This window comes from Flavimarina sp. Hel_I_48, from assembly GCF_000733945.1.
Taxonomy (GTDB): Bacteria; Bacteroidota; Bacteroidia; order Flavobacteriales; family Flavobacteriaceae; genus Leeuwenhoekiella.
The window spans coordinates 1,689,386-1,747,056 of the sequence record NZ_JPOL01000002.1; the positions used below are offsets into that span (position 1 = coordinate 1,689,386).

Annotated in this window: 50 protein-coding genes (2 of these 50 running past the window's edge); 23 read left to right on the forward strand and 27 right to left on the reverse strand. The window is 40.8% G+C overall.

The annotated features are described in order from the left end of the window. Positions 1 to 961, reverse strand: partial view of a tyrosine--tRNA ligase gene (gene tyrS, locus P162_RS07480; RefSeq protein WP_031426654.1) — the 5' portion only. The gene continues 338 nt to the left of window position 1, outside the view; the window shows 961 of its 1,299 coding nt (coding positions 1–961); it begins with the start codon at positions 959 to 961; its stop codon lies off the left edge, out of view. A gap of 48 nt (positions 962 to 1,009) precedes the next feature. On the opposite strand from tyrS, the gene P162_RS07485 reads away from it, so the two are divergent. Next, entirely contained in the window at positions 1,010 to 2,113 is a 1,104-nt protein-coding gene (locus P162_RS07485; RefSeq protein WP_241077746.1) for an NAD-dependent epimerase/dehydratase family protein, read from the forward strand. On the opposite strand, the gene P162_RS07490 is transcribed toward P162_RS07485, so the two are convergent. The 3 genes from P162_RS07490 to P162_RS07500 are packed head-to-tail and all read right to left on the reverse strand — an operon-like array spanning position 2,110 to position 4,633. Next, on the reverse strand, positions 2,110 to 2,556 hold the full coding sequence (locus tag P162_RS07490; protein WP_051907818.1) for a DUF4296 domain-containing protein: 447 nt from the start codon (positions 2,554 to 2,556) through the stop codon (positions 2,110 to 2,112). The two genes, P162_RS07485 and P162_RS07490, sit on opposite strands and share 4 nt — an antisense overlap. Further along, a complete protein-coding gene (locus tag P162_RS07495; RefSeq protein WP_031426659.1) occupies positions 2,553 to 3,893 on the reverse strand; it encodes a dihydroorotase in 1,341 nt (446 codons plus the stop codon). The genes P162_RS07490 and P162_RS07495 overlap by 4 nt, the downstream gene beginning before the upstream one ends. An 8-nt stretch (positions 3,894 to 3,901) precedes the next feature. After that, positions 3,902 to 4,633 (reverse strand): polyprenol monophosphomannose synthase, encoded by a 732-nt coding sequence (locus P162_RS07500; protein WP_031426661.1) that lies wholly within the window; start codon positions 4,631 to 4,633, stop codon positions 3,902 to 3,904. Between P162_RS07500 and P162_RS07505 the strand changes: the two genes are divergently transcribed. Together P162_RS07505 and P162_RS07510 are read left to right on the forward strand one after the other, a co-directional pair. After that, positions 4,627 to 5,409: a DUF4271 domain-containing protein gene (locus P162_RS07505; protein WP_164076231.1), complete on the forward strand. Its 783-nt coding sequence runs from the start codon at positions 4,627 to 4,629 to the stop codon at positions 5,407 to 5,409. The two genes, P162_RS07500 and P162_RS07505, sit on opposite strands and share 7 nt — an antisense overlap. Before the next feature lie 14 nt (positions 5,410 to 5,423). Further along, entirely contained in the window at positions 5,424 to 6,173 is a 750-nt protein-coding gene (locus P162_RS07510) for a uroporphyrinogen-III synthase (RefSeq protein ID WP_031426663.1), read from the forward strand. Between the two features lie 101 nt (positions 6,174 to 6,274). Here the strand turns inward: P162_RS07510 and pckA are convergent, their stop codons facing one another. Continuing rightward, the gene (gene pckA, locus P162_RS07515) at positions 6,275 to 7,885 is read right to left on the reverse strand and encodes a phosphoenolpyruvate carboxykinase (ATP) (protein ID WP_031426664.1); all 1,611 of its coding nucleotides are present in this window, start codon (positions 7,883 to 7,885) and stop codon (positions 6,275 to 6,277) included. A gap of 85 nt (positions 7,886 to 7,970) precedes the next feature. Next, positions 7,971 to 8,351 carry a DUF423 domain-containing protein gene (locus tag P162_RS07520; protein WP_031426665.1) on the reverse strand — a complete coding sequence of 127 codons (381 nt, stop codon included), beginning with the start codon at positions 8,349 to 8,351 and terminating at the stop codon, positions 7,971 to 7,973. Positions 8,352 to 8,406: 55 nt separating this feature from the next. Between P162_RS07520 and P162_RS07525 the strand changes: the two genes are divergently transcribed. The 4 genes from P162_RS07525 (at position 8,407) to P162_RS07545 (ending at position 13,931) form a co-directional block, all read left to right on the forward strand. Beyond that, positions 8,407 to 9,792, forward strand: a complete 1,386-nt coding sequence (locus tag P162_RS07525) for a saccharopine dehydrogenase family protein (protein WP_262493928.1) — start codon at positions 8,407 to 8,409, stop codon at positions 9,790 to 9,792. 447 nt (positions 9,793 to 10,239) lie between these two features. After that, positions 10,240 to 10,710 (forward strand): Lrp/AsnC ligand binding domain-containing protein, encoded by a 471-nt coding sequence (locus P162_RS07535; RefSeq protein WP_031426668.1) that lies wholly within the window; start codon positions 10,240 to 10,242, stop codon positions 10,708 to 10,710. 82 nt (positions 10,711 to 10,792) lie between these two features. After that, positions 10,793 to 13,135, forward strand: coding sequence for a M20/M25/M40 family metallo-hydrolase (locus P162_RS07540; RefSeq protein WP_031426669.1), 2,343 nt, complete (start codon positions 10,793 to 10,795; stop codon positions 13,133 to 13,135). Continuing rightward, complete coding sequence (locus P162_RS07545; RefSeq protein ID WP_031426670.1) at positions 13,128 to 13,931, forward strand: NAD(P)H-binding protein; 804 nt, start codon at positions 13,128 to 13,130, stop codon at positions 13,929 to 13,931. Before P162_RS07540 ends, P162_RS07545 begins: the two co-directional genes overlap by 8 nt. Before the next feature lie 101 nt (positions 13,932 to 14,032). Here P162_RS07545 and P162_RS07550 read toward each other — a convergent pair whose 3' ends face one another. Further along, positions 14,033 to 15,361: an aspartate kinase gene (locus P162_RS07550; protein WP_031426671.1), complete on the reverse strand. Its 1,329-nt coding sequence runs from the start codon at positions 15,359 to 15,361 to the stop codon at positions 14,033 to 14,035. A gap of 100 nt (positions 15,362 to 15,461) precedes the next feature. Here P162_RS07550 and P162_RS07555 point away from each other — a divergent pair, with 100 nt between their 5' ends. Then, positions 15,462 to 16,106, forward strand: coding sequence for a hypothetical protein (locus P162_RS07555; RefSeq protein ID WP_031426672.1), 645 nt, complete (start codon positions 15,462 to 15,464; stop codon positions 16,104 to 16,106). Between the two features lie 162 nt (positions 16,107 to 16,268). Beyond that, positions 16,269 to 17,561, forward strand: coding sequence for an aminopeptidase P family protein (locus P162_RS07560; protein ID WP_031426673.1), 1,293 nt, complete (start codon positions 16,269 to 16,271; stop codon positions 17,559 to 17,561). A gap of 130 nt (positions 17,562 to 17,691) precedes the next feature. On the opposite strand, the gene P162_RS07565 is transcribed toward P162_RS07560, so the two are convergent. The 11 genes from P162_RS07565 to uvrC form a co-directional block, all read right to left on the reverse strand. Then, positions 17,692 to 18,489, reverse strand: a complete 798-nt coding sequence (locus P162_RS07565; RefSeq protein ID WP_051907820.1) for an FkbM family methyltransferase — start codon at positions 18,487 to 18,489, stop codon at positions 17,692 to 17,694. A gap of 95 nt (positions 18,490 to 18,584) precedes the next feature. Continuing rightward, complete coding sequence (locus P162_RS07570) at positions 18,585 to 19,025, reverse strand: hypothetical protein (RefSeq protein WP_031426675.1); 441 nt, start codon at positions 19,023 to 19,025, stop codon at positions 18,585 to 18,587. A gap of 103 nt (positions 19,026 to 19,128) precedes the next feature. Then, entirely contained in the window at positions 19,129 to 21,894 is a 2,766-nt protein-coding gene (locus P162_RS07575) for a TonB-dependent receptor (RefSeq protein ID WP_031426676.1), read from the reverse strand. Positions 21,895 to 22,067: 173 nt separating this feature from the next. Further along, complete coding sequence (gene pgi, locus P162_RS07580) at positions 22,068 to 23,717, reverse strand: glucose-6-phosphate isomerase (protein WP_031426677.1); 1,650 nt, start codon at positions 23,715 to 23,717, stop codon at positions 22,068 to 22,070. Continuing rightward, on the reverse strand, positions 23,717 to 24,958 hold the full coding sequence (locus tag P162_RS07585; RefSeq protein WP_031426678.1) for a M23 family metallopeptidase: 1,242 nt from the start codon (positions 24,956 to 24,958) through the stop codon (positions 23,717 to 23,719). Before P162_RS07585 ends, pgi begins: the two co-directional genes overlap by 1 nt. A gap of 28 nt (positions 24,959 to 24,986) precedes the next feature. Next, positions 24,987 to 25,949 (reverse strand): tryptophan 2,3-dioxygenase family protein, encoded by a 963-nt coding sequence (locus tag P162_RS07590; protein ID WP_031426679.1) that lies wholly within the window; start codon positions 25,947 to 25,949, stop codon positions 24,987 to 24,989. Positions 25,950 to 25,952: 3 nt separating this feature from the next. Next, the gene (locus P162_RS07595) at positions 25,953 to 26,729 is read right to left on the reverse strand and encodes a DUF3108 domain-containing protein (protein ID WP_031426680.1); all 777 of its coding nucleotides are present in this window, start codon (positions 26,727 to 26,729) and stop codon (positions 25,953 to 25,955) included. A gap of 204 nt (positions 26,730 to 26,933) precedes the next feature. Continuing rightward, positions 26,934 to 28,094: a 4-hydroxyphenylpyruvate dioxygenase gene (gene hppD / locus P162_RS07600; protein WP_031426681.1), complete on the reverse strand. Its 1,161-nt coding sequence runs from the start codon at positions 28,092 to 28,094 to the stop codon at positions 26,934 to 26,936. Positions 28,095 to 28,134: 40 nt separating this feature from the next. Continuing rightward, positions 28,135 to 29,343: a homogentisate 1,2-dioxygenase gene (locus P162_RS07605; RefSeq protein ID WP_051907821.1), complete on the reverse strand. Its 1,209-nt coding sequence runs from the start codon at positions 29,341 to 29,343 to the stop codon at positions 28,135 to 28,137. Positions 29,344 to 29,456: 113 nt separating this feature from the next. After that, positions 29,457 to 31,706 carry a patatin-like phospholipase family protein gene (locus P162_RS07610; protein WP_031426684.1) on the reverse strand — a complete coding sequence of 750 codons (2,250 nt, stop codon included), beginning with the start codon at positions 31,704 to 31,706 and terminating at the stop codon, positions 29,457 to 29,459. Positions 31,707 to 31,781: 75 nt separating this feature from the next. After that, positions 31,782 to 33,578 carry an excinuclease ABC subunit UvrC gene (uvrC, locus tag P162_RS07615; RefSeq protein ID WP_031426685.1) on the reverse strand — a complete coding sequence of 599 codons (1,797 nt, stop codon included), beginning with the start codon at positions 33,576 to 33,578 and terminating at the stop codon, positions 31,782 to 31,784. 246 nt (positions 33,579 to 33,824) lie between these two features. Here uvrC and P162_RS07620 point away from each other — a divergent pair, with 246 nt between their 5' ends. The 5 genes from P162_RS07620 to P162_RS07640 are packed head-to-tail and all read left to right on the forward strand — an operon-like array spanning position 33,825 to position 37,854. Next, positions 33,825 to 34,274 carry an ATP-dependent zinc protease gene (locus P162_RS07620; protein ID WP_031426686.1) on the forward strand — a complete coding sequence of 150 codons (450 nt, stop codon included), beginning with the start codon at positions 33,825 to 33,827 and terminating at the stop codon, positions 34,272 to 34,274. Further along, entirely contained in the window at positions 34,246 to 35,118 is an 873-nt protein-coding gene (gene rimK / locus P162_RS07625) for a 30S ribosomal protein S6--L-glutamate ligase (protein WP_031426687.1), read from the forward strand. Before P162_RS07620 ends, rimK begins: the two co-directional genes overlap by 29 nt. Positions 35,119 to 35,121: 3 nt before the next feature. After that, entirely contained in the window at positions 35,122 to 36,105 is a 984-nt protein-coding gene (locus P162_RS07630; RefSeq protein ID WP_031426688.1) for a succinylglutamate desuccinylase/aspartoacylase family protein, read from the forward strand. Continuing rightward, positions 36,086 to 36,658 carry a 5-formyltetrahydrofolate cyclo-ligase gene (locus tag P162_RS07635; protein WP_031426689.1) on the forward strand — a complete coding sequence of 191 codons (573 nt, stop codon included), beginning with the start codon at positions 36,086 to 36,088 and terminating at the stop codon, positions 36,656 to 36,658. The genes P162_RS07630 and P162_RS07635 overlap by 20 nt, the downstream gene beginning before the upstream one ends. A gap of 59 nt (positions 36,659 to 36,717) precedes the next feature. Further along, complete coding sequence (locus tag P162_RS07640; protein ID WP_031426690.1) at positions 36,718 to 37,854, forward strand: PAS domain-containing sensor histidine kinase; 1,137 nt, start codon at positions 36,718 to 36,720, stop codon at positions 37,852 to 37,854. A gap of 243 nt (positions 37,855 to 38,097) precedes the next feature. On the opposite strand, the gene P162_RS07645 is transcribed toward P162_RS07640, so the two are convergent. From P162_RS07645 to ileS, 4 genes are read right to left on the reverse strand one after another with little or no spacing between them, the layout of a single operon-like run. Then, the gene (locus P162_RS07645) at positions 38,098 to 38,703 is read right to left on the reverse strand and encodes a lipoprotein signal peptidase (RefSeq protein WP_031426691.1); all 606 of its coding nucleotides are present in this window, start codon (positions 38,701 to 38,703) and stop codon (positions 38,098 to 38,100) included. Positions 38,704 to 38,738: 35 nt separating this feature from the next. Further along, on the reverse strand, positions 38,739 to 39,368 hold the full coding sequence (locus P162_RS07650; RefSeq protein WP_031426692.1) for a hypothetical protein: 630 nt from the start codon (positions 39,366 to 39,368) through the stop codon (positions 38,739 to 38,741). Between the two features lie 48 nt (positions 39,369 to 39,416). Further along, the gene (locus tag P162_RS07655; RefSeq protein ID WP_031426693.1) at positions 39,417 to 39,803 is read right to left on the reverse strand and encodes a TraR/DksA family transcriptional regulator; all 387 of its coding nucleotides are present in this window, start codon (positions 39,801 to 39,803) and stop codon (positions 39,417 to 39,419) included. Between the two features lie 3 nt (positions 39,804 to 39,806). After that, complete coding sequence (gene ileS / locus P162_RS07660; protein WP_031426694.1) at positions 39,807 to 43,334, reverse strand: isoleucine--tRNA ligase; 3,528 nt, start codon at positions 43,332 to 43,334, stop codon at positions 39,807 to 39,809. A 221-nt stretch (positions 43,335 to 43,555) separates the two neighbouring features. Here ileS and P162_RS17680 point away from each other — a divergent pair, with 221 nt between their 5' ends. The 4 genes from P162_RS17680 to P162_RS07680 all read left to right on the forward strand — a co-directional run bounded on the left by P162_RS17680 (position 43,556) and on the right by P162_RS07680 (position 48,887). Beyond that, entirely contained in the window at positions 43,556 to 43,801 is a 246-nt protein-coding gene (locus P162_RS17680; RefSeq protein WP_164076232.1) for a hypothetical protein, read from the forward strand. A gap of 264 nt (positions 43,802 to 44,065) precedes the next feature. Then, positions 44,066 to 45,208, forward strand: a complete 1,143-nt coding sequence (locus P162_RS07670; RefSeq protein WP_051907822.1) for a glycoside hydrolase family 18 protein — start codon at positions 44,066 to 44,068, stop codon at positions 45,206 to 45,208. Between the two features lie 284 nt (positions 45,209 to 45,492). Then, complete coding sequence (locus P162_RS07675; RefSeq protein ID WP_031426697.1) at positions 45,493 to 47,841, forward strand: TonB-dependent receptor; 2,349 nt, start codon at positions 45,493 to 45,495, stop codon at positions 47,839 to 47,841. Positions 47,842 to 47,855: 14 nt separating this feature from the next. Further along, positions 47,856 to 48,887, forward strand: a complete 1,032-nt coding sequence (locus P162_RS07680) for a PepSY-associated TM helix domain-containing protein (protein WP_031426698.1) — start codon at positions 47,856 to 47,858, stop codon at positions 48,885 to 48,887. A gap of 71 nt (positions 48,888 to 48,958) precedes the next feature. On the opposite strand, the gene P162_RS07685 is transcribed toward P162_RS07680, so the two are convergent. The 3 genes from P162_RS07685 to P162_RS07695 form a co-directional block, all read right to left on the reverse strand. Next, complete coding sequence (locus P162_RS07685; RefSeq protein WP_031426699.1) at positions 48,959 to 49,552, reverse strand: DUF1801 domain-containing protein; 594 nt, start codon at positions 49,550 to 49,552, stop codon at positions 48,959 to 48,961. A 127-nt stretch (positions 49,553 to 49,679) separates the two neighbouring features. Beyond that, on the reverse strand, positions 49,680 to 50,129 hold the full coding sequence (locus P162_RS07690) for a GNAT family N-acetyltransferase (RefSeq protein ID WP_031426701.1): 450 nt from the start codon (positions 50,127 to 50,129) through the stop codon (positions 49,680 to 49,682). Between the two features lie 154 nt (positions 50,130 to 50,283). Then, on the reverse strand, positions 50,284 to 52,527 hold the full coding sequence (locus P162_RS07695) for an inorganic phosphate transporter (protein WP_031426702.1): 2,244 nt from the start codon (positions 52,525 to 52,527) through the stop codon (positions 50,284 to 50,286). A gap of 270 nt (positions 52,528 to 52,797) precedes the next feature. Between P162_RS07695 and P162_RS07700 the strand changes: the two genes are divergently transcribed. Continuing rightward, positions 52,798 to 53,163, forward strand: a complete 366-nt coding sequence (locus P162_RS07700) for a toxin-antitoxin system YwqK family antitoxin (RefSeq protein ID WP_031426703.1) — start codon at positions 52,798 to 52,800, stop codon at positions 53,161 to 53,163. 75 nt (positions 53,164 to 53,238) lie between these two features. On the opposite strand, the gene P162_RS07705 is transcribed toward P162_RS07700, so the two are convergent. Together P162_RS07705 and P162_RS07710 are read right to left on the reverse strand one after the other, a co-directional pair. Continuing rightward, positions 53,239 to 53,523 (reverse strand): TIGR03643 family protein, encoded by a 285-nt coding sequence (locus P162_RS07705; RefSeq protein WP_031426704.1) that lies wholly within the window; start codon positions 53,521 to 53,523, stop codon positions 53,239 to 53,241. Then, positions 53,516 to 54,466, reverse strand: coding sequence for an NAD-dependent epimerase/dehydratase family protein (locus tag P162_RS07710; RefSeq protein WP_031426705.1), 951 nt, complete (start codon positions 54,464 to 54,466; stop codon positions 53,516 to 53,518). The genes P162_RS07705 and P162_RS07710 overlap by 8 nt, the downstream gene beginning before the upstream one ends. A 243-nt stretch (positions 54,467 to 54,709) precedes the next feature. Between P162_RS07710 and P162_RS07715 the strand changes: the two genes are divergently transcribed. The 4 genes from P162_RS07715 to P162_RS07730 all read left to right on the forward strand — a co-directional run. Further along, positions 54,710 to 55,156, forward strand: a complete 447-nt coding sequence (locus tag P162_RS07715) for a hypothetical protein (RefSeq protein WP_164076233.1) — start codon at positions 54,710 to 54,712, stop codon at positions 55,154 to 55,156. 135 nt (positions 55,157 to 55,291) lie between these two features. After that, positions 55,292 to 55,870, forward strand: coding sequence for a hypothetical protein (locus tag P162_RS07720; RefSeq protein WP_031426708.1), 579 nt, complete (start codon positions 55,292 to 55,294; stop codon positions 55,868 to 55,870). Positions 55,871 to 55,891: 21 nt separating this feature from the next. Next, positions 55,892 to 56,398 (forward strand): nuclear transport factor 2 family protein, encoded by a 507-nt coding sequence (locus P162_RS07725; RefSeq protein ID WP_051907823.1) that lies wholly within the window; start codon positions 55,892 to 55,894, stop codon positions 56,396 to 56,398. A 46-nt stretch (positions 56,399 to 56,444) separates the two neighbouring features. Continuing rightward, positions 56,445 to 57,671, forward strand: partial view of a M13 family metallopeptidase gene (locus P162_RS07730; RefSeq protein ID WP_031426710.1) — the 5' portion only. Its footprint extends 834 nt past the window's final position; the window shows 1,227 of its 2,061 coding nt (coding positions 1–1,227); its start codon is at positions 56,445 to 56,447; its stop codon lies beyond the right edge, outside the window.

Genomic DNA, 57,671 nt, shown 5'->3' on the forward strand with positions numbered 1-57,671 from the left:
TTACCGCATTTTCAAGATTTTCCTCCCCGTGCGTACTTAAAGTCACTTCTTCTGCAAGTCGTTTTTGCAGTGCACGCTGATGTGGCGCTTCCTGATGCGCTGCGATGAGACTTTCGATCTCTTCTTTGCCCAGAAAGGTAAAAATCTTAATGTATTTTGCCGCATCGTCATCACTGGTGTTTAGCCAGTACTGGTAAAATTTATAAGGAGAGGTTCGCTCTGCATCCAGCCAGATATTCCCACCGGCAGTCTTACCGAATTTTGTCCCATCAGCCTTTGTGATCAGCGGGCAGGTCATGGCATAGGCCTTACCGCCGCCTATCCTGCGCACGAGTTCTGTACCCGTGGTAATATTGCCCCATTGATCGCTACCGCCCATTTGCAGGGTAAGGTCTTTCTCCCTGAACAGGTGCAAAAAGTCATATCCCTGAACCAGTTGATAGGTAAATTCGGTGAAGCTCATTCCATTGGCAGATTCTGAAGATAGCCGCTTTTTAACCGAATCTTTTGCCATCATATAGTTCACCGTGATGTGTTTGCCCACATCGCGGATGAACGATAGAAAACTGAAATCTTTCATCCAGTCGTAATTGTTTACCAACTGGGCAGCATTTCCCGTGTCAGAATCAAAGTCCAGAAAGCGGGCCAACTGATTTTTGATAGCTTCCTGATTGTGGCGCAGCGTCTCTTCATCAAGCAGGTTGCGCTCGTCAGATTTCCCAGAAGGGTCGCCTATCATTCCCGTTGCGCCACCTATCAAGGCAATAGGTTTGTGGCCACATTGTTGAAAATGCTTTAACATCATAACGCCCACAAGATGGCCTATATGCAAGGAGTCTGCCGTAGGGTCAATACCCACGTAGGCAGCGCGCATTTCTTCCATAAGATGTTCTTCTGTACCGGGCATCACATCGTGCACCATCCCGCGCCATTGTAGTTCTTCAACAAAATTCTTTATCATTCCCTCTTTATTTCAAATTAATGCTTGACCGCAAATATAACTTACGATTTGCGATTTATACAGTACAATGGGCGAGAATTGACCTCATCACTATGTTGCCTTGCGTGGTTTGCCTATCTTAGCACTATGATACTGGTTACGGGAGGTACAGGACTTGTAGGCGCACATCTACTGTGGTATTTAATCACAGATGGCGCTACCGTGCGCGCCACCTATCGCACCGAAGAAAGTAAAAGTGCCGTACGCGAACTCTTTGCTTATAAAGCCGAAAATTTAAACCTATCCACTGAAAAAGATTACTTCGGAAAAATTGAATGGATACAGGCAGATATTACGGATATTCCTGCGTTAGAGTCCGCTTTTGAAGGTGTTTTTCAGGTTTATCACAGTGCAGCGATCGTGTCTTTTGATCCTGCCCACTTTAATAAAATACAGCACATCAATAAAGAAGGAACCGCAAACATGGTCAACCTCAGCCTTAAACATAAGGTGCAGAAGTTCTGCCACGTTAGCTCTGTGGGTGCATTGGGTTCTACGGAAGACGGCTCGCCCATAAAAGAAAGCACCTTCTGGACTCCGCACCGCGACAACAGTGTGTACAGCATCAGTAAATTTGCAAGTGAGACGGAGGTATGGCGCGGTACGCAGGAAGGCTTAAATGCGGTAATCGTGAACCCTGCAATTATAGTGGGTGAAGGCTTTTATGAAAGCGGCAGTGGTAGTTTTTTTACACACATTGAAAAGGGTACAGATTATAATGTACCGGGCACGACCGCCTTTGTGGATGTGCTGGATGTGGTAGATGCAATGGTAAGCCTTATGAAAAGCAATAGCAGCGGGGAACGCTATATCCTTGCCGGGGAGAACACATCGTACAAACGATTTTTCAGGCTTATCGCCGAAAATATAGAAGCCAAAACCCCATCTAAAGATTTAAAATCCTGGCAAATGGCCATCGCCTGGCGTGGGGATTATTTTTTGAGCCTTATTTCAGGAAAACCCCGCACCCTTTTCAGAAGCAGTGCACAGGCTGCATTCGGCCATAAAGTTTTTGATAATTTAAAACTTAAAAAAGCGATGACTTTTGAATACCGTCCTTTTGAAGAAACCATAAAACGCGTGGGAACGCATTTTAAGAACACGCATTCCTAATTTTCAGGTTCCCTTTTTAATTCATCAGGATCCATAAGTCCGGTTCTGGGCTCAGGATCCGGGACTTTACCTTCTGCCGCAAGAATACTATCTGTACGCCGTATCAAGCTGTCAACTGCATCTCGCTTTACCTCTAGACGTTCTGATACTTCTTCCCAGATTTTTAAATACCTATTAAAATCCACCGAATAATACGCCAGACTTCCAGCAAATTGCAGGCTGTCAATGTCGTATTTTTTATAGATAAACGTATCCGGTTTAATACCGGCATTTTTGAGTTGGCCCCTACTAAAATCCCTTGCGGCATTTACTAAAGACACATCGTACAAGATATCCTTCAGTTTATCTTCTGGAATCAGGTTATCCGGTTTTTCAGGCCTTTCCACATTTTGACAGGAAGCAAAAAGCAGTAGGGTTAGCAGTATGTACAAGGCTTTTATCATCTTGTAAACGTTAAACGCTGACCATGGCGCTCATCTGTAACTTTAAAGTTTCTATATGCCAGTTTACCGTTTACAAACGTATGGCTGATCCTTGACTTAAAGGTGCTGCCCTCAAAAGGGGACCATTTTGATTTGTAAAGAATATTGTCTTTTGTAACCGTCCAGGGATTGTTAAGGTCCACGAGTACAAGATCTGCGTGATATCCTTCCTGTATGAAACCACGTTTTTCGATCTGGAAAAGTATTGCAGGGTTGTGGCACATTTTTTCAGCAATTTTTTCCAGGGAAATTTTACCCCTATGGTACATCTCAAGCATTGCCGGAAAGGCATGCTGTACCAAGGGGCCGCCGCTGGGAGCATCCAGGTATTTATTCTTTTTCTCTTCCAGTGTATGCGGTGCGTGGTCTGAAGCGATCACATCAATACGGTCTTCCAGCAATGCTTTCCAAAGACCTTCGCGGTCTTCTGCCGTCTTGATTGCGGGGTTCCATTTGATAAACGTTCCCTTTTCCCTGTAATCTTCATCACTAAACCAGAGGTGGTGTATACACACTTCTGCTGTGATTTTCTTGTCCTTTAAGGGCTTTTTATGGTCAAAAAGCTTGGTTTCTTTTGCCGTGCTTAAATGGAACACATGCAGACGTGCCCCTGTTTTCTTTGCAAGGGCTACAGCGCGTGAAGAAGAGAGATAACACGCTTCTGCACTACGTATGGTAGGATGCAGGCCAATGGGAATATCCTCCCCGTAACGCTCTTTATAGGTTTCCAGGTTTTCCCTGATCGTTTTCTCATCTTCACAATGCGCAGCAATCAAAAGATTTGTACTCTTAAAGATTTTTTCAAGAACCTGCTCATCATCTACCAGCATATTGCCCGTAGAACTTCCTAAAAATAATTTTAGGCCAGCAACCTTGAGCGGATCCAGTTTTTTTATCTCTTCAATGTTATCGTTTGTGCCGCCAAACATGAAAGAATAATTGGCATAAGCCGACTTTGCTGCCAGATCAAATTTTTCCTCCAGTTTTTCTATCGTAGTAGTCTGGGGGTTTGTGTTTGGCATTTCGATAAACGAGGTGATACCACCGGCCACAGCCGCCATTGACTCACTTTTTATGGTCGCCTTATGGGTAAGTCCCGGCTCCCTAAAATGAACCTGATCATCAATAATACCAGGGAACAAATGTTTTCCTTCGGCATCAAAAATCTGTACGTCAGGGCTTTTTGCGCTCACCGTGGCACTCACTTCTTTAATAATGCCCTGTTCTATATAAACATCGCCGCGCATGATCTTGCCGCCGTTTACGATCTGTGCATCCTTAATCAGAATTTTTTCCATTATAAATCTTAAATCTCGTAATTGCTAAATAAGCTCTTAAATTTCATTCTCAATACTCCAAAAACAGCCTCAGAAATTATACCTGTGTTCATCTTGCTGGTACCTCTCGTTCGGTCTACAAAAATAACAGGAATCTCCTCAATTTTAAAACCCAATAAATGGGTCTTGAACTTCATTTCGATCTGAAAGGCATATCCAACAAATTTTATCTTGTCCAGATTGATCTTTTCCAGGATTTCCCTACGGTAACAAATAAAGCCAGCGGTGGTATCGCTGATTTGCATACCTGTTATAAAGCGTACATATTTTGACGCAATATAAGATAACAAAACACGTCCCATGGGCCAATTCACTACGTTAACACCTGTTTTATAACGAGAACCTATCGCCAGGTCTGCCCCGTTTTTTACGCAAGCGTTATACAGACGTATCAAATCATTCGGCGCATGTGAAAAATCGGCGTCCATTTCAAAAATAAAGGCATAGGGCCGTTCCAGCGCCCATTTAAAACCTGCTATATACGCAGTGCCCAGCCCACTTTTACCCTTTCTGCAAATCAGGTGCAGACGGTCCTTAAATTCCTCCTGCATGCCCTGAACGAGCATTGCGGTGCCGTCTGGCGAATTATCATCTACGACAAGGATATCAAATTTGCGCTGCTGCGCAAAAACGTTGCGCACCAGTTTTTGAATATTTTCAGCTTCATTGTAAGTAGGTACAATGACGAGACGGTTTGTCATTTACACGCTATATTTATGGCAAATGTACTTATTTAGAATTTTACTTCTTTGCCCAGTTTTGTAATTACTGCCTAATTTATAGTAATTTTGCAGCCTCTAGCCCTAACGCATTGGAAGCGATTACCCGAAATGTCATTTCACAAGACTGGTTTACCATTATCCTGGTGGTATGCATGGCACTACTTGCCATAACACGTTATGCCTACGAGCGCCGCTTTATAAACTTTATAGGGGTTATAGGTAGCGATAAATATCTAAAAAAAAGTGGTAAAGATAGATTTCAGGATCCATTTAACCTGATGCTTTTTACGGTTCAGTTACTTTCAATATCTGCATTTATCTACATTATATTAACGCGTTTTGATTATACGCTATCATTAAGTTCAGAGATTTTGTTTCTTCGGGTCATCGTATGTTATGGTCTTTTTATAGGAATTAAATTTTTGATGGAGCGCATCGTGGCCGTACTCTTTGACGGTGAAGAAATATTGCGGCCGTATCACTACGATAAACTGGTGTTCCGTAATTTTTTTGGGATGTTGCTGCTTCCGGTCAATGCCCTTTTTGCCTATAGTTTTGTACCGGGCAAAAACATGGTCATAGGCATAGTGGTTTTCTTCGTTTTAGTCAATGCGCTGAGCCTTGTAAGTATCGTGAGAAGATATGAAAAATTGATAATCAACAATTTGTTTTATTTTATTTTGTACCTTTGCGCCCTTGAAATTGCACCTTATTTAATTTTGTACAAGCTGCTTAGCACTTATATACTGCGATAAAAAAATACATGTTTATGAAGGTAAAGACAATTTTGGTATCTCAGCCAGAACCTAAGATTGAGAATTCCCCCTATTTTGATTTACAAGAAAAAAAACGCGTTAAAATTGATTTTATCCCATTCATCCATGTAGAAGGTATGTCTGGCAAAGAAGTACGCCACCAGAAAGTAGATCTAAAAGATTATACTGCTATTATACTTACGAGTCGTAATGCGGTAGACCATTTTTTTAGGATTGCCGAAGAAATGCGCTATAAAGTACCCGATAGTTTGAAGTATTTTTGCCAAAGCGAAGCTGTAGCTTATTACCTACAAAAATATGTGGTTTACCGCAAGCGGAAGATCTATGTAGGTAAACGGACTTTTGCAGAAATGGCGCCCATTCTGAAGAAATATAAAACAGAGAAGTTCCTGCTTCCTTCTTCAGATGTCATGAAGCCTGAAATTCCAGAAACTTTAGATGAACTCAAGATCAATTACAGACAGTCCACTTTTTACAGAACGGTGGTAAGTGACCTTTCGCATCTTAAGGACGTGACCTATGATATTCTCGTATTTTTTAGCCCCAGCGGAATCAAATCCCTATTTGAAAACTTCCCGAATTTCAAGCAAAATGATACGCGTATAGCCGTTTTTGGTAGTTCTACCATTCATGCTGCTAATGAAGCCGGACTAGAAATAAATATTAAAGCACCTACTCCGGAAACACCATCCATGACAATGGCGCTTGAAAAATATATTGACGAGATCAATAATAAAAAGTAAGCCTATTTTAGTCTAAATAATGCCTTAAAAGCATAAAAAACGCCCCTTTCCGGGGCGTTTTTCTGTTTAAATATGCATTTTTATTGAACTATTTTCGGGGATTAACCCAGTGGCGGTTGGCCATTCATGATATCCTCACTGGCGTACTGTTCAAACTTTTTAAAGTTCTCTTTAAAAGCTGCAGCGAGCTTATGTGCGGTCTTATAATACATCTCATCATTATTCCAGGTTTGTCTGGGGCTTAATACCGCATCGGGAACGCCTGGACAGGTTCTGGGTTGTGCAACACCAAAAACCGAATGGATGTGATAGCCTTCCTTAGTATATTCCCCCAGGTCGCCGCGCATGGCAGCGTGAATCATGGCGCGGGTATATTTTAATTTCATACGTTTTCCCACACCATAAGCACCACCGGTCCAGCCCGTATTCACAAGCCAGACATTTACACCGGCCTCTTTCATTTTTGAACGGAGCATTTCTGCGTATTTTGTAGGGTGCAAGGGCATAAATGGTGCACCAAAACATGCAGAAAAAGAGGGAACCGGTTCATTTACGCCTGCTTCGGTGCCTGCAACTTTTGCGGTATAACCGCTTATAAAATGATATGCGGCCTGGCCAGGGGTAAGTTTTGAAATGGGAGGGAGCACGCCAAAAGCATCTGCGGTAAGAAAGAAAATATTCTTGGGATTTTTCCCTACCGAAGGTTTTTTAATGTTGTCTATATAATCTATGGGATAGCTCACCCGTGTGTTTGGCGTTATGGAAGTATCCGTAAAGTCAACATTGCCCTTACTGTCCAAAACTACGTTTTCAAGAAGTGCGCCTTTTTGGATTGCGTTAAAAATATCGGGTTCTTCTTCTTCAGAAAGGTTGATAACCTTAGCATAGCAACCGCCTTCAAAGTTAAAAATGGAGTTGTCTGGCGTCCAGCCGTGTTCATCATCACCTATAAGCTGGCGCTGCGGATCTGCAGATAGCGTGGTTTTTCCGGTTCCCGAAAGACCAAAGAAAATAGCGCTCTCCCCATTCTCACCCACATTTGCAGAACAGTGCATGGGAAGCGTGTTCTTTTCGGTGGGAAGTATAAAATTAAGTGCTGAAAATATTCCTTTCTTTATTTCCCCGGTATAGCCGGTCCCACCAATGAGTATTGTTTTCTGGGTGAAATTGAGAATGGCAAAATTCTCCTGTCGCGTGCCATCCAGTTCAGGATCTGCCTTAAATCCCGGTGCGTTTAGGATTAACCAGTCTTCTTTAAAGTTAGTCAACTCCTCTTCGCTGGGACGTAAAAACATGGTATAGGCAAAGAGGTTAGACCAGGGATATTCATTAATAACCCGTATGCCTGTTTTATAATTCTCATCTGCACAAGCAAAAGCATCACGTACGTAGAGTTCCCGTTCAGATAAATAAGTGGTCATCTTCATACGCAAACGCTCAAATTTTTCTTTGTCAAAAGGAATATTTACAGCACCCCACCATACGTTTTCACGGGTTTTGTCATCAATGACAATAAAACGGTCTTTTGGTGATCGTCCTGTAAATTTACCGGTATTTACGGCAAGAGCTCCAGATGAAGTTTCGCGGCCCATCCCTTTTTCTAAGGTGATATGGTGCAATTCATCTGCACTTAACTGGTAGTGTACTTTAGCTCTTTCAATGTTATAATGCTCTAACGAAATCGTTTTCGTAATCTGGGGGTTTAATTCCATATTTAGCTATTTAATAAGATTAATAGGGGCTAAAAGTAGCTATATTAAACTATAAAAAAACTTAAAATAGCTATATTTCAAGCATTTAACGCTTTACAAAAGTATATAGCAATATTCCCCAGGAAACCATGAGTAAAGCTCCGCCCAGCGGGGTAAGAAGTGCGATAGCCGAAAAATCAATTTTTGTAGCCTCCTGGGTGGCCAGTAAGTAAATAGATCCAGAAAACATCAGAATGCCAATGAGCAGCAGGTAGTATAGGGTTTTTTTGCGTTTTTCAGAACATTCCAAAATTCCGCCAAGAAGAAGCAAAAGAAGCGCATGGTACATTTGATAACGCACACCGGTTTCAAACGAGGCGACGGCATCAGCGTTTACCAATTGCTTTAAACCATGGGCGCCAAAAGCACCCAGTAAAACTGCCGTGCCGCCAAAAATACTTCCTAAAATGAGCAATTTTCTGTTCATATTCACTATTTAATGCCTTTTGATTTCGCTAACTTCGTTCAATCGCCTTACAAAAATACAATACCTGCACATGAGAAACATACTTATTATAGGTACCGGGAAATCTACTTCACAACTGGTGGATTATCTTTTACAACATGCCGAAAATCAAGAACTACAAATTACCCTGGCGGATAAATCACTGGAGCAGGCTCAAAAACTTGCCGGCAATCACCCACGGGCATCTGCTATAGAACTCGACATTTTTCAGGAGCTGCAGCGAGAGGAAGCCATCGCCAATGCTGATATTGTGATCAGTATGTTACCGGCACGATTTCATATTAAAATTGCCGAAAACTGCATCAAGCTGGGCAAAAGCCTCGTGACTGCATCGTATGTAAGTGAGGAGATGCAAAACCTTGATGAAGCGGTGAAGGAAAAAGGCCTTGTATTCATGAACGAGATAGGTCTGGATCCCGGTATTGACCACATGAGCGCCATGCAGGTCATAGATCGCATACGGGATGAAGGTGGGAAACTACTTTTATTTGAATCTTTTACCGGCGGTCTTGTCGCGCCAGAAAATGATACCAATCTGTGGAACTACAAATTCACATGGAACCCCCGCAACGTGGTTTTAGCAGGTCAGGGCGGTGCGGCAGAATTTATTCAGGAAGGGACTTATAAATACATTCCGTATCAGCGTTTGTTCCGTAGAACGGAATTTCTGGATGTGGAAGGCTACGGAAGGTTTGAAGGTTATGCGAATAGAAATTCACTTAAATACAGGGAAATTTATGACCTTAAAGACGTTTTGACCCTGTACCGCGGCACCATTCGCAGGGTGGGTTTTTCCCGCGCGTGGAATGTTTTTGTTCAACTGGGCATGACCGATGACACGTACCACCTGCAACATACTGAATCCATGAGCTACAGGGAATTTACTAATCTCTTTTTGCCCTACTCGCCCACAGATTCAGTAGAATTGAAACTTCGGCACAACCTTAAAATTGAACAGGACGATCTCTTGTGGGATAAATTGCTTGAACTGGACCTGTTCAATACGCAAAAAAGTATAGGACTCAAAAACGCGACCCCGGCAGAATGTTTGCAAAAAATCCTGGAAGAAAAATGGTCGCTGTCGCCAGAGGATAAGGACATGATCGTGATGTACCATAAATTTGGCTATGAGATCAATGGCGAGAAAAAACAAATAGATGCCACTATGGTCATTGAAGGCAAAAACGAAATCAATACCGCAATGGCAAAAACCGTGGGACTGCCCGTAGGGATCGCAACTTTGCGCATACTTAACGGAAAAATCACCAAGCCAGGAGTAAAAATCCCCATAACCCGTGAAGTTTATGGTCCCATTTTAAAAGAACTGGAAACCTACGGAATTGTATTTCAGGAATATGAAAAACCTTATCTAGGCTACAATCCGGATCGTTTGAATGGGTAAAATTACCTTCAAATAGTAACCAAAACAGTCAAAAAACGCTCTATTTTACCGAATTTCATTACTTTTAGCTTATATATATTAAAGAGAATTTTATGCCTTTGAAACGAATCTTGCGTTAGGGATTGCAGTGGCTCTTTTAGCCCCTACCGGGAGGAAGCCTTTTTGTGAGGCACGAGCAAAAAGATTGAAACGTAAAGCCCGTCCCGCAGGGAAACGCCCAAAACCAATAAGAAAGTCAAATAATCAGGCTGCTACAGATTCCGCGTTAGGGATTGCAGTAGCTCTTTTGGCCCCTACCGGGAGGAAGCCTTTTTGTGAGGCACGAGCAAAAAGATTGAAACGTAAAGCCCGTCCCGCAGGGAAACGCCCAAAACCAATAAAAAAACCAAAAAGTGGCCCAAGGCTAAAAGTACGTTTGAAAAAACCCGTTAAAAGGATAGAAAGAAGATGAAAATTGTAAACGAAGCGATAAATATAGATGGGATAGACAAGATCATCCTACGCGAACTCATGGAAGATGCACGTACCCCTATTCTTGAAATTGCACGCAAAGTAGGTATTTCTGGAGCAGCCATTCATCAGCGACTTCGTAAGTTAGAAGCTTCCAAGCTTATAAGTGGTTCCCGTTTTATTATTGATGCAAAAGTCCTGGGTTATACCACGACCGCGTTTGTAGGTATCTATCTTGACCGCGCCATGAGCAATCCACGTGCGGTAAAACAACTTGAAGAAATCCCCGAAGTATTGGAATGTCATTACACGACCGGTAACTGGTCTGTATTCATAAAGATCTTATGTAAAAACAATGAGCATCTTATGCATTTGCTGAACAAGAAAATACAGGCCATTGAAGGAGTTTCCCGTACCGAAACATTTATATCCCTCAACCAGCAGATTGAGCGGCAGATTAAATTATAAATAAATCCATCACTTTTATTCCATATAAAAAGAGTCTTTTACACTCCTTTTTTTATCTTTTTAGGATCAAAATCTCCCAAAAATGCCGAAAAATTACGCTTCCCTTCTTTCTTTTTTATTGCTGTGCGGTCTGGTGTATTTCACGTTTTTCACCTTTAAACCGCAATTCGTTTCGTACGGGGAAATTCCGGAAGATGAGTTTTCAATAGATCGTGCATTACAGCATCTCAAGGTCATTTCAGAAAAACCACATTCGGTGGGAACGCCGGCGCATCAGGAAGTGCAGGATTATATCGTAAAAGTTTTGCAGGATATGGGACTTGAAACACAAACCCAGGAAGCTTTTGCCTATAAACCGGGCTGGGGCGCGCTCAGCAAGGCTCAGAATATTATGGCGCGCATAAAAGGGACCGGTGATGGCAAAGCACTCCTCGTCTTTTCCCATTATGACAGTGCTCCGCATACGGCTTCGTATGGCGCTAGCGATGCGGGCAGCGGGGTAGTTACCGTACTTGAAAGTATTCGCGCCTTTCTTGCAACTGGGAAAAAACCAAAAAATGACATCATTATCCTTTTTACAGATGCGGAAGAGTTGGGCCTCAACGGCGCTTCTGTATTTGCAAAAGAACATCCCTGGGCAAAAGATGTGGGCGTAGCGCTCAATTTTGAAGCCCGCGGAAGCGGTGGCCCTTCTAATATGATCGTGGAGACCAATGGTGGCAACAGCAAGCTGATCAAGGCTTTCGCAAAAGCAAACCCTGAAAATCCATATGCGAACAGCCTGGCGTACAGCATTTATAAAATCCTGCCAAACGATACAGATTCTACCGTAATGCGTGAATTCGCTGATATAGACGGTTTTTTCTTTGCTTTTCTCAGTGATCATTTTGACTACCATACTGCAATGGACACCTACGATAGGCTGGATCGCAGTTCCCTTCAACAACAAGGGCAATACCTTATGCCGCTGCTCGCCTATTTTGCAGATGCAGACCTTGATCTTAAAAGCGATGTAGATTATGTATACCTCAACGTACCCATCATAAAAATGATGTATTACCCCTTCAGCTGGATATGGCCCATGCTGATCCTTGCGGTCGCTGGTTTTATAATTCTCGTCCTGTATGGTATTTCCATACGAAAACTGAGTGTGAAAAGTATATTCTTTGGGTTTGCACCGCTATTACTTTCATTGATAGCAAGTGCTGGTTTGACGTATTTAGGCTACGTACTAATTATGCTTGCTTACCCGGAATTTGCTGATATTTTACAGGGTTTTCCCTATAATGGTTATCATTATCTCACCGCTTTTGTGGCGTTGAGCCTTTCTATAACCTTCTTTATATATTATAAGTTTCACAGACCTGTGCAGGCTGCCGACTTAAGCATAGCGCCTATTTTTTTATGGTTAGTAATTGCTACGCTTTGTGCAATTTACCTCCCAGGGGCTTCCTTTTTTGTTGTTCCCGTGTATTTTGCATTGTTTGCGGTATTCTTGCTTTTAAAATTTGATAAACTAAATCTGTTCTGGCTCTGTTTACTTTGCGCTCCTGCTATTTTTATCGTTTCAGGTTTTATACAGCAATTTCCGCTTGGTTTAGGCCTGAAAATGGTTCCGGCGAGCGCGTTGTTTACGGTATTGCTTTTCGGGCTTTTATTGCCTGTAATCGGTCATTTTTCGGTATTAAAAGTCCGTATTTCACTGTTTTTCCTGCTTATTTCGGTAATTGCTTTTGTGAGCGCGCACTTCAATTCCTCTTTTTCTTCTGAGCAACCTTTCCCCACAAGTTTAAATTATGTGTATGACGTAGATACTAAAAAAGCGGTGTGGGCGACATATAACAAGTATCCTGATGCCTGGATTAAATACGTACTGGGTGATGATATGCAGGAAGCGTCAAATCTTATACAAGCGGCTGGCGCCGGAAAATACAATACCAATTTCACCTTTGCCGCCGAAGCTCCTCGCAAACCTGTCGCGCAATCCAGTATTTATGTATCTACCAATTTTGTGGAAGATGGTGTGCGCCATGTGCACTTTTTAGTATATCCACAACGGGAAGTAAATGACATGATTTTGCTTAGCCCTACCGGAACACCATTTCAGGAACTTTCTTTTAATGGGCAGGAAGTTGAACTTCAGGCAGGACAACCGTTTTTGTTCAATGATCGCAAAAGTGATTATTTGCTAAGCTATCGCGTGGCAGACCGTGAACCACTAGATGTTGAACTTGAGCTTCCCGAAAATGCACCACTTAAGTTCACCCTTTATGATTTGAGCTATGATCTGTTGCAAAACGATCTCTTCAATGTACCTTCGCGACCTGAAAATAGTATGCCCATGCCTTTTGTAAACACAGATGCAATTGTGACCAAGCAGACCATAACTCTCTATAATCCCGAAAAAGCCGTTTCCAATGAGTAATATTGCCATTGCCGGTATGGGTTGGCTGGGTATCCCGCTTTCCCGTACGCTACAAAATTTAGGTCATAACGTCAAAGGTTCTACCACCACAAAAGACAAGCAGCAAAAACTACAGCAAAATGGCATTGACGCGTACCTGATGGAAATAGGCGAAGACCAGATCACCGGCGATCCCACAGGTTTTTTAAAAGGTATCGAAATACTTATTATACTCATCCCACCAGGACTTCGTAACAATACAGGGCACAACCATGCACTGCGTATGCTGCAATTGCTGAAAGCGGTGGAGAGCGCTGCCGTAGAAAAGGTAATTTTGATAAGCAGCACCGGCGTTTACGATGACAATCAGGGCGATGTAGACGATACCGTTATGCCAAAACCGGAAACGGTCAAAGCAAAACAATTGCAGGAAGTAGAACAGCTTTTTTGTAATTCAGCCGAAATAAAAACAACGGTAGTCCGCTTTGGTGGACTTTTTGGCGGCAGCCGAAACCCCGTTAAGTACCTGGCCGGCCGTACAGATCTTAGCAATGGCAGCGCGCCGGTAAACCTTATTCACCGCACAGATTGCATAGGCATCTTACTTGCGGTGATTTATAAGAATGTTTATGGTCAGGTTATCAATGCGGTAAATCCACAACATCCTTCAAAAGCCGACTATTATGCCGAGAAAGCGACTGAAATGGGGTTAAAACCACCTCAATATGCCAGTGAATCTGGAGGGGAAAGCTATAAAAAAGTGGATTCGGTAAAAGTTGACAAACTTCTGGGATACACGTTTCAGGTGGATTTATAAAAAAAGTCCGAAAGCATGAATCTTTCGGACTTAAATAAAGAGAGGCTAATACAGTTAGTCTGTTGCGACTACATTCCCCTTATTGAACACTAATTAAAATTTTAAGCCTCTGCTCCCTGAAGTTTAAACAGCTGGGCATTGAGGAACTGCAGCGCAGCGATTTTATCTTTACTGGGCACGAGCAGCGAGATGTTATTGTTGCTTCCGCCGTAAGAAATCATACGCACCGGCAGGTTATTGAGCAATCCAAACGCTTTATATGATTCATGATCTGCAATTAGGTTTTCTCCCACGATGCAAATAATACTATGTTCCTGCTCAACCGTAAGTTCAGCTATAACCGAAAGTTCAGTGACGATTGCCTTTAAATTTTTATCATCGTCTATGGTAAGCGATATGGCGACCTCAGAGGTTGTAATCATATCAATTGACGTCTTATGACGGTCAAAGATCTCAAAGATTGTCTTTAGGAAACCATGCGCGCCCAGCATTCGGTTAGAGCGAATTTTTATTGCGGTTATCCCGTCTTTTGCAGAGATTGCCTTAAGGCCTTGATTGTGGTGTTCATTTGAAATTTTTGTCCCTGGTGCCTGTGGATCGAAGGTATTTTTGAGCCAAACCGGAATGTCGCGGTCTATAACCGGTGCCACAGTCTGTGGATGCAGGATTTTTGCGCCAAAATAAGCAAGCTCTGCCGCCTCATTGTATGTTAAATGCTCAATGGGCCGCGTCTCTTCCACATAGCGGGGATCGTTGTTGTGCAGGCCATCAATATCTGTCCATATTTGTACCGCATCTGCGTTGATTGCAGCGCCAATTATAGTCGCGCTAAAGTCGCTGCCACCACGTTTTAAAGTGCTGATATTCCCCTCTTCGTCAAGACATACAAATCCCTGGGTAATAAATAGTGTGTTGTGCACAAACTGTTTAAGCTGCGTATCGATACGTTCAGAAACGCGGGCAATGTCTGGGTTTTCTGTGGTGCCCACGTGCATAAAAGTCTTTGCGTCAAGAAGTATATTTTGCTGGCCCTGCTGCGTAAGGTATTCTGAAAAAATACGGGTTAAAAGTGTCTCGCCGTAAGTGACCAACTCGGAATAGCTGGTACGTTTTAGCGGAGACTGGGTAATGGCATAAATAGCCTCGAGATCTGCATTTATTGTCTCGAGTATATTGTTCCTTCCAGAATCTACAAAAAGTTCATCAATCGCCTGGTGGTGCTTTTGCGTCAGGGCTTCCATTATTTTTTCAATGGCATCGTGATCCTGAATGATTGCCGCCTGGTGCAAGCCTACTAATAAATTGGTCACGCCAGACATGGCAGAAAGCACGACTATTTTAGGGTTTGAACTGTCGCTGATAATTTCAACAACCTGTCTGATCGTAGCGGCGCTGCCAACTGAGGTTCCACCAAATTTTAAAACATCCATGGGTACTTTTATTTTAGAGCATAATTAAAGACTACGATTCAATAAAGCTAATTATTCAACATAAATATATAAATTTGCACAAATTGTTAAATATATAACATTGAAGACCATTGCCTCCTGTGTAGAACAGCTTATAAAACATCAACCCTTTGTAGAAGATGCCCTTGCTCGAAAAATTATCAACTACTCTGCCCTGGCCGAGGATTATCAACCACGGATTGAAAAAATGCTGGGAAAACCGGTGAATAACGGCTCGATTATCATGGCGCTTAGACGTTATTATCCACAAAAGCGCATCAATGAAAAACAAGTGCGTGATCTGGGCGATATTGTGGTGCGTTCTGGAATTACAGATTTTACTTTTCTAAATAGCAGTACTATTTTAGAAAGCCAGGCAAAACTTCTGGACCAGGTAAAAGATATTCCCAAGGCTTATTTCACGTATTCGAGCACCTTTCACGAAAGCAATATTTTAGTTTCAAATGATCTTACTGAAGTTGTCAAAACCTGTTTTGACAAGGAAACCTGTGTTACCATAAAGTCAGACCTGTCCTCCATAAGCATTGAACTTCCGGTAGATAACTCAAAAACCGTGGGACTTTATTTCTATATCTTCAAACTTCTCGCGTATGAAGGCATCCCGATTTTTGAAGTACTTTCCACATCAAATTATTTTACGCTCTTTCTTGAAATGCAACATGTAAATCAGGCTTTTGCCCTAATTAATGAGATAAAAGGGGCATAAAACAGGGAAGTTTTAAGATAAATTCGGGCTTTTTCCGGAAAGATAAGCTTCATCAAATCTTTAGGGATTCCTATACTTTTAGCGTTTGCAAGCTCCATTTTATGTGGCTTAACCGCGGTAAGAGTTGGCTTCTTTGTACTTTTGAAAAAAGACATTCTTATTATGAAATACGATCTTATAGACAACCAATTATTCATCAAAAACCGTAAAAACTTTGCTAAAGCCATGCAGCCCAACAGCCTGGCCGTTTTTAACAGCAATGACGTTTATCCCATTGGGGCAGACAGTACGATGCCCTTTCAGCAAAACCGGGACATTTTTTACCTGAGCGGTGTAGATCAGGAAGAAAGTAGACTTATACTTTTTCCCGATGCCCCTAAAGAAAAGCACCGCGAGATCCTTTTTTTAACCGAAACCAATGAACATATCGCGGTCTGGGAAGGTGAAAAACTGACCAAGGAAAAAGCACTGGAAACCAGTGGGATCAAAACGGTATACTGGCTCAAAGATTTTAAAAAAGTCTTTGACGAGATCATGTCACAGGCAAGTACGGTTTATATAAATACCAATGAACATTACCGCGCCAATGTGGAAACCGAAACCCGCGAAGATCGTTTCAACACCTGGCTCAAGAAGGAATATCCCGCCCATAGCGTTGCAAAAAGCAACCCTATCTTACAGCGTCTGCGCTCGGTCAAAGACCAGATAGAACTTGATATTATGCAGCAAGCCTGTAAAATCACAGAAAAAGGTTTTAAGCGTGTGTTGCAGTTCACAAAACCTGGCGTATGGGAATATGAGATTGAAGCGGAATTTATGCACGAATTCCTGCGCAACCGCTCCCGTGGCTTTGCCTACACGCCCATCGTTGCTTCCGGGAATAATGCAAACGTGTTACATTATGTGGTCAACAATTCGCAATGTAAAGATGGCGAACTCATGCTGCTGGATGTAGGAGCAGAATACGGCAATTATAGTAGTGATATGACCCGTACAATACCTATTTCGGGGAGGTTTACCGAAAGACAAAAAGACGTATATAATGCCGTTTTACGAGTGAAAAAGGAAGCAACAAAAATGCTGGTCCCGGGAACGCTTTGGGAACCTTATCACGAAGAAGTGGGTAAATTGATGACTTCGGAATTGATAGGTCTTGGGTTACTCGATAAAGCCGATGTTCAAAATGAGGATAAAGATTCACCAGCATACAAGAAATACTTTATGCACGGCACGTCGCACCATATAGGCCTTGACACGCATGATTATGGTTTACTGCACGAACCTATGCAAGCCAATAATGTATTTACCGTAGAACCCGGAATTTACCTTCCCAAAGAAGGTTTTGGCATCCGGCTGGAAGATGATGTCGTGATTCAGGAAACGGGCGAACCCATAAATCTTATGGCAGATATCCCACTGGAAGTGGAAGAAATCGAAGAATGGATGAATAAATAAGATTCGGTTAGATTCTTAACAGAACAAAAAAGTCCCACAAATCAGTTGAATTTGTGGGACTTTCTTATTTAAATAATTAACTACGGAAGCAAAATCCAGCAATTTTTGTTCATTTAAGCTATTTTTCAGCCTATTTATACCAGTTTTCGGGCAATTTAACGGGTTTTTCGGTAATGCAATTATCAAAATCAAGTGCATGTGGAAATTCACGCTGATAATCTTTAAAATCATCCCTATCGTTGCGCAGAAACGTAAATTCGGCAGCTTTCGGGATATCCACACCGTTGCGGCTCACCACGCGTTTGTAGTTATTGGGATGAATATGCACACAGGAGTGCGTATACAGGAGTTTGTCAAAAACGCTTTCAGAAATCCTAAAAAAGTCTGGATCCCAGAATTTTTCCAGTCCGTGAAACTCGATCACCAGTATCCTAAAACGCCGCATCAATTTATCTGAGATGGTCAATAATGCAGGATATTCGGCATATTCTATATCCATCTGCAATAACAAATCAGAATCTTCTTTAAGGCCAGCCCCGTCAACCCAGCTATCCATCGTGATCAGATGCTCGCTATTGTAGGTGCCTATATGTTTTTTCAGAAAATTGAAACGTGTCTCACCTTCTTTAAAAGTCGGTTTTTCTACGGAGGCATCCGCCAGGAATATCTTGATGTCATGTTTCAGGCAGTCTTCTTCAAATTGGCTCATTTGCTCTACCCCTGGGGAAAAGCATGCTTCAATATACTCTAAATCGTCTGGCAGCACATAGCCGCCATCTCGTTGCGGCCCCAGCCTAACCATGCCTTTTTCAATCGCCTTTGGCCTTAATCTATTAATCAAACTAACAACCCTATCGGTTTCCGTGACTGATTTACCGATCAGCCCTTGCTGAAGGAATGCTCTTTTGACGTAATTTTTAGGCTTCATAGTTGGAAAGTGCTAATTGGGTTTCTTAAATAAAAGACTCAGAAATCTAAAGAATACAGTATTATTTAGTCAAATTTCTAAAGGTTTTCAATCATTTAAAACCAATTAGCCCACGGGATCATAGCTAGTACGGCTAAAAGCGCCAGGGTATAAAAAATTGCAAGTTGCTTAAATTTTGGCCTGGAGGTCAATTTTCTTTTATGGCGGCTATACCCTACGGTCACAAAAACAACGGCCAGGATCATACCAATGGGATGTTCTACCACATACAAGCGTATGGCGGGATCTTTCATCGCAGCGGCCATACCTTCTGAAGCTATAGCTTTAGCACCCAGCGGAGACACAAAATAAAGCACGATACCTATCAATAATTGAATATGGGTAACAATAAGCGTAAAAAGCGCCAGACGCATATCACGGGCACCGTATTGCTTATCGCCAAAAAAACTTACCACGCTATTTACGGTGGTGACTATTAGCATGATTAAAACAAGATACGCCCAGTACGAGTGCACAAATTGTACATATGGATACATAGAATACATTTTTAATGAAATTCAAAGATACTTTTTTTAAAAGCAAAAAACCCTTCCGTTTAGAGAAGGGTTTTGAGTAAAAAATTTATTTTGTGTTGATTATTTAGAAGTTAAAACGGAAACTAGCATTCCATGTTCTTCCAAATCCGAAATATACACGGTTGCTGGTAGAGATACCATCATACGTAGGGTCACCTGCATCAGCAAAAACATTAGTATCAGATTCTGAAATATATGTTTTATCAAGAATATTATTCATGTTAAAACGAAAGCTCATGTTCTTATCTAAGAAAGGTAGATTGAAAGATAGCCCAGCATCCAGAAGACCAAAAGAAGGCAATTTAAGTGCACCTTGCTCTGTAACATCAGTAGCGTCATAAGCTGCGTACAAGTTATCAGCAAAACGATAATTTGCATCTACTGATAAGGTTTTATAGATTCTATAATCTGCACCTATAGCAGCAGTAAGTTGAGCTGCGTCGCCTACCTTAACACCATTTAAGGGCAATATCTCAGTAACCTGGTTTCCATTAGCATCTAGTAATGGCTGGCTACTATTATCTAAGAAAAATGCGGTAACATCATTCTTATATTCCCAATCCCCTACAGAAAGCATTCCATTTATACCTAAACGATCTGTAGGTCTTGCAGTAAAATCTAGCTCTACGCCGTAATGTACCTGAGTAATATCGCGTACGTTCGCACTACCTGTAATACCTTCTTCATTAGCGGTATTTGTTGTTTCGTAACGATTTGCCCAGCTTGTACGGTAGGCATTTAGATTTGCCCTGAATCCATTTGTACGAAATCCATAACCTATTTCAGTCCCTATAACTTCTTCATTTTCTAAATCAACATTTAAAATGTTTTGGTTATTAGGATAAACAGCATCAAACAATGGCTGCTTAGAATAATATCCTCCATTGGCAAATACATTGTGCTTTTCATCTATATTCCAATTTATACCACCTTTAATGTTACCCCCAAGTCTGTTTTCAACATCTGTTTCCTGAATTGGGTTACTATCAAGATAAAGAAATTCGTCAATGCGTTGAAAACCTTGATTTGATAAAGATCCCTGAACAAAAAGAGTTACATCGTTAAGATCATATTCTGCCTGAGTAAAGAAACCATACCAGCCAACTTTGCCTTCACTGTAATAATCTATCTTTTCTTCATCATCTATACTCTTGAAAACATTTAAACTGTTACTTATGGTAGGAGCATACGTTTTAGTTAAAAAACGGTATGGGTCATTTACATTATCATTATCCACATATACATCTGCACCCATAAGATCTACCAGTCTTCTATAGTGAAAACCTGTATATTGCCTTAAATCGATACCAAAGTCAAGGGTAAGTCTCTCACCAATCATAGTCTCAAAATTGGATATTAATCCAAACCAGTTATGTGAGTTTACTGATGAACGCTGAGATATACCATTTTGAGCACCGTAAATATGGTCGCCATCTTCCACGTTATCATTGGGAGATGGGTAACTGTTACCATTTACAAAAGCTCCCTGATAAGCACCGTCGCCACCATTATAACCTTCTCGATTTAAGCCGAGGCCCTGACCAGAGTTAAAGGCGAAAATACCATCAATAGGTACAAGACCGTTATTTACTTTTTCCAATTGAAATGATTGTCCACCATCAATTCGACCTATAGAGCCTATGGAACCCCCTCTACCTAATGAAGCGTACGCTGAAGTATTAAGTTTTGACTTGTCAGAAATTTTCCAGTCCCAGGACAAAGAAGCAATAGGTTTGTGATAGAAGTTCCCACCAAAAGTGAATTCTTTTCCATTTCTTAATCCATAATCACTATTGTATTTTATTCTTGGATCTACGCCATTGCCATACCGAATATAATCTGCAATAGAAGGCGCAAAGCTTCGCTGGTTATGCTGTTGTGGAGCACCGGTTACCATAAAGTTGAAATCGTGGGTAGCATTTGGTCTAAAACCTACGCCTATATAATAATTGTAGCCTTCAAAAGATGTCCCATCCACATAACCTGTACCTGCAGTCCTACTAAAAAGGAATGAACCTGACCAGCCGCTTTCGCTAAGTCCCGTATTATAAGAAGCAACTGTTTTTAAATAGTCGTTATTTCCTACGGAAGAACTGGCAAAACCACCTTCTTCACGATCTGCAGAACGTGTAACTACATTTATGGTACCACCAACAGAAGAAACAGTAAGTTTTGATGAACCAAGACCACGTTGTACCTGTATGGCTGAAGCAACATCTGATAAACCTGCCCAGTTACTCCAGTAAACCGAACCATTCTCCATATCATTAACGGGGATACCGTTGATCATTACAGCTGAATTTCGAGTGTCAAAACCTCGTATATTGATTCTCGCGTCACCAAAACCACCACCTTGCTTAGTTGCATAAATAGAAGGTGTATTGTTAAGGATCTCCGGAAATTCCTGAGCTCCTAATTTTTCCTGTATTTCAGCAGCGCGTATGGTTGAAACTGCAACGGGGGTTTTTCTATCCTTGGCGATATCAACAACACCAGTTACAACAACCTCATCAAGTGCATCGGCATCAGCTGAAAGTGTAGTCGTCCCTAAATCTACTGTTTGATTTGAAGTAACTTGAAATTCAATCTCCTGACTTTTGAAACCTACATAAGAAACTCTTATTGTTCCATTAGATTGAGCAACGTTAAGTGTGTATTCACCATCAAAGTTTGTCGTAGTACCATTTGTTGTACCGTTAACAATCACATTCACACCCGGAAGTGGCATGCGCTGATCATCAACTACGGTACCGGTAATCTTACCCTGCGCAATGGCCATAAAGCTCATCAAGAGACAAGCAAGAACCATTAAACTAGTAATTTTTTTCATAGGTATTTATTTAGTAATTAGTTTAACGCAAAATTGGGATTATCTATCAGTATTAATATTAAGAGAATGTTAAGAAAGAGAAAATTATCACCTATTTGTATAAATTATAAACAGCCTATAATCTATTGACTATAGGCTGTTTATAATTTATACAACGTTTTTCTTAAAGTTTTTTACCCTTTAAAATAGTTAATAAGTGCAGTTGTTGAACTATCATGTTTCGCAATATCATCCCCATTAATATCTTTTAAAACATTCTTGGCAAGTTGCTTTCCTAATTCCACGCCCCACTGATCAAAACTGAATATATTCCACAGCATTCCTTCAACGAAAATCTTGCTTTCATACATAGCTATCAATGCTCCAAAACTTTCCGGAGTCAATTTATTGATCAAGATGGAGTTTGTAGGCTTATTCCCTTCAAATACCTTGAATGGCGCAAGCTTGTCTATTTCCGTACCGGCCATTCCAGTATCTTTTAATTCTTTGCGCACTTCTACTTCGGTTTTACCGGTCATCAGCGCTTCGGTCTGGGCAAGATAATTAGCCATTAACTTGTTATGGTGGTCCTGATCGCCGTGAAGCGATTCTTTATAACCAATAAAGTCTGTAGGAATAATTTTTGTTCCCTGGTGAATCAACTGGAAAAACGCATGTTGCGAATTAGTCCCTGGCTCTCCCCAAATAATGGTTCCCGTCTGATAATCTACAGGATCACCGTTTTGATCTACGCTCTTACCATTACTTTCCATTGTGGCTTGCTGTAAATAAGCAGGTAAACGGTGTAAATATTGCGTGTAAGGAATAATAGCCTCACTTTCAGCTTTGAAAAAATTGTTGTACCAAACGGTCAATAAAGCCAGTGTGACCGGGATATTTTTATCAAAGTCACTGTTCTTGAAATGCTCATCCATTGCATGCGCACCTTTGAGGAAAGATTCAAAATTATTGTATCCCACAGAGATAGCAATGGTCAAACCTACCGCACTCCAGATCGAGAAACGGCCTCCAACCCAGTCCCACATTGTGAAGATATTTTCTTCGGCAATTCCAAATTCTTTAACTGCTTCCAAATTTGTGGATACCGCAACAAAATGCTTTGCGACATCTTTCTGACGGTCTTCACCGGGCTGTGCATTTTTCCTGATGAACCAATTGCGTGCCGTGTTTGCATTAGAAAGGGTCTCCTGGGTTGTAAAACTCTTGGAAACTACTACAAAAAGTGTGGTTTCTGGATTGAGCTTTTGAAGGTTTTCATGCACATGATCGCCATCTACATTCGAAATAAAATGAATGTTGAGGTGATTCTTATAGTAGGCAAGCGCTTCGGTCACCATGTCTGGACCTAAATCTGAACCACCAATACCAATATTCACAACATCTGTGATCGCCTTACCGGTAAAACCCTTGTGGCTACCACTTATTATTGTTTCAGAAAAGTTTTTGATTTTTTGCTTTGTTTCATTGATTTCATCAACGATATTTTCTCCATCTACAGTAATCTTTGCATCTGCTGGCGCGCGCAAAGCTGTGTGCATTACTGCTCGACCTTCAGTTTCATTGATAACCTCACCGCCAAAATAAGCATCTAGCGCTTCCCCTAACTTCATTTCTTTTGCAAAATCACGTAAGTGCTGCATGGTTTCTGCAGTGATTCGGTTTTTGCTATAATCCACATAAAAATCTTTCCATTTCAAGGTAAATTCCGCTGCGCGGTCCCCTTCCTGGAATAGTTTTTTCATCTGGGTGTCTTTTATGGCATCGTAATGCCCCAAAAGCTTTTTCCAGGATTCAGTTTTAGTTGGGTTTATTTTGTTCATAATTAAAGGGTTTCTTCAAAGTGAATTGCATCCAGCTCTTCTTTGAGCGGTGCAATATGATTATAAAAAGGTGTTCGCAAGGAATCTGCAAGCGGTTCTGCCGTGGGGAGATCTACCTTAAACGGGTCAACCTGTTTTCCGTTTTTCCAAAAGCGGTAGCAAACATGCGGCCCAGAGGTGTTTCCAGTCATTCCCACATAGCCTATGACATCCCCTTGCCTTACGTAATCGCCCACCTTTGCCTTACGCTTGCTCATGTGCAAATACTGGGTATCGTAGGTTGAATTATGCCTAATTTTGACATAATTGCCATTTCCGCCGCGGTATTCTGAATTGATCACCGTACCGTCTGCCGTAGCCATAATGGGCGTTCCCACCGCACCGGCAAAGTCGGTGCCTTTATGTGGGCGTATACGGTTTCCGTAAAAAGCGATACGACGTTTAAGGTTGTAGCGTGAGGATATACGGCTAAAGGAAAGTGGACCTTTTAAAAATGCCCTTCTAAGATTGTTAGCTTCTTCATCGTAATAATCCGTAAGGTTCTTGATCGAATCATTTTTAAAGCGAAATGCATAAATGGGATTCCCGCTGTACTCAAACCACGAAGCCTTGATCTCGCCATAACCGGCAGGTATCGTATCGTTTATAAATTTCTCTGTATAGATTAGCTTAAAACGATCACCGGGTTGCAGGTGGAAAAAGTCTATGGTCCAAGCGTAAATATCAGACATTTTATAGACCAGGTTTACGCTTAGGCCCAGATCGTCAAACGTGGTAGAAAGATTGTTTGATATCTCGCCATAAACCGTTTTTTCAACCAGTGTGACCGGTTTTTTTTCTTTTTTGGCAGATATGGAATCATTAAAATTTATCACCACATAATCTATGGCATTCTCCTCGTAAACAAAAGCCTGGGCTTTGTTAATGGAATCTTTAGCTTTGAAAAGTGTGTAAGGTGCGCCAAGACGTATGCGGCGCGTATCAAAAACCTCTTTTGTACTATCTGTTATTTGCTGGATTTCGGCATAATCTATACCGTTATCAAAAAGGATTTTGCCGAAGCTGTCACCGGGGCGTACCGTATCTCGCAGAATTGTATAATCATCTACGGTAAACCCATATTCTTTTACAATTTCTGGTTCTGAAACTGTTGCAAGTTCCTTTTTAGGTTTTGGCTTGGCTTTCTCCTCACAGGAATATAACAGGATGGAAGAAAGCAAAACAATGTAAAAAAAATGCTTCAATGCGTTGGTCTTTTAAATGCTTATTTGGTTAGACTTCTTTGCCCCAGTTTTCAAGTTCTTCCGCGCTCCACAAACTGGGGAAAAAGACGCGTTTTTGATATTTGGGGTGCATGTATTTTGTCCATTCACTACCTCCGGTTGCTTCGAGCGGCTTTTTGCCCTGACTTAGATAGTGGCGTGCCGCTCCATAATGCGCCATGACCCACTTTATGTTAACGGTATGATCATAATGCCGCATGGCCGCTTGCAGTTGGGGATCCTGTTGCGCTTCCTGGGGCAGCGTCCTGAACTTAGAATACAAATTTACATTTTTAAATGTTTTTATATAACGCAGCAAAGACCCTTTATATTTTTGCTCAAATTCCTGTAATGTGTAGGTTTTTTTTCCTGTAGAAAAATCTTTCCCGGCCGCTTGCCAGTACAGGTGCTCAAATGCTTCGTCGTAAAACACATCCTCCCATCGCTGTTCCCTGGCAAACTTTTCAGAAAAATCTTTACGGAAGCGATTATCTATAAGGTTGATGAGTTCTGTGCTCGCAAATTCAATCTGCCTGTACTGCGCACTTTGAAATCCACTTGCCGGACTCAAGGTACGCCGGAATTTCAAATATTGCTCCATGTCCATACCTTCTCCCATGATCGTAAAAGAAGCCGTTAACATGTCAAAATACCGACTAATTCTACCCAATTTTGAGGTAAAAAAGGCAGTTTTTAGTACTTCTACATCTGCAATTTGCTGCAGTTCCCACAAAATCATTTTAAAAAGGAGCTCATTGATCTGATGGTACATTATAAAAACCATCTCATCTGGCAAAATAGTACGCTGCACCTGAAGGTTTAGTAGGGCATCAGTTTGAATATAATCCCAGTAATTGATAGGTTTTGCATGTACCAGCCCTTCAAGTTGATGTTCTAGTGGCTGCCCTATTTCCTGAAATTTTTCTGAGAGTTCCCCTAATTGTTGCGCTACCGAAGGTTTATAAGTACCCATTAATTAATCTTGAATGATATAAAATGGATGCTTCAATCCCTTGTATGCATCCAGATCTGCTTTAAGTGATCCTACGGCAAGTTCTGCCTTGATGCGCAAAGGTATTTTATTTTTATCAGCGCTTACCCATAAAGTAAGACTTTCCTTCTCTTTAAACACCCGGCCCGCTTGTACAAGTGGTCTAAATACAAGTGCCTCTACATTACCAAATTTTGTGCTTATCGTCTCCCGTCCCAAAAATCGCAGGCTAAACTGAAAGTTTTCTTCATCAAAAAACATATCCAGACGCGTTTCCTTTCCTTCTTCAAGATCGTTGATATCAATTTTGTCCCTGAGAAAATAAAACGAAGAAATCATGTCGTGAACAGATGCCGGGGTATCATAAGTCGTATGCTTGTTATGTTTTTTATCAAAAACATACGCTTTCTTGCGTTGTTGATCAAAATCAATGATCTTGTCCTTGGTGTGACCACCTTCATCAATTTTACGAACAAAACGATGGGGCAAAATAGTTTCTTTATCTATATAGGTTTCGTAATAATCTTCTACACTAAAAAACAATTTGGTCATTCCTGTTGTAGTACCCTCTCCCTTGATGTGGTAAACGGGCTTATTCTTATAGCGCTCATTCACTACCGAAAGTGTGGCTTCACCGGCTTTAAACCACCCACTATAGCTCAACCGGAATTTAAACCATTCCCCACCTTCAAAAGCCGGCTCCTGCGCGGGCGAACTCCAGGCAGTGAAGAGCGTTATCAATATTACTAGAAACTGGTTCATTACCATATCATTTTGGGGTTTTCAAGTATAATTACAAGAGTTGTTCCAAATTTTACTGAAATGGAAAAAAACTGGGTTCTGCAAATCAAATCTGTTCTTATAAATTCAAACGAAGCTAAGGCGATAACCTCACTACATATTCTAACGCATTGATCACGATACCTATTGTTAGCTTCTAAAAATGGCTTTTAAATCTTTACGGAATTATAAAGTCCCGCGTTGCTCCTGTTCCCGTTCTATAGATTCAAATAATGCCTTAAAATTACCCGCACCGAAGCCTTTTGCACCCATACGCTGTATAATCTCAAAAAACAAGGTAGGCCTGTCCTGTAATGGTTTAGTAAAAATCTGAAGCAAATATCCTTCTTCATCTGCGTCTACAAGTATAGAAAGCTCCTGCAATCTATTCAGGTCTTCCTTCATGCGATCCATGTGTGAACCCAGCCTACGGGGAATATCATCATAATAGGCCTGTGGCGGTGGCGGCAAAAACTCTACGCCGCGTGCTTTAAGATCTGCAACCGTATTTACGATATCATCTGTGGCAACGGCAAGATGCTGTATGCCGGGACCTTCATAAAAGTCCAGGTATTCTTCTATCTGTGATTTTTTTACACCTTCTGCGGGTTCGTTGATAGGGAATTTGATGCGGCCATTGCCGTTGCTCATTACTTTGCTCATCAAAGCGGAATACTCTGTGGTAATTTGCTTGTCATCAAAGGTTAGGAAATTGACAAAACCCATCACGTCCTCATACCATTTTACCCAGGTATTCATCTCTCCCCAACCTACATTTCCCACCATGTGGTCTATATATTTTAGCCCTGTAGGTTCCGGATTGTAATCTGACTCCCACTTGCGGAAACCGGGTAAAAACCCACCTTCATAATTTTTTCTTTCCACAAACATGTGAACGGTTTCTCCATAGGTGTAAATACCAGCTCGTACTACCTCACCATGTTCATCCTGTTCAACTTTGGGCTCCATAAAAGGTTTTGCGCCTCTCTTCGTGGTTTCTTCAAATGCGATGCGCGCGTCATCTACCCAGAGCGCCACGATTTTGACACCATCTCCATGCTTTACGATATGCTCATTAATAGCTGAATTGCTATTCAATGGCGAAGTAAGCACCAAGCGGATTTTATCTTGCTTAAGCACATAACTCACGCGGTCTTTTTGACCAGTTTCCAGACCGCTGTACGCATGCGATTGAAAACCAAAAGCCGTTTTATAAAAATGAGCGGCCTGCTTGGCATTGCCCACATAAAATTCAACATAATCAGTTCCTAAGAGCGGAAGGAAATCCTGCGCGCCCTTAAATATTTTTTCCAGTCCGTAATCAACGGATTTTAAGTCTTTGCTCATAATTAATTTATTCTATTCTAAATTATTTGATAGCAGCTAATTATTTAGCTCCTACTTCTGGCGGTGGCGGGCCGTCTTCACCTTTTTTTGCGGGCCCTAACCACGATTTGTAGTATTCTTCATCTGCAATGGGCATGGCATCTTCACAAATTTGTAAAGGTTTAAAGGTGTCTACCATTACCGCAAGTTCTTCGGTTTCCGTTTTACCTATACTTCGTTCTACAGATCCCGGGTGCGGCCCATGCGGGATGCCGGCTGGGTGCAGGGAAACATGACCGGGCTCAATATCGTTTCGGCTCATAAAATCACCATCTACATAATATAAAACCTCATCACTGTCTATATTGCTGTGGTTGTATGGAGCGGGAATGGATTCTGGATGGTAATCGTATTTTCTGGGACAAAAGGAACAAACCACAAATGCATCTGTCTCAAACGTCTGATGTACCGGTGGCGGCTGGTGAATGCGACCGGTAATGGGTTCAAAATCATGAATGGAAAAGGCGTATGGATAATTATACCCGTCATAGCCTACGACATCAAAGGGATGTGTAGCATAGGTGAGTTCAAAAATCTCATCCTGTTTCTTGATTTTAATCAGAAAATCACCTTTTTCATCATTGGTTTCGAGTTCGTAAGGCCGTCTTAGGTCACGTTCGCAAAATGGAGCATGCTCCAGCAGCTGGCCAAACCAATTTCTATATCTCTTTGGGGTGTAAATGGGTCGGCGGGACTCTACAATAAACAACCGGTTGTCCTCGCCCTCAAAATCCATTTTATAAATCGTACCCCGTGGAATCACGAGATAATCCCCATATTTAAAATCCAGGTTTCCCAGATGGGTTCGCAATTTCCCTTTGCCACGATGTACAAAGATCAACTCATCCGCATCGCTGTTTTTATAAAAGTAATCTGAAGTGCTTTGTTTCGGCGCAGCCAGAATAATCGTGCAATCACTGTTCGTGAGAATTGGTTTTCTGCTTTTTAGAAAATCCTGTTCAGGCTTGATCTCAAAACCGCGAAAGCGATATGATTGTATATGGTTCTCCTTAGCGACTTTCGGTTTCACGCTATATCCTTCTTTGAGCTGCTTTACCTGGGTAGGACGATGCTCATGGTACATATTAGAATACATACCTTCAAAACCGATGGTGCCAAAAAGCTGCTCATAGTAAAGGTCACCATTGGGCTTTCTAAACTGCGTATGTCTTTTATGTGGGATTTTACCTAATTTATGATAGAAAGGCATAATTTTATTTTTATGAAATTAAAAATACGGCTCTAATTTTATAATATTCCTTAAAAAATGCCATATTTTAATCAGATATTGAGAAATATAAGCAAAAATCAGTCAATATTTTCTTAAAACCAAAATCCTAGACTAAAATTCCAGAAGGCCCTGTTTGTCTCAGGTGAGTAAGAAATTCTAGTCTGTAACGGTCCTAAAAATGTTTCCAGACCATAACCCACAAAGTAACCGGAAAGATCTGGTGAGCTAAACCAGTTGCCACTGGAAAAAAGCTTATTGCCCAGATTTGCTATATTCCCACCTATATTGAGGTGATTTTTAGGATATATTTCATAATCCAGCGTGAGGGAGGATTTAACCAGACCATCGCCGCTAAGGCTAAAAAAATCATAACCATAAAAAGGTATGATGTTGTTTATAAAATCATTCCCCCAACCACCCAGGTAAAAATCAAGGGAGTTGATACTTTCACCGGCAATCTTAAAACCACCTTCAACACCCACGTTCATTGAGAATTTTGACCCAAAATGCGTGGCATATTTAAAGGTCGCCTTACTTATGGAAAACGAATTGAAATTATCGTTGAAATCTGAAGAGAATAAATACCAATGAAAATCACCATTAAAATAAAATCCACTGGTGGGAAAGTATTTATTATCAAAAGTATCCAGTCGTAATTTGCCAAAAGTGCTGATATAATTACTGTTTTCAAAGTAAAAACGCTGCTCTTCTACCTCTTGTTGCCGTATGTTTTCGGTCTCGACCTGAAGCCACTTTTGCTCAATGCCCAACTTTAGCGAGAACTGTTTTGCAAAAAGGGTCTGGAGGTAAACCTGATTTGTAAAATCAGCAAACTCAAGTGTAAGGCTATTGAAATTTTCCAGTGGCACTTCAGCAATATCCTCTACAAAACGGGCGCTCACCCTATTGGAAAATCCCGTAAACGCAGATTTAAACCCAAAACCAATATAAAATCCATTGTCACTGTAATAATTGAGTTCATAGCGTAGATTATCACCCACAACAAGGTCAAGGGAAGCAACATCATTTTTAAATAGGAGTCGCTTTTTAGTAATATTGCCCAGCGCAGAACTCTTATAGAGATCATCATAATGCACGCTTGCCCTTAGCAATGTGGTTATTTCACTTTCCTCAAGGTTCATCACCAGGTTGAAATCGCCATTTTCATAACTTTCAAACTTATGGTTTACCCGCTGAAAGTTTCCGGTAGAAGCTAAATTGTCAATACCGCTAAAAAATTCGGCATAGGTGAGGTCTGCGGGGAGACGCATTCTCAGTTTTCCTAAAATATAGGACCGTGTATAGTATTTATTGCCCTTGATCTCAACACTCCTTATGGTAAGACTGTCGCTGAGGTTTTGTACGAGAGGAGGTTTTTTATAGCGCTCTTTTTGATAGGTGGCAACTTCTGCAAAGTCATCACTGAAATTTTTAGCCATGGTCTCGCCAGCATTGATTATTTTCTGGCCCTTGCCAAAATCAACTACCGAAAATTCTTCAATATCTGGTTTGATATAGATATCGGTTTCCTTGATTTTATCTTCCATCGCAACGATAGTTCGGTAATTGTTGATCTGTATAAGCATCTCCGGGGCGCTTTTCAACTCCTCCCGGGTACGCAGATCATCCTGAACATCTACCCCAATGATAAAATTAGCACCCCTCCGTTTTAATTCTTCCACGGGATAATTATTGATCACGCCACCATCTATAAGCACTTTGCCATCAAGCAGCACAGGACTAAATAAGGACGGCAGTGCACCGCTCGCGGTAACTGCTTCTGGAAGATAACCACTGTCCAGTATAACCTCAACACCTTTTTCGGCATCTGTGGCGATACAAAAAAACGGAATGGGCAATTTGCTGAAATCATTTACATTCTGCACATTAGCGGTGAGCTGCGTAAAAAGATTGTAAATATTTTGCCCTTTTGAAATCGCCGAAGGAAGGGTGATCTTAAAATTATTAAAAGGAAGGGTGACGGCATACTTTTCAATGTCTTCCCGCTCGTAAAAAGACCGCGAACTCCTGGGCAACGCATCCTGTATAAGTTGGCTAAAATTTACTGCCGTAAAAAGGGAATCCAGTTGATTGGCATTATACCCGGAAGCATAAAGCGCGCCTACGATGGCCCCCATACTGGTGCCGCCTATATAATCAATTTTAATCCCGGCTTTTTCAATTTCCTTTAAAACACCAATGTGCGCCAGGCCCTTTGCACCGCCACCGCTCAAAACGAGCCCCACCTTAACATCCTTGCCCCGGGATAGAACCGGCTCATCCTCCTGGGCCCGTAAGCTCCAGGATAACAAACAGATAACAAGAATGGCAAACTGTTTCATGGGGTCAAGGTAAGTTATAAAGCCATATATCAATGCAGAGCGCTTATATTTTAGATTAACGTCATAAAGTGGAAATCATTTTGCCTCATGGTAATGCTGATAAATTATTTTTGCCTTGGCCGGCCCTATAACTTCCGCAAGCTTGTTCTCGTCTTCCTCTTTGATACGGGAAACAGATCTAAAATGCCTGAGCAGTTCTATCACGGTTTTTTCCCCAATACCTTCAATGGTCTCCAGCTCCGTATTAAGTGCGGCGCTGCTACGCTTATTTCTATGGAAGGTAATCCCAAACCGGTGCGCCTCATTCCGCAACTGTTGTATCACTTTCAGGGTTTCGCTTTTTTTATCCAGGTAAAGCGGAATGGAATCCCCGGGATAAAATAATTCTTCCAGTCTTTTTGCAATCCCGATGATGGCAATTTTTCCGCGCAGTCCTAAAGCTTCAAGTGCTTTTACCCCAGAGCTCAACTGACCCTTACCACCATCTACGATGATAAGTTGAGGCAAATCCTGCTCCTCTTTAAGCAGGCGCTTGTAACGACGATAAACTACTTCTTCCATAGAGGCAAAATCATCAGGCCCTTCTACAGTTTTGATATTGAACTTGCGGTAGTCCTTTTTACTGGCTTTTCCATTTTTAAAAACAACGCACGCCGCTACGGGATTTGTACCCTGTATGTTACTGTTGTCAAAACATTCTATATGCCGCGGCTCTGAAGTGAGACGCAAGTCTGCCTTCATCTGAGCCATCAGCCGGTTGACATGCCTATCTGGGTCCACAATTTTAGTCTGCTTAAAGCGCTCGATCCTAAAATATTTTGCATTGCGTTCAGAAAGTTCTACGATACGCTTTTTATCGCCCAGTTTTGGCACCGTGACCGTGATTTCTTCACCCACTTCAACTGGAAAAGGAACGTATATTTCAGAAGATTGCGAATTAAAACGCTGGCGTATTTCCACAATACCTATTTCCAGCAGCTCCAGGTCAGATTCTGCAAGTTTTTTCTTGATTTCCAGCGTATGTGACCTGATTATCGCGCCGTGGGAAAGCTGAAGGAAATTTACATAACCATAGCCTTCATCAGATACGATACTAAACACGTCCACATTACTGATCTTGGGGTTTACTACCGTGCTCTTGCTCTGGTATCCCTCCAGGATATCAATTTTATCTTTTATTCGCTGGGCATCTTCAAATTCCAGGTCTTCAGCGTGGGTTTTCATCTTATCCCTAAAGCGGTGCAGCGAATCTTTAAAATTACCCTTTACAATTTCACGGATCGCATCAATATTATCATGATAGGATTCTGCTGAATATTTACCTTCACAGGGCCCTAGGCAGTTGCCCAAATGATATTCAAGACAAACCTTGTATTTGCCAGATTCGATTTTATCTTGTGAAAGGTCATAATTACAGGTACGCAGGGGATACAGGCCTTTAATAAGATCTAACAACGTGTGCACTGTTTTCATACTGGTAAAAGGGCCGTAGTATTCACTGCCGTCCTTAATAAGCCTTCTTGTGGGAAAAACCCTTGGAAACCGTTCGTTTTTTATGCAGATCCATGGATAACTTTTATCATCCTTGAGCATCACATTATAACGCGGCTGGTAATTTTTAATCAGGTTATTTTCCAGCAATAACGCATCGGTCTCGCTATTAACCACGATATGTTTAATCTCGACGATCTTTTTTACCAGCAGGTGCGTACGCGCGTTGTCATGCTTCTTAGTAAAATAGGAAGAAACCCTTTTTTTTAAATTTTTTGCTTTCCCTACATATAACAGTTTTCCATTTTTATCATAATATTGATAAACGCCCGGGCTGTTGGGTAGGGTCTTTAATTGTATGTCTAGGTCTGGAAATTTCATCAACTCAAATTTACGGCTATTTGTGCTTTTCAGAAATTATCTTTTGAAGATAGCCGTGCTAAGTTCTATATTCGGCATTTGTGGGCAAAATCACCTATTTTTAGGCATATTTATCAACAAAATCACCTAAAATTTACCTTCAAAAGCGACCCTAATGGTCGAAGTTTGCAAAGCCATCAAAAGATTTTATTAATTTGTTAATTAACCCACACTGCCAGAGGGTTTTATTAAATTGCAGCAAAAGAAGTGGATAAAATACTTATAGGACGTACAGATAAAGTAGATTTCCCTACGTTGGGATTCTCTGAAGTTGATGTAAAAATTGATACGGGAGCGTATACTTCTTCCATACATTGTACACACATACGTGAAGAGGAAAATCGTCTATGTTGTACATTTCTTGATCCCCAGCATCCTGATTATGATGGTAAGGAAATGATTTTTACCGCTTATGATATGACCGCGGTAAAAAGCAGTAATGGGGAGGTACAAACACGCTACGTAGTACAGGCCAACATACGCATTTTTAAAAAATTATTTAAAATAAGCCTGACTTTGAGTTCCAGGGAAGATATGCGGTTCCCCGTACTTTTAGGCAGGAAATTCCTAACAAAAAAATTTATAGTAGATACCGCACTAACCGACTTATCTTTTAACAATAAAATCCATGAATATAAAGATCCTATCCAGGAATAGTTCCCTTTACTCCACGTCCAGACTTGTAGAAGCAGCAAAAAAAAGAAAACATACTGTTGAGGTCATTGACCCGCTAAAATGTGATCTTATCATAGAAAAGAAGAAGCCTTCTGTCTACTACAGGGGTAAATATCTTACTGAAACGGATGCGGTGATTCCAAGAATTGGCGCCTCCATCACCTATTATGGAACCGCTGTTGTGCGCCAGTTTGAAATGATGGGCTGTTTTACCACTACAGAATCACAGGCACTTGTACGCAGCCGTGATAAATTAAGAAGTTTGCAGATTCTTTCCAGGGCTCGATTGGGACTTCCCAAAACAGTTTTTACAAACTATTCCCGCGATGTGAGAGAGATCATTGAACATGTGGGTGGTGCTCCCCTTATCATAAAGTTACTAGAAGGAACCCAGGGACTGGGTGTGGTACTTGCTGAAACGACCAATGCCGCAGAATCTGTAATCGAAGCTTTTAACGGTTTGCAGGCCCGGGTAATTGTTCAGGAATTTATCAAAGAGGCAAAAGGTGCAGATATTCGTGCTTTTATCATTGATGGCCAGGTAGTGGGCGCCATGAAAAGACAGGGTAAAGAGGGTGAATTCAGATCAAACCTGCACCGTGGTGGTACTGCGGAAGTGATTGAGCTTACCGATGAAGAAGAAAATGCAGCCATAAAAGCGGCCAAATGTATGGGGCTGGGTGTTGCCGGTGTAGATATGCTACAAAGTGCACGTGGACCTCTTATTCTCGAGGTGAATTCTTCCCCAGGACTTGAAGGAATAGAAAAAGCAACCGGTAAGGACATTGCAAAAAGTATCATACGATACATAGAACGTGGAATATAATTTATGGCGCAAATAGATGAGCATAACGTCCTGACCATTCTGGGTGAAAAGATCCCCCCGGGTGCGAAGCGGACGATTAATTTTAATATGGCAAAACTTTACACGACAACGTCTGTAGAGGTACCCATAATAATTCACCGCGCAAAAAAACCTGGTCCCTGTATATTGATAACTGCAGGGATTCACGGTGATGAGGTCAATGGTGTTGAAATAGTGCGCCAGCTTATCGCAAAACGTATCAACAGGCCTACTAAGGGAACGATTATTTGCATACCTGTACTCAATGTGTTCGGTTTTATTAATATGAGCAGGGCTTTTCCCGATGGAAGGGATCTCAACAGGGTATTCCCAGGATCGCGGGGCGGTTCACTGGCCAGTAGATTTGCCTATCAATTTGTCGAAAAAATCTTACCGCTGGCAGATTTCTGTATGGATTTTCATACTGGTGGTGCCAGCCGTTTTAATGTTGCCCAGATTCGGGTAGATGAGAGCGATGAAGCGCTGGTGAAATATGCCAAAATTTTCAATGCACCCTTTACCGTATTTTCAAGAAATATCAGCAAATCCTACAGGGCAACTTGCGTGAAAATGGGCAAACCCATTTTACTTTTTGAAGGTGGCAAATCCCAGGTAAGCGATAAGGCGGTGGCTCGGGAAGGCGTTTTTGGCGTTATGCGTATTCTTAATCATTTTGGAATGCTCAACGAAGAATTCAAAATGCCAGAACATAATAAACATCCGGTAACCATAAGCAAGAGTACCTGGGTACGGGCAAAATATAGTGGTTTGTTGCACCTTAAGGTTTCCTATGGTGATCTGGTAGAAAAAGGAGGTATCCTTGCAACCATTACAGATCCCTATGGCACATTTAGCCATAAAGTAAAATCGCTGAATGAAGGCTATATAATCAATATAAATGAAGCCTCTTTAGTTTACCAGGGTGATGCCATTTTTCATATATCTACAGATGCTGTCAGAGGGGAATAAAAAGGATATTCGCCAGATGTATAAAGAAAAGAGAGCAGCTCTTACTTTAAAGGAACGCGAAGCACTTAGTCTCGATATCGCCAATAAGTCTTTAGAATTAAAGCTCTGGGATTATTCCTTTTATCATATATTTCTTCCCATTGAACGATTAATGGAGGTGAATACAGAATATTTGCTTAATATTCTAAACGGGAAGGATAAGAATATAGTTGTAAGCAGTACAAATACGATGGATCTGGAAATGAACCATTTTCTACTTACAGACAGCACAGTCTTTAAGAAAAATACCTGGGGAATTCCTGAGCCACAAGGAGGTATACCTATTCCTGAAGAGCAACTGGATGTTGTTTTTGTTCCACTTTTAGCGTTTGACAAGCACGGAAATCGCTTGGGCTACGGTAAGGGCTATTATGATCGCTTTCTAGAGAAATGTAGGCCAGATTGCCTTAAAATAGGCTTATCTTTCTTCGACCCTATTGCTCAAATACCTGTAAATGCATATGATATAGCATTAAACGCTTGTGTCACAGCAGATAATATCTATGTATTTTAGGAGGACTAGTATTTTTTTCTATATTTGCCGTCCCCAAACATAAGTATTATAACAGGTCTATGAGTTCAAAAAAACGAATAGGATTGCTCTCCTTTTTTCGCGGGGGTTCTCCGCCAGAGCCCGAAAATTTTTCAGAAGGATTTTATTACGAACAAATTGCTGCGTCTGTGGGTGCAGGAGGGTGGACGGTTGATTTTGAGAATAAAAAGAGTTATTTTGATAAGCAGTTGAGGACAATATTAAATACACCTTCCAATTATCACCCCTCCTTTAAATATGCACTTCAATTCTATGATAAAGCATATCATAGACAGCTTATTCAGGTTTATGAAGATTTAAAAAAAGGGGTTCCGTATGAGGCTGAAGTACAGATGATTGCCTATGATGGCAGGAAATTCTGGGCAAGATGTATAGGTAAACCAATTTTTGGTTCAAAAAAGAAAGTTACCGCTATTCGTGGTATCATTTTAAATATCGATGACCGCAAAACACGGGAATTGGCAATCGAGAATTCCCTAAAATCTATTGAAGCTACAAACGATCGCCTGTTTAAGTTTGCTAATTATATTTCCCATAATCTAAGAAACCATATAAATAATTTAGAGCTTACTTCACAACTTGTGGATATTCCAAGTTTAGAGGATGATCAAAAAGAACTTTTTGGAAATTACGAGGAGATCGCAAGTGGTCTCTCCAGAACAGTACAGCAGCTCAATGAAGTCGTTACCATTCAAAAAAAGGTTAAGGAGGAATCTGTGATTCTTGATCTTCAAACCGTCTTTGAAAAATGTAAGTCTGATCTACAAAACCTTATTGAACAGAAAGATGGCTCTGTTTATTCAGATTTTTCTGAAGTTCCTGAAGTTAAGTTCAACAAAGATTTCTTTGAAAATATCTTTTGCTCACTTATCAAAAACGGACTTAGAAATGAAAGATCTGACCGTAAGCCAGAGATTAAAGCCTACAGTATTGAACAGGATGGAAAGGTTTCTGTTATTATTGAGGACAATGGCGTAGGTATAGACGTGGAGGACAGCGACGAGTTTATTTACTACACGTACGGCTCAGGAGAATTTAAATCCCGCAACAATTCCATTGATCTGTTCATAGTAAAAAATCAGGTGGAGGCCCTGGGAGCAAGACTGGAAATAAAAAGTAAGCCCGGCTACGGCACTAAATTTATCATCAACTTCTAACCATTCTTGATTTTTATTACCGGATACAAACACTTCAGACTTTTAGGTATTTTTAAGCCTCAAGAGAATGCAAAACACCCAATTTTCCACCTTCCAAAATATCTAATTTACCATGTTGTGGAACATAAATGGAACTATAAACTAGTAAATGGTTTGTTAGAGTGGAACGGCTTTCTACCGTGAGAAAAATAATTTAAATATTGAGGGTCAAGGTTTCAACTGTCCAGGCTGATTATTTTCAAGTTAATCTTCGCTGTTTGCGAAAGCTCTTTTATTGAAAACCAGTAGTAGGCCAACACCTGTACTTATGGCGGTATCAGCAATATTGAAGACGGCGTTAAAGAATGTAAAATAATCCCCGCCCCATATAGGTAACCATTCTGGCAAATAACCTTTCCATATTGGGAAATATAGCATATCCACTACTTTACCGTGCAAAAAGGTACCATAACCTCCAGATTCTGGCATAAATGAAGCTATTTGCCCTGCGCTGCTATCAAAGAGAAGACCATAAAATATAGAATCTATAATGTTACCAAAGGCACCGGCAAATATTAATGCTACAGCTACAATAAGGATTTTTGAGGCATTTTTCTGAACTGCATCATTAAGCCAGTATCCTATAAGTGGAAGGATTATTATTCTGAAAAGCGTAAGTATAATTTTGCCATACGCTCCCGGTATTACCGTACCCCAGGCCATACCTTCATTCTCTACGAAAAGAATTTTAAACCAACTGGCAATTACATACTCATCGTTGAGCGCAAAATGCGTTTTTATATATATTTTACTTATTTGGTCTATAAGTAAGACTAGTACTATAATCCCAACGGCTTTCTTTAATGACATGTATTTATATTGATCAGGGGGCAAAAATACTATAATTATTGGTTTTGGGTCACGGTAATGTCTCCGGTTAAGGATCTTAATTGAAGATGGGCAGTTCCTCGCGGGGTATTATCCACATTTTTTATACCGTGTCTGGACTCCGCCTCTATTTTGCAATCTAAAGTTTCTACATGAATAGCTCCGCTCAGGGTATTGACAGTTCCGCTACCGCGGAAAGTTCTCAGTGAGCAATCACCTCTACCCAGATTGAGATTTACAAGCGAAAACTCCCCAGTCGCCTTTACAGAAGCTAATGAAGAATCAATCCAAAGTTCCAGGTTTTCTGGCATAATAAGCATCAATGTGATGGAGAGCACCTTGTGCGCAGCAAGTTTATCATCTACGTCCTTGAAATAAGGAGCGCGCGAAGATGATATCTGCAACATCCCGTCTACCACTTCCGAAGTTATATATGCAGTTTCAAAATTTTCACCATTAATAACCGAAGCCATGGTTATCTTATCCGTATTTCCTGTTGTTACCTCAATTTGAAAAACCGAATCATCATTAATGACCACTCCAGAAATACCCCTGGCATCAACTAATTTCTCTACTTTTTTTTGCGCAAGACTCACGCCGTCAATAAAGAAAGTAGCTACCAATAGAAAGAAAAAAGTTTTGCTCATGAAAGGACTGAAACAAAAAACGCTCCATATTTTGGAGCGTTTTGTCTATTACTGCATGTTTTTTGCCTCAATGCTCAACGTCGCGTGTGGCACAAGCTTTAAGCGGTCTTTTGCGATCAGCTTTCCGGTAACGCGGCATATGCCATACGTTTTGTTCTGGATGCGTACCAGGGCATTTCTAAGATCCCTGATAAACTTTTCCTGGCGTATGGCAAGTGCAGAATTTGCCTCTTTGCTCATGGTCTCACTTCCTTCTTCAAAAGCTTTGAAAGTAGGGCTGGTGTCATCTGTACCATTATTGCCATTGTTCATATACGCGCTCTTGATAAGATCAAGATCATTCTGGGCCTTATCGATTTTTTGCTGAATCAAGATTTTAAATTCTTCTAATTCGGCATCTGTAAAGCGTTCTTTAGCATTTGTATCTGTAGCCATGTATTAATTATTTTTTACGATAGATAAACGTGTAACAACGTCATCAAATTCAATATCTATCCCATTGTTTAGCTGATCCACAATATCGAGCGAAGTGGCTAGCGTCTCATTTTTAATGTATTCTAAATTATGCGCAACGGCCTTCTCGACTTTGCCATTGTGCTGCAATGTTATATCAATCTTGTCTGTAACCTCAAAACCAGAATCCTTGCGCAAATTCTGTATACGGTTTACAAGTTCCCGTGCCACACCCTCATTTTCCAGGCTTTCGTTAAGTGTCACATCAAGTGCCACCGTAATACCGCCGCTGCTTGCAACAAGCCAACCCTCAATATCTTGAGAAGTTATTTCTACATCTTGGGCGGCCAAAGTAATACTTTTTCCATTAATGTCAAGGGTCATTTCGCCATCTTTCTCGATTTTAGCGATATCCTGCGCATTTAACGTATTGATTTTAGCTGCAATTTGTTTCATATCTTTACCAAAACGCGGCCCAAGTGCTTTAAAATTAGGCTTTATGGTTTTTACAAGAATACCGGAAGCATCATCAATAAGCTCCACTTCTTTAACATTTACTTCAGACTTTATGAGTTCCTGAACGGCCAGGATCTCCTCACCCTGACTTTTATCTAAAATAGGGATCATGATACGCTGTAAAGGTTGGCGAACTTTTATCTTTTCTTTTGCACGTAGCGAAAGTACCAGCGAGGAAATTGTCTGTGCCTTTTGCATTTTACGTTCCAGGACAGGATCTATAAAAACCGGGTCGCTTACCGGAAAATCAGCCAAATGCACACTTTCTGCAGTCTCTTTTTCGGTTACCGCATTTAGGTCTTTATAAAGCCTGTCCATAAAAAATGGAGCGACCGGTGCAGCTAGTTTGGCAATGATTTCTAAACAGGTATATAAAGTTTGATATGCCGAAATTTTATCCGGGCCATAATCTCCTTTCCAGAAACGTCTACGACTTAAGCGCACAAACCAGTTGCTCAGGTTTTCCTGTACAAAATCAGAAATAGCCCGCGTGGCCCTGGTAGGTTCATAATCTGCATAAAAGGCATCTACCTGTTCAATCAGCGTATGAAGTTCAGATAAGATCCAGCGGTCAATTTCTGGTCTATCTTTTAATTCAACTTCCGCCTCAGCGTAGGTAAAATTGTCCAGATTCGCATAAAGCACAAAAAAGGAATAGGTATTATAGAGCGTTCCGAAGAATTTACGCTGCACTTCCGTAATTCCGTCAAGGTCAAATTTAAGGTTGTCCCATGGATTGGCATTGCTTATCATATACCAGCGCGTTGCATCTGCGCCAAAGGTGTCCAATGTAGTGAATGGATCTGCCGCGTTGCCTAGCCTTTTAGACATTTTCTGTCCATTTTTGTCAAGAACCAGACCGTTAGAGACTACATTTTTATAGGCTACATCGTCAAAAATCATTGTCGCAATCGCGTGCAGGGTATAGAACCAACCGCGGGTCTGGTCCACGCCTTCTGCGATAAAGTCTGCCTTGCGCCACGTGCTATCGACTTTTTCTTTATTTTCAAATGGATAATGCCATTGCGCATAGGGCATAGAGCCAGAATCGAACCATACATCAATCAAATCTGCCTCCCGTTTCATCGGTTTTCCGCTGGGGGAAACCAGGGTAATACCGTCAACCACGTTCTTGTGCAGGTCAATCTGATCATAATTGGCTTCGCTCATATCGCCAGGTTCAAAACCTGAAAATATATTCTGGTCCATCACACCGGCCGCTACCGCCTTTTTCATTTCGGCCTGTAACTCTTCAATTGACCCGATAAAAAGTTCTTCGCGACCATCTTCTGTACGCCAGATGGGCAGCGGGATTCCCCAGTACCGCGAGCGGGAAAGGTTCCAGTCGTTCGCGTTGGCCAGCCAGTTGCCAAAACGGCCCTCGCCGGTAGATTTTGGCTTCCAGTTAATGGTTGCATTGAGTTCGTGCATGCGGTCACGCACTTCCGTTACCTTGATAAACCAGGAATCTAAAGGGTAATAGAGTATAGGTTTATCGGTACGCCAGCAATTGGGATAGCTGTGTGTATATTTTTCGACCTTAAAGGCTTTATTTTCTTCTTTTAATTTTAGCGCAATACGCTTGTCAACATTGAGGTATTCATCCAGATTGGGGATGATATCCTTCATACGTTCCTGCTGTTTTTTCAGCTCGGTTTCTTTCTCAGCATCTGTAAGGTATTCCTCCTTCACATATTCGCCCCCCAGGCCAAAAATATCATCTTTCAGTTCTTTTCTAAACTTTCCCTGTAAATCTACGAGAGGAACGAGGTTTTCATTTTCATCCATGACCAGCATGGGCGGTATCTCAGGGGAAGCCTGCTTCGCCACCATGGCATCATCTGCACCAAAGGTGGGCGACGTATGCACGATTCCCGTACCGTCTTCGGTAGTTACAAAATCGCCGGCGATCACACGGTAGGCATTTTCGGGATTATTGTGCGGTTTAGTATACGCTAAAACCGGTTCATAACGTATTTCCAACAAATCAGACCCTTTACATTCTCCTATAATCTGATAGGGAATTTTTTTGCTTTTTTCACTGAAATTTTCAAAATCAGCATCTTCTGTAGAAGTAAAATACTTTTTACCAAATTCCTTTTCTACCAGGGCTTTTGCGATCACTACATTGATAGGCTTAAATGTGTATTGATTAAAGGTTTTTACCATTACATAATCAATATTTTTACCTACCGTAAGCGCGGTATTTGATGGCAGCGTCCATGGGGTTGTTGTCCAGGCTAAAAAAAAACAATCCCCCTCCCGGCCTCCCCCCAAGGGGGAGGAGTTCTCATCTAGGCGGAACGCCTTTGCAAGTGAGTTTTGAGCTCCCGCTTGGGGAGTTGGGGGGATGCGAAACTGAGCCGTCACCGTAGTATCGGTCACATCTTGGTACGTTCCCGGCTGATTAAGTTCATGTGAACTTAAACCGGTCCCGGCTTTTGGGGAATAGGGCTGTATGGTATAACCCTTATAAATTAGATCCTTATCATAAATTTCTTTGAGCAGGTGCCATACCGTCTCCATATATTTGGGCTTATAGGTGATATAGGGGTCATTCATATCTACCCAGTAGCCCATTTTTTCGGTAAGGTTGTTCCAGACGTCTGTGTAGCGCATCACCGCGTTGCGGCAGGCTTCGTTGTATTCTTCAACGCTTATCTTATCGCCAATATCTTCTTTGGTAATTCCCAGTTCTTTTTCAACCCCCAGTTCAACGGGAAGACCATGCGTGTCCCAGCCCGCCTTACGCTTTACCTGAAAGCCTTTTTGAGTTTTAAAACGGCAAAAAATATCTTTAATGGCACGTGCCATTACATGGTGAATACCAGGCATTCCATTTGCTGAAGGAGGTCCTTCAAAAAAGATAAAAGGCTCTGCGCCTTTGCGGGTGGTCACACTTTTTTCAAATATGTCATTTTCTTTCCAGAAAGCACCTATCTCTTCAGCGATTTGCGGAAGGTCAAGACCCTTGTACTCAGCGAACTTCTTACTCATTTTGCGCGTTTTCTAATAAGGTTGCGAAATTAGGGATTTTTGACTTAAAACAAGGGTTTTAGGGAGAAAGGATGCTGCTAAGATCTATGTAGAAAGCAACATTTCATGACAAAACCTCTAAATTCATTTTTAAACCTAATCACACTACCAAATTTAGTTGGGGGATATACAAAGTCTATCGACTTTCCCTTAACTTTAAATCTGCAAACCAGCTGTTACCCATGAAAATTATATTTGCGCTTTTTATCTCCTATTCCCTCTTCAGCTATAAAGAAATCCCAAACTCAAAAAACTACCAAAATAGCCCTGAAATTGGTCAAATAAGAAATAATTATAACCAACGTGTTGCGCCCGCGTATCATCTGGGCGCTATTAAGTTGAAGGTTGATGCCAGGGCAGTTTACGATAGTTCGGGAACTTCTGATGCCGGCGATGCAGCGATGCAAAAGGCGATCTTCCGCGTTTAAGACCGAAAATGGTTTGGGTGTCGACAGTCCTTTGGAAGTGGTAAAAGCCCAATTTGCATTGAAAAATAAGGCAGCTTCACCGAAAATGGGCAAGAATACGTACTTTATGAAACCAAAAAAGGCATCGGTTTTAAATTTGATAAAAACCAAAAATGTTACGTTGTTATTGTACATGAGCCTGATGCATGGGCAAATCAAACCTATTTACCCATTTATGCCGATTTTAATTTTGAGACAATCATCCAATAATACCTAAAAACTACCATGAATAGCCAAAAATCACTCATTTCCTTCTTGTTTTCGCTTTGGTTTTTTACCATTTGCTGGGCGCAAACCGAGCTACAGTCTGATAAAAATCACTCGAAACGTATCATTGCCTATGTGTACGGTTGGCAGGATAATTGGGGGCCTAATTTTGAAAAGGCAAAGATGATCACGCATATCAATTTCGCTTTTGCCAATATAAAAGATGGTAAAGTGGTGGAAGGCAATAAAAATGATGGTGAGGTTTTAAAAAAGCTCAACAAGCTTAAAAAAGTAAATCCTGAACTTAAAATCCTGATTTCAGTAGGTGGTTGGGGCTGGTCTGGTAATTTCTCCGATGTGGTTTTAACTGAAAAATCGCGACAGCTTTTTGCTAATAGCGCAATCGCATTTATTCAAAAACATCACTTGGATGGGGTAGATTTGGATTGGGAATACCCCGGCCAGGTGGGGGCAGGAAATACATTTAGACCAGAAGATAAAGGGAATTTCACCCAGATTTTAAAACTATTGCGTAAAAAGCTGGATTCTGCGGCTACGCCAAAAAAAGAATATTTGCTCACCATTGCCACAGGGGCCAATCAAAAGTATCTGGATCATACCAATCTGGGCGAAGCTCAAAAATACCTGGATTTCCTCAATATCATGACTTATGATTTTTACACCGGTGGAAGTACACAAACCGGTCACCATGCCAACCTTTTCAAGTCTGATCAAGAAACTGCGGTAAATCACCGGAGCGTCAATATTGCGGTGCAACAGCATTTAAAAGCGGGCGTTCCTGCCGAAAAAATAGTAATGGGCGTACCCTTTTACGGTCGCTGGTGGAAAGGAGCAAAGCCTAAAAACAATGGCCTTTATCAACAAGCTAGTGGGGAGACGGGAGGTTACGATTACAAAATCATTGCAGATAGTTTAAAAACCGGCCAGTGGGCAGCGCGCTGGGACAACACCGCACAGGCGCCCTACTTCTGGCGGGAACAAGATTCCTTATTTATGACTTATGAAAACCCAAAATCCCTAAAACTTAAAGTGGATTATGTGAATAAAAATGATCTGGGCGGGGTTATGTTTTGGGAATTTAACGGAGATAATGGCGAATTGCTAAAGACGATTTATAGCGGCTTTTCAGCTAAGAATTAGTCTTAAAATGTGGTACATAATCCCATTTTAAATACCTCAAGAGAGTTAATCCGTGAGGCTGGCCCTTAATGATAAACAATTTCCAACTCATAACTCGTAGTCTTACCATAAGGTTCTTTATTATCCTCAATCTAAATTTTAATTATTCAATAGTTAATCAGCAGGTTAATCTTCTTGAATGTCGTCCCTCTAATAAACTTTTAGAATTAAATAGCTTAAACACTTGTCAGTATTTAGAATGATTCTATATTTGTTTTTATTTATAGTTAATCTAAATAAATATAATGATTCGTATTCTAATTTTCGTGGCCTTCTGCATTTTAAGTTTTAGTAGCTTTTCCCAAAATGTTGTTCATGGTACAATAACTAATGCTCAAAACGAACCTATACCCTATGCATCAATTATCTTAGAAGGCTCTACTAAGGGAACCATGACGAATACTGATGGTACTTACGAAATTAAAAATCTGGAAAATGCCAACTATACTCTCGTATTTTCAACAGTGGGTTATGCAACAATATCACGGAAAATAAAATTATATGATAACCAAAATTTAGAAGTTTCGGTGCAATTACAAACAGTAACGGAAGGTTTGAACCAGGTTGTGATTACTTCTAATAGAACACGTGAAACGCTGGATGAAGTTCCCTCTTCAGTATCTGTGGTTTCTGCAAAACAGCTTCAAAACCTGTCTCAAATAAGTACTAATTCTGCAGATTTGTTACAGGAAGTTCCTGGTATAGGTCTTAGTACAAATCGCACCAGTAGTACGGGGCAAACGCTTCGAGGACGTAATATGCTCGTTCTTATAGACGGAATACCACAATCTACCCCACTGCGCAGTGGTGGTCGCGATGTAAATACGATAGACCCCAGTACCATAGAACGTATTGAGATCATCAAAGGTGCGACTGCGATTTATGGTAATGGCGCAGATGGCGGGATTGTAAATTATATAACAAAAAAAACAAATGCTGCAAAAAGGTTTGAAAGCATAACAAATCTTGGCGCAGAGGGATCCCTTTCCTCTATAGATCATAGCATTGGCGCCCGCCTCGTACAGACGTTTTCTGGAAATGTAAACAAGTTTGGTTACGTAGTTAGCGGCAGTTTTAGGCAAACGGGTGTCTTCAAAGATGCTGATGGAATAGTAACCTCACCGTATTATGGTCTGGGAGAGACGAACCAGTACAGTTTTTTTAGCAAACTGAACTATCAGTTCACAGACCGTCAGCATATCGAACTTATGTACAATTACTACAGTAGCAATCAAAATAGCAATTATGTTGCTCAGGATGGGGAATATCTTGAGACCCCCACCATCGGCATCTTAGGTAACGACCTGGGTGTTGATCAAGGAAACCGTTACAATCATAACATTCAGCTTACTTATGATTTTGAAAAAATATTCTATCAAACAGATTTCAGGCTTAATCTTTACGAGCAGGATTTTAAAACTGTCTATGGTTTCACCAGTAGTCTCTATGATCCTTCCCTAAAGCTAGATGGGGGACAGTCTATGATCACCTCAACAAAAAAAGGTGCGCGCTTCAATCTGAATACTTCTTATGAATATGGTGAAGTTGAAGGCAATATTTTATACGGAATGGATATTTTAAATGACAAAACAGCGCAGGGACTGGTTGATGGTCGCCCGTGGGTTCCCCAAATGGACATGAAGAATTTTGCGCCCTACGCCCAGTTAAAAACTTTGTATAAAGAACTTGTATTCAAAGCGGGAATCCGTTTTGAAAATATAAATATAGACGTCCCAGATTTCACTACACTTGTACGGTACAGGAATGATTCTGAAGTTCCTACAAGCGGTGGTATTGCGGTAAATGGCGGTAAAATAAAATATGATGCAACAACTTTTAATACTGGTCTACGGTACAATAAATGGTCCTTTTTCAAGCCTTTTTTAAGTTTTTCACAGAGTTTTTCTATTGCAGATCTTGGAAGGACCCTGCGTTCTGCAACAGCAAATACGGTGAGTCAAATAAATTCTGAAGCAGTAATTGCAAATAACTACGAAACTGGTTTTAATAGTAGGTTTGGCAATACGAGAATAAGCAGTGCTTACTTTATAAGTACATCAGATTTTGGCTCGACCTATAGCGAAACTGAAAATGGTGCTTTCGAAATTTTGCGCCAACCAGAGAAAGTCTATGGTTTTGAGGTTACGGTTGATGCAAAATTTGCTTCAAATCTTAATATTGGTGGCTCTGTATCTTACACTGAAGGAAAACTTGATACACAGGACAATGGTAATTACGATACGTATATGAACGGAGACCGAATCCCGCCCATCAAAACCGTAGCATATTTGGCTTATGACTGGGAAAATGTTTTCAATGCCCGTATTTCCTATATCTATTCAGGAAACCGAAATCATTTTTCGGCAAATGAAGACATGGATTATTTGTACGGTCAGGGACCGGTAAACAGTTTCAATTTAGTAAACCTGACCGCAAACTATACCTTAAGCACTAGTACATCCCTTGGTCTGGGTATAGAAAACCTGCTGAATACAGATTATTACAACCTAATTTCTCAATGGGCGGCGCGCGATTCAGATTATATTAAGGCCAATGGAACGCGCTTTAATGTCTCCCTTACCGTAAAGTTGTAACCAAACCGAGTTAATTGAAAAACAGGAAACTATTAAAATATCACTCCTATTTTGGTCTAATTTCGGGTGTTTTTTTGCTGATTTTGGGTATTTCTGGGTCAATTTTAGTCTTTAGTGAAGATCTGGACGACCTACTTTTCAAACCCTATGAAGTCCATCATACCCAGCAGATTTTAAATCTAGATAAAGCTGTGTCAACGGTACAACAACAGTATCCCAGATGGGAAATGCGTATTGTCCATTTCAAAAAAGGGGAGTCTATCCGCTTTAATCTAAGGAAATTAGACGCGCGCAGGGATTTGTTTATACATCCAGTAACGTGTAAGATCATCGCAGATATTGATACAAACAGCCAATTTACAAAATGGCTTCTCGTGCTTCATTATTCCTTGCATGGAGGCACTTTGGGTAGGATCCTACTGTTTTTTACTGGAATCCTTTTTTTCCTTAGCTTACTTACAGGAATCGCAGTCTACCGTAAGTTAATCTTTAAAATTCTATTGTTTAAGGTTGGTTTGAAGCGAAAGAACAAAAGAGTCTTCTTTTCGACCTTGCACAGATATATAGGGGTATGGGCGCTATTTTTTAATTGCATACTGGCAATTACCGGTATTGTTCTTTCTTATGGAGTAGCAATGGGTGGACTAAAAAGTCCTAAAGAGCCTAATACTCCAAACATGGAAATATCTATAGAGAGAAGCCTAAGTCAGATTATTGAAAAATATCCAGACTTTAAACCAACCTATATACGCCTACCTAAAAAGCCGGATGCCCCTCTTATAATAAATGGTATCTTTGAGATGGATGCTTTTTACCTAAGTGAGTTTTTTAATAAGTTTCAAATAGACACCCGCACGGGTCAAGTTCGTTCTGTACAAAAAATTAGTGAAGCATCAATACTTACAAAAATTTACAGTATGGTATCCCCATTACATTATGGACAGTATGGCGGTATATGGATAAAACTTTTATACTGTCTCATTGGCCTATCGGGTCCATTCTTATCCATAAGTGGATTCGTGATTTGGAAAAAGAGAAGAAAATAATTTTCTAAATATTGCTTAAAAACACCTGTCATTCCAAACTATCTGCTGAGGACTAGACATTATAAAATGTCCTATAACATCTTTTTATCTAATCTACGCAAGCGCATAATAAAAGGCAGACAATGCTCAAGACGCTTCGCACGATCCTCTTCATCATCTGCGTTTGCCAAATACTCTAGATATTCCTGCTGCACATCATTAGATAGAAGCATAAAACGATCTTTGAGATGTTTGCTCAGTGCAAAGGCGTTCTGTAGTTCTGCGCAGTTGTTCAAATCTGGAGATTGTGTGGCTTTCTGAACGATCTTAGCCTCACTTTGATTCAAAATAGCTTCTTCCACGTAGGTTTTGATCAACTCATCATTCATTTGCTGAACACTGGTATACCGTAGCTGCCTTGTGCTATTTGTTGTACCCGTGTTTGTGTCCAGTAATACATTATGAATATCTGAAAGAGAATCTCCGTTAAAAAAGAGAATATCAAAATGATCATTGGCATCGCTCAGTCCTACCACTTCCCTATCATCATAGGTATAAACAGGGGCATTGTATCTATAATCTTCTTTTAGTATGGTATCTCGCATGATCTCACGTAAGCGCTGTAGTGCAAGTTGATGTTTAGTATGCTGATTGAAAAAAGTCTCTACTTCTATTGCTGTATCCATTGGGTGAATTTTACCTTTAAAATACTACATAAAAAATTAAGGAAATGTGAAAAATGCTTGATTTGTCCGAATCACTAAATTTATTATCAGAATTCCGTAACTGCGAATCCCAATAAAAAAAGCCCGATTAAAGCTCTTTGCCAAAGCAAACACTATTTGCAACATCGATATAAGGGGCATAATTGGGAATCTGGTGATACCCCTGACTCTTATAAAGTTCGATCGCCGGTTTTTGTCGCTTTCCGGTCTCCAACACGCAATTGAGATATCCCAGTTCTTTTGACCAAAGTTCAAGTCCGTGAAGTATAATACTGGCCAATCCCTGACCACGCGCTTCAGAAGCGGTGAACATCCGTTTTATTTCCATGGTTTTATAGTTTCTACTACGCAGGGCACCGCAAGCCATGGGATCATCATTGACATAAGCAATAAGCACATGATCCAGGCTCTTTGTACCATTAAATTGCTGATAAAAAGCATGATCCTCACCATCCAGGGTTTTGAGTTCGGCATTAAGGGAAACCACTAAATCTTTGAAATCCTGATCGTCTATATGTGTTCGTTTTAAGCGTATCATTGGCGTAGACTTTTATAGAATAAAGATACGTATCCCAAACATTTACAGCGCTATTTTAAAGTATTTGAAACAAAAAGAAAAGCCCTTTACATCAGTTTCAAAATTTTGAATGCTGAAATAAAGGGCGCTGCTCATTTAGATTTTGAGTGAAAATCTATAGGTGATTTTTATGCTCTATATAATAATGCTCAAGCAGGTTCATGGTCGCCTTGATAAGATCTTCGGTTTCCTGAAGGAGATTGAAGTAAAGCAGGGTATTTTTAGGACTGCTATCGCTATTTCTGGTGCGCTCTATCTGTTTTGCGATCTTTGTACTTACCACATCAAGAAGTGCCTGTTTTTCTTCAATTATCGCAGGGATAGCGTCAAAATCCTTAGCCTTGAAAGTTTCCTCGATTTTTTTGAAAAGCTTGTCAAGCTTATGCTCAATTTCCTTAAGGTCTTTTAGCTGCGTGAATTTTAAGCCTTTGTGATTGTTGTTCAAGTGATTGTAACTGGCATTGGTCACAAAGTCAATGCTCTGGGTAACATCTTGAAGATAACCTAAAACGTCAATATAAAAGCGGCTCGCCTGCACATGGCTTTCATCGAGGTTTTTGATGAAGTAATAGAGGCTGTTGCGCAGTTCTTCCACTTCGGCATTGAGTTTAGTAATGCCCTTTCTGCTCTTTTTCAGTTTAGAAAGATCAACTTTTGCCAATCCTTCTATCGTTCCTGTATAAATCTTATTGCCCCTTTTAAAAGAAGAAGCAACATTAGAAGTGCTTTCATTGATAATGCCCTGTATAGAGCTGCTCACCGCCCGCATAAGCCTGCCTTCTTCGGCTTCTGCTTCAGAACGTTTTTTATGTTTAAGGTAATTACGAAGTAATATCGCAACGGCCATAGCAAATAAGATGAATAATGCCAACGCACCTCCATAATATAGTACTACCGCCATGATAGAAGCAGCGGTGAATGCTGAGATCGCGGTCATAAACCAGCCACCAATAACATTAAGTACACCAGCAACCCTATAAACTGCACTATCGCTGCCCCATGCTCGATCTGCAAGAGAAGTACCCATCGCTACCATGAAAGTAACATACGTAGTCGATAATGGAAGTTTTAAAGAAGTAGCCGAAGATATAAGTACACTTGCAATCATTAAGTTCACCGCTGCTCGTACGAGATCAAAAGCAGGCATATCTAAACTCGCCACCCTGGAGGTGGGCTCCTTTTTATTAAAGCGTCTTTCTATGGTTTTTTTTACGCTTCGTGGCAGGATCGCCATGAGTCCATAATTTAAATTGATCGCTCCACGCACCATACCTCTGGATACGGCGTTAGGCTTAAAGCGTTCGTTGCCCTCATCCTGACGGGAAAGATCTACGGAAGTTTTTACTACACGTCTTGCTTTTTTAGAAAACCATAAGGTGAGGATCATAACCGCGCCTGCACCAAGCAGCAATAAGGGCTGGGTAGGGACTTTTTCGGCGAGTACACCCATCGAGAATTCTGAGGCCGGCAAACCACTAGCTACCCAAAAATTATAGGATTGATAAGCGGCCATGGGAACACCTATAAAGTTTACAAGATCATTACCGGCAAAGGCCATTGCAAGTGCAAACGTACCTATCACAATCACCATCACATAAACGTTTACCTTGAATACCTTAGTAACGATATAAGAAATAGCGAACCAAAAGAAAATACTCAACATGATATATTGCCACACATTGGCATTGGCCCAGTCTAAGAATGCACCTTCCACAAAAGTAGCACTGCTCAATCCTTTTACAATTATAAAATAACTAATAGCTGCTGTGGCAAGTCCCCCAAATATAGCCGAAACCCACGCAGGTTGGTTATCAAAGTTAAAGGTAAGCAGTAGACGGGTGAGAAATTGCACCAGGGCACCCACGGAAAATGCGATAACCACCGAAACGAGAATGCCCACAATTATTTCTATGGCTTTATCAGAGTTGATATATTCCCCTATTTGTAGATAAGAATCGTCGTTTCCAGAAAGTTTTATAATGGTCACGCAAACTGCAGCGCCCAGCAACTCAAATACGATAGAAACTGTTGTTGATGTGGGAAGGCCTAGTGTATTGAAAAAGTCCAGTAATAAAATATCTGTGATCATCACCGCCATAAATATGACCATGATCTCATTGAAGTAGAATTGTTCTGGCACAAAAATACCCTTACGAGCCACTTCCATCATTCCGCTGGAAGAAAGCGCACCAAAGGCAATCCCTATACTGGCTACGGCCATAATGGTCTTAAAAGGAACCGCCTTAGAACCTATTGCCGAATTTAAAAAGTTTACTGCATCGTTGCTTACACCCACAACAAGATCTGCCACAGCAAGGATTGCCAGGGCGACAAGCATAATAACATAAATATTATCCATTAAACCTTTTTAAATGAGTGGGCAAATTTGGGATTTATTTAGCGTACCAATGTTATGCAAAGGTTATTACTGGATTGAAAAATACAAATTTCATAGGAGTTTTGTAGCGTAACCATCGCCATTATTGAACTTTTTACCGATAAATATTAAATCAACCCACTCGTTATCAGTATGTAATATCTTTAATGTTATCTAAATGTTACGTTAATGTTTCCTTATGTTTAAATAATTACTATATTTGTAAGGTAAAGATTAATAAAAATAGAAAAGATGAAAAATATACTTACAATCATGGCTTTGGTGGGAACTATGTTTCTTGCCAATGCGCAAGAAAAAATTAGCGGGGATTATGTGAAAGATGGTAATCTTATCAAAGCTACTTTATACCACGCTAATGGCGAAGTAAGCCAAAAGGGGTTTTACACAGAACAGGGCAAATTACAAGGAAAATGGATGAGCTTTGATCTGGAAGGTCGCAAAACTGCTGAAGCACATTATGATAATGGTGAAAAAACCGGTAAATGGTTTTTCTGGCAGGGTGATAATATCTTGAAAGAAGTGGATTACAGCAATTCTAAAATCGCTTCTGTAAGTACCTGGAAAATTCAGGGTGAACGTATGGTAAGTTCTAACTAGGACTTTTAAAAAAAATTTCAATAAAAAAGCCGTTGCTCTGCAACGGCTTTTTTGCATATTGTGATTTGCTAAATATTAGCGTTTTGAAATTTTATTCTGGGTAATATGCTTCTGTCTGGAACTTTTGAATGTTCCTTCATCAAAATTACGTTTAGCAGCATGTTTAGTATCCCTTCCCTGCACGCGCTCGCGCCACATCCTAAAACTTGAGGGTTTCATTTCCCTGCGCATCAATTCAATAACTTCCTGTTCTTTTAGTCCGAACTGAAATTCTATCGAATCAAAAGTCGTGCGATCTTCCCAGGCCATTTCTATGATACGATCTAGTTCGCGGGGCGTAAATTCTCTATCTTCAGCCATATTGCGGTTTTAAGTTTTTAAGCATGACACTCGTTATTTCATTGAGGTCAAAATTATGTTTCCATCCCCAGTCCTTCCTGGCTTGGGAATCATCAATGCTCTGCGGCCAGCTATCTGCGATTTCCTGTCTAAAATCAGGAGCATAGCTTATATCAAAATCAGGCATATGCTTGCGTATGCTCGCCGCCGAGGCTTCAGGATCAAAGCTGATCGCAGCGAGATTATAGGAAGATCGTATTTTTACATCAACATCATCAGCATCCATTATGCTAATGGTGGCGCGTATGGCATCTTCCATATACATCATGGGCAATACGGTATCTGCCTTTAAAAAACAGCGATAATGTTTGTGCTTTAATGCACGGTGGTAAATATCAACGGCATAATCTGTAGTTCCCCCTCCAGGTTCTGTTGTATAGCTAATTAGGCCAGGATAGCGTACGCTGCGTACATCTACACCGTATTTCTTATGGTAATATTCGCACCAGCGTTCTCCGGTTTGCTTTGAAATACCGTAAACGGTGGTGGGCTCCATTATGGTTTGTTGTGGGGTATCCTGTTTTGGGGTACTGGGGCCAAAAACCGCAATACTTGAAGGCCAGAACACTTTTTCAATTTTACCTTCTTTGGCAAGATTTAAGATGTTGAAGAGGGAATTCATGTTGAGGTCCCAAGCTTTTTTTGGAAAACGTTCTGCAACGGCACTTAACATGGCCGCCATAAGATACACAGTATCTACCTTGTGACGGTAAATTATATCTTCTATAGCCCTATAATCCATTGCATCTGCGATTTCAAAGGGGCCAGAAGCCATCAAAGCTTCGTTCCCATTGCGTATATCGCTTGCAATTACGCGTTCTGCACCAAAACGTTCCCTCAATGCTACTGTAAGTTCGGTGCCTATTTGACCACAGGCACCTATGATTAAAATCCTTCCATTCATGAACTGCAAATTTTTGTACAAAGATATTGTTTTTATAAGGATAAGCCTTTCCTGCCGTATCGTGATTCTAAATTGCGCTATCACTTTTGATTTTGACGTTATCACTTTAACAGCAAGTATTGTTAAAATTGGCAGTAGCACATGGTTGTGTTAAAAATCCGACAAACTTTGGGAGAGATTTAGGCTGTTTATTTGCCTTTTAATCAAGATTCGCTCTAAGTTTAGGCGATAATTTTTTGGCTTATGAAAATAGTTTGTATGGTGATGGTTGTATTGATTTTTACGTCCTGTGGACAAAACGTAAATTCAGATAATAAATTGATGCTCAATCCTACGGTTACAAGGCTGGGGGAAATTTCTGAAAGGGCGGTACGCCACTGGGATGCCTATAGGGATCTGGAAAATAACCTCAAACTTATTTATAGCACAAACTCCCTCAATGCAACTTCTTTTAGAGAACCTTTATTGAACAATATCAAAGCCATGGGGCGTCATATTCCCCAGTCCTTAAGAACAGCTTCGGTTCAAAAAAGCCTGAAAATCGTTGATAATCAGATCGTTTCTTTTTACCAGGAAGTTGGAGAAGATGAACTTAACCAACGTATTGTAGAACGTCATGTAGATAGCATCATGATCGCATTTGGCAAACTCAACCAGTGCCTTAACAGATGTCTGGTTCAAACCCACTGAACAATTTCGCTACTGCACACCACCATCTATTAAGAATGCTTCACAAAATGTAATCTACTGATGAATATCGCGATCCTATTAAAACGAAATCATAGCTGATAAATCCTTATTTTTGATCTTTTATAATCAAAAATTATGTCTTCCCTTTTCAAATATTGCAATCTCCTTTTATGCTGCATACTTCTGTATGGCTGCCAGGAAGAGGTAAAAATGGTCAAAGATCCTACTAAAGAAACGGACTCTTTAAAAATAAAAATTGCAGATAGCTTGAGAATGGATGTAGGCTTAAATGGTTCTATTGAAAAGAGAGTTCAGCAAATACCAGGATTTTCTACACTTGAGACCGCCTTACAGGGACTTCAGGGAGAAAGTATAGGAAGTGTAAAAATAGAAGCTGAAGAGTGGATAAACGCTACCAAAGAGTTACGGCTTGCCCTTCTTGACAGTGTCTCAAACCGCGCCATCAATGCCAGGATGACCTTACTGGTAACAAAAGCAAGTCTTTTAAAGCAGGAAGTAAGTAAAAGGATAGTTGACACTGTGCTAATCAGTAAAGAGGCGACAGAATTTTATGGTGCTTATCAAAACCTTGTCACGCAGTTGAATCTGGAATATGGAACCAGCGTGGATGATTTTTTAAAAGATTTCAAAGCGGAAAGTAAAAAAATCCGGGATGACGCACGCAAACAAAAAGCACTTCAAAACACCAATTAAATTAGTAAAAACCGACTTTTTATGACCAATTTCCGACCTTTTTTAGCGGTTTTTTTCCTCTTTTTGTGTTGTTTTTGTAACGCTCAGGAAAAAACCAGTACAGATCAGGACATCGCAAAAATGCTGGATGCATGGCATGACGCCGCAGCGCGTGCAGATTATGACGCTTATTTTGACCTAATGGCAAAAGACGCCATATTTATAGGTACAGATGCAGATGAAAATTGGCAGAATATGGAATTTAAAGCTTTTGCCAGGCCGTATTTTGATCGTGGCAAGGCCTGGTCATTTACGGCGCTGGAGCGGAATATCTATTCTTCCGAAAATCAGAATATTGCCTGGTTTGATGAACTTTTAGATACACAAATGGGAATCTGCCGTGGATCTGGTGTAGTCATCAAAATGGATAACACGTGGAAAATCAAACATTATGTACTCTCCATTACCGTACCTAATGAGCAGGTAGAAGCCCTAACTACGCTTAAAGAAGAACACGATAAGGATTTGATAGTGAAGCTAAAAGATTAAGCTTTCGATTTTATAAATACTAATACAACAAATGCAAATGCGAAAAATGAAAATACTAAAAAATACGTGTTTGATCATGGCGACCGCGGTCGCAGGTCTCACTTCATGTAAAAACGAGTCAGATAAGGACAAATCTGTAGCGGAAGTGCCCGGTATTCAGGTTAAACATATGGATACCACCATCAATCCCAAAACCGATTTTTACGACTATGTAAACGGAAACTGGATGAAAACCACCGAAATCCCTGCCGAAGAATCCACCTGGGGTGGTTTTAGCATTTTACGTAAAGAAACCCGTGACGATGTGCTAGCCATTTTAGATAGCGCGCAGCAAAACAATACGTATGCTGCCGGGACAGATCAGGCAAAGGCGTTAAATATTTTTGAATCCCAGTTAGATACTGTCGCACGTAACGAAGCCGGTACAAAACCGCTACAGCCCGCACTTGATGAACTTGCCCAGGTTCAAAATTTAGAGGATTTACAGTTGGTTTTAGCCAATAATATGGCGCTTCAGGCACCTTTTTATGGTTTTAGCGTATTTTCAAACCTCAGCAACAGTACTATGAATGCTGGCTATATAGGAACCGGTGGCCTGGGACTGCCCAACCGTGATTATTATCTGGATCAGGACAGCAAGTCTAAAGAAATACGGGGACAATATGTTGACCATATTACCCGCATGCTGCAATACTTGGGCGATGATGAAGCCAGCGCAAAAAAACAGGCTAATCTTATATTGGAACTTGAAACCCAACTGGCAAAACCACGCCTGGACAAAGTACAGCGCCGCGATACGCGTAATTTTAACAATCCGCGTAGCGTTGATGAACTTCAGAAAATGGTTCCTGCCATCAACTGGAAGTCCTACATCAGTGACCTGGGAATAACAAAAAATGTTGACACGCTCATTGTGACTGAACCTGCCTACATGAAGGAGTTGCAAAAGATACTTAAAAACACTTCTATTGAAGATTTAAAAACCCTTACCCGCTGGTCTACATTTAACAATGCAGCGAGCTATTTGACCACAGAACTTGAAACGGCCAACTGGGATTTTTATGAAAAAACGCTTAATGGTGTTCAAAAACAAAAACCTGCAGATGAACGTGCATTGGCGACTGTAGATAACGCCGTGGGTGAAGCTGTGGGTAAATTGTATGTGGATGAAAAATTTCCTGCGGAAGCTAAGGGAAAAGCAGAAAAAATGATCGCCAATATTAAAGATGCCTTTAAAGACCGCATCGAAAACCTGGAGTGGATGACTGATTCC

Coding starts and splice junctions, on each gene's coding strand:
- P162_RS07550 (WP_031426671.1), bottom strand. CDS start 15,361: ATGGATGTTTTAAAATTTGGTGGAACCTCAGTTGGCAGCGCCGCTACG.
- P162_RS17680 (WP_164076232.1), top strand. CDS start 43,556: ATGAAAATTATATTTGCGCTTTTTATCTCCTATTCCCTCTTCAGCTAT.
- P162_RS07565 (WP_051907820.1), bottom strand. CDS start 18,489: ATGAAGCCTAAAAATTACGTCAAAAGAGCATTCCTTCAGCAAGGGCTG.
- P162_RS07685 (WP_031426699.1), bottom strand. CDS start 49,552: ATGGATACAGCAATAGAAGTAGAGACTTTTTTCAATCAGCATACTAAA.
- P162_RS07650 (WP_031426692.1), bottom strand. CDS start 39,368: ATGAGCAAAACTTTTTTCTTTCTATTGGTAGCTACTTTCTTTATTGAC.
- P162_RS07725 (WP_051907823.1), top strand. CDS start 55,892: ATGACCAATTTCCGACCTTTTTTAGCGGTTTTTTTCCTCTTTTTGTGT.
- P162_RS07675 (WP_031426697.1), top strand. CDS start 45,493: ATGATTCGTATTCTAATTTTCGTGGCCTTCTGCATTTTAAGTTTTAGT.
- P162_RS07715 (WP_164076233.1), top strand. CDS start 54,710: ATGAAAATAGTTTGTATGGTGATGGTTGTATTGATTTTTACGTCCTGT.
- P162_RS07535 (WP_031426668.1), top strand. CDS start 10,240: ATGAAAATTGTAAACGAAGCGATAAATATAGATGGGATAGACAAGATC.
- P162_RS07700 (WP_031426703.1), top strand. CDS start 52,798: ATGAAAAATATACTTACAATCATGGCTTTGGTGGGAACTATGTTTCTT.
- rimK (WP_031426687.1), top strand. CDS start 34,246: ATGAATATAAAGATCCTATCCAGGAATAGTTCCCTTTACTCCACGTCC.
- P162_RS07655 (WP_031426693.1), bottom strand. CDS start 39,803: ATGGCTACAGATACAAATGCTAAAGAACGCTTTACAGATGCCGAATTA.
- P162_RS07520 (WP_031426665.1), bottom strand. CDS start 8,351: ATGAACAGAAAATTGCTCATTTTAGGAAGTATTTTTGGCGGCACGGCA.
- P162_RS07705 (WP_031426704.1), bottom strand. CDS start 53,523: ATGGCTGAAGATAGAGAATTTACGCCCCGCGAACTAGATCGTATCATA.
- P162_RS07540 (WP_031426669.1), top strand. CDS start 10,793: ATGCCGAAAAATTACGCTTCCCTTCTTTCTTTTTTATTGCTGTGCGGT.
- P162_RS07690 (WP_031426701.1), bottom strand. CDS start 50,129: ATGATACGCTTAAAACGAACACATATAGACGATCAGGATTTCAAAGAT.
- P162_RS07645 (WP_031426691.1), bottom strand. CDS start 38,703: ATGTCATTAAAGAAAGCCGTTGGGATTATAGTACTAGTCTTACTTATA.
- P162_RS07635 (WP_031426689.1), top strand. CDS start 36,086: ATGCTGTCAGAGGGGAATAAAAAGGATATTCGCCAGATGTATAAAGAA.
- P162_RS07500 (WP_031426661.1), bottom strand. CDS start 4,633: ATGACAAACCGTCTCGTCATTGTACCTACTTACAATGAAGCTGAAAAT.
- hppD (WP_031426681.1), bottom strand. CDS start 28,094: ATGAGCAAAGACTTAAAATCCGTTGATTACGGACTGGAAAAAATATTT.
- P162_RS07710 (WP_031426705.1), bottom strand. CDS start 54,466: ATGAATGGAAGGATTTTAATCATAGGTGCCTGTGGTCAAATAGGCACC.
- P162_RS07595 (WP_031426680.1), bottom strand. CDS start 26,729: ATGAACCAGTTTCTAGTAATATTGATAACGCTCTTCACTGCCTGGAGT.
- P162_RS07695 (WP_031426702.1), bottom strand. CDS start 52,527: ATGGATAATATTTATGTTATTATGCTTGTCGCCCTGGCAATCCTTGCT.
- P162_RS07495 (WP_031426659.1), bottom strand. CDS start 3,893: ATGGAAAAAATTCTGATTAAGGATGCACAGATCGTAAACGGCGGCAAG.
- uvrC (WP_031426685.1), bottom strand. CDS start 33,578: ATGAAATTTCCAGACCTAGACATACAATTAAAGACCCTACCCAACAGC.
- P162_RS07720 (WP_031426708.1), top strand. CDS start 55,292: ATGTCTTCCCTTTTCAAATATTGCAATCTCCTTTTATGCTGCATACTT.
- P162_RS07490 (WP_051907818.1), bottom strand. CDS start 2,556: ATGATAAAAGCCTTGTACATACTGCTAACCCTACTGCTTTTTGCTTCC.
- P162_RS07545 (WP_031426670.1), top strand. CDS start 13,128: ATGAGTAATATTGCCATTGCCGGTATGGGTTGGCTGGGTATCCCGCTT.
- P162_RS07590 (WP_031426679.1), bottom strand. CDS start 25,949: ATGGGTACTTATAAACCTTCGGTAGCGCAACAATTAGGGGAACTCTCA.
- P162_RS07605 (WP_051907821.1), bottom strand. CDS start 29,343: ATGCCTTTCTATCATAAATTAGGTAAAATCCCACATAAAAGACATACG.
- pckA (WP_031426664.1), bottom strand. CDS start 7,885: ATGGAATTAAACCCCCAGATTACGAAAACGATTTCGTTAGAGCATTAT.
- ileS (WP_031426694.1), bottom strand. CDS start 43,334: ATGAGTAAGAAGTTCGCTGAGTACAAGGGTCTTGACCTTCCGCAAATC.
- P162_RS07560 (WP_031426673.1), top strand. CDS start 16,269: ATGAAATACGATCTTATAGACAACCAATTATTCATCAAAAACCGTAAA.
- P162_RS07610 (WP_031426684.1), bottom strand. CDS start 31,706: ATGAAACAGTTTGCCATTCTTGTTATCTGTTTGTTATCCTGGAGCTTA.
- P162_RS07630 (WP_031426688.1), top strand. CDS start 35,122: ATGGCGCAAATAGATGAGCATAACGTCCTGACCATTCTGGGTGAAAAG.
- P162_RS07640 (WP_031426690.1), top strand. CDS start 36,718: ATGAGTTCAAAAAAACGAATAGGATTGCTCTCCTTTTTTCGCGGGGGT.
- P162_RS07510 (WP_031426663.1), top strand. CDS start 5,424: ATGAAGGTAAAGACAATTTTGGTATCTCAGCCAGAACCTAAGATTGAG.
- P162_RS07670 (WP_051907822.1), top strand. CDS start 44,066: ATGAATAGCCAAAAATCACTCATTTCCTTCTTGTTTTCGCTTTGGTTT.
- P162_RS07570 (WP_031426675.1), bottom strand. CDS start 19,025: ATGTATCCATATGTACAATTTGTGCACTCGTACTGGGCGTATCTTGTT.
- P162_RS07575 (WP_031426676.1), bottom strand. CDS start 21,894: ATGAAAAAAATTACTAGTTTAATGGTTCTTGCTTGTCTCTTGATGAGC.